We start from the raw sequence: 56,483 nt of genomic DNA on the forward strand, positions 1-56,483 counted from the left end.
ATCAAAAATTAATTTTGATGCTCGATGCTGTGAGTGCCCACACAGATTGCTTGATTCAAATTGTTAAAGAGCGTCACGCTTATCGCGCTGAGGAGGCGCATATTACGCCCCTCACTTCGAAAGTCAAGCGCTTGTTTTCGCTTTTCTTTCGGCGCCCGCTTCAGTGTGAAGCTAGCTCATCAGTCCGGCGTAGTCCGCCGTGCTGGTAGGGGCGCATTATAGGGAGCCAGCGCACGATGACAAGGGCTTTTTTGTCATTGTTGTTCGTTCGCTCAGATATGCATCATATCGGTAGTTTTCCACCCAGAATGCGCTTTAGATGGGCTCGCGGTGATTTTAATTGAACATCCTGGGCATCACCTTATAATAAACATATCAGATGTCACATTAAGGTTGCCCCATGCACCAGATCCTCGATAGCCATAAAGAAGAGCGAATACTTCCCCTGTTTCGTTTAGGGTTCAGGCCCTTCTTCTTGCTCGGCGCGCTCTTTTCCTGCCTGGCCATGCTTGGCTGGCTCGGGCAGCTCAACGGCTGGATCCAGTTGCCCGGGCTCTCCAACCCCGTCTGGTGGCATGCCCATGAGATGTTGTTCGGCTTCGGTGCATCTATAGTGGCGGGCTTCCTGCTGACCGCCGTCCAGAACTGGACGGCTCACCCCGGCGTTCGCGGCTGGCCCTTGGCGCTGGTCGTGGGACTATGGGCTCTACCAAGATGCCTGCTGCCCTGGGCGGGGGAGGGTAATGTCGTCCTGATGGCGGCGGATCTGGCCTGGCTACCGCTCTGTGCCTGGTTCCTCGCCAAGCCCATCATCATCACACGCCAGTGGCGCAACCTGTTCTTCGTGCCCTTGCTGCTGATTTTGACCCTGCTCAATGGCGCCAGCTGGCTGTGGCGGGATGATTGGCTCGCCATGGAGCACTTGCTGATCACGACGGTGCTGCTGTTCACCACCCTGATTGCTGTGATGGGAGGGCGAGTCATCCCCTTCTTTACCGCCAGAGCCACAGGCACGGAGAAAGCCGTTCCCCTGCCATGGCTGGAGCGCGGTGCCCTCGCCTCCCTGTGGTTGATCATGCTGCTCTGGTTGCTGCTGCCCACAGCGTGGACCACCAGCCTTTATATGGTGCCTCTATATATAGTGGCGGCGGGCCTGCATCTGTGGCGACAACTGCGCTGGCAGCCCAAGTCAACGCTCGCCCATCCCCTGCTGTGGTCACTGCATCTGGCTTACCTCTTCATCCCTCTTGGTCTGCTCGCCCTCTCGGCTCAGGCCGCAGGCTTACCCATCACGCTCTCGGTCGCCAGTCACCTGCTCAGCGCTGGCTGCATAGGTACCATGATCCTGGGGATGATTGCCCGGGTGTCCCTCGGCCACAGTGGCAGGGCGCTGCGGGTGGGGCGCAGGATCACGGCGGCATTTGGCCTCGTCATACTGTCCGCCCTGCTCCGGGTGCTGATCCCGCAACTCTGGCCCGCCTTTACCCTGGTAGGCTGGAACCTGAGTGGCTGGAGCTGGATAGCGGCCTATGGCCTGTTTGTCTGGGTCTATGCCCCCATCTTGAGCCAGCCCAGGGCCGATGGACGCCCGGGCTAATCAGCGAGAACTCGTGGCGGGATAATGGATCAGGTTATGGAAGACGGCCGGGGCTATCCCCAGATTGCGGTAGCCATGGGGGCGGTCGGCGGCGAAGCGCACCGCCTCCCCCTGCGCGAGTGAACGCCAGTCCCCATCGATCAAGACCTCCATCGCGCCGCTGATGACGATGACGTGCTCGGTGACCCCGGGCTCATGGGGCTCGGATTCCCGCTGATAGCCGGGCAACAGGGTGAGCTCGAACAACTCGAAACCAAAACGGCCTTCATAGGGGAAGAGCGGAGCCACCTGCATGCCCTCTCCCGCCGGTTGCTGGCGGATCTCATCGGCAACCCGATAGAAGGTCTTCTCACTCTCACTCGGGGCCGGCTCGATGAAGCTGGAGAAGGAGACCCGAAAGCCGGTGGCGATCTTCCACAGGGTCGCCACCGTCGGGCTGGATTCCCCCCGCTCTATCTGCCCCAGCATGGCCTTGCTCACCCCGGTCTCACGGGCGGCCACATCCAGGCTCCAGCCCATCTCGCCACGCAGCTCCTTCAGCCGCTGGGCCAGATGTTGATTCATCTCCTGCATGCTTTCCCCTTGAATGTTGTTTGACCACCTTGTGCGCTATAGCGCACATCGCTATAGTCAAAGCCGTATTGTACGTAATAACGCACAAGCTATCAGCATCCAACAAGGAAGTGTCATGCCCTTTGCCTTACCACATCTTGCCGCAGGTCTGATCGCCGTGCTGGTCGGCTACACCAGCTCGGTCGTACTGATCATCCAGGCCGCCACCGCCGCCGGAGCCGATACAGCCCAAGTCTCTTCCTGGCTATGGACGCTGGGGATCGGCATGGGGGTGAGCTGCATCGGCCTCTCCCTCTATTACCGCGTCCCGGTGTTGACCGCCTGGTCCACCCCGGGAGCCGCCCTGCTCATCACCAGCCTGGGCAACTTCAGCCTGGGAGAGGCCATAGGTGCCTTCGTCATCTCTTCCCTGCTGATCACCCTGTGCGGGATCAGCGGCTGGTTCGATCGCCTGATGCGCCATATCCCGGCGCCACTGGCCGCGGCCATGCTGGCCGGGGTCTTGCTCCGCTTCGGACTGGATCTGTTCAAGGTGGCACCGCAGGATCCCCTGCTGCTGGGGGCACTGTTATTGGCCTTTTTGATCGGTCGTCACCTCTGGCCACGCTATACCATGGTGCTGGTGCTGGCGACCGGCATACTGCTCTGCACCCTGAGGGGTGAGTTGCAGCTGAGCACAGTCCACTGGCAACTCTCCAGCCCGGTCTGGATCACGCCGACATTCTCCCTGGATGCCCTGCTGGGTATAGCCCTGCCGCTGTTCATCGTCACCATGACGTCGCAGAACATGCCCGGCATCACCATACTGCGCGCCCACGGCTATCAACCTGCCACTTCCTCCCTCATCACCTGGACCGGCCTGACCGGTCTGCTGCTGGCCCCCTTCGGCGGCTACGCCTTCAACCTCGCGGCCATCACGGCCGCCATCTGCATGGGCAAGGAGGTGGATCCCGATGCCAACCGCCGCTGGCCCGCCGCGGTCTGGGCCGGTTGCTTCTACCTGCTCACCGGTTGCTTCGGAGCCACAGTGGTGGCCCTGTTCAGCGCCTTCCCCACCGCTCTGGTCACCTGCGTGGCGGGGCTGGCCCTGCTCGGCACCATAGGCAGCAGCCTGCACAGTGCGCTGCAACAGGATGGAGAGCGGGAGGCGGCACTGCTGACCTTCATCATCACGGCGTCCGGGATCAGCCTGCTCGGCGTCGGCTCCGCCTGTTGGGGACTGCTGGTCGGCATAGGGCTATATAGCGTCAACCGGCTGCGCGCCTGACCTGACCATTTGGGGAGACTCCAGTGAGACGCTGCACATAATTCGGTAAACATGGTTCACAGTTGAAACCAATTGCCGTCTAGTGAGGCCGGGGCGCATATCCTTCCCAGGATGCACCCCCTCAGACTCACCACTGGAGAACAAGAATGAGGAATCAGGCTGTCATTGTATTACTGGCCCTGCTGGGCGCCAGCGCCCAGGCCGCCGACGCGGATCGGGAGCTGGCGCGCGAGCTCGCGCTGCAACAGAAGAACCTGCTGCCCCTGCTCGGCAATCAGCAGTACCAGGCCCCGCTGCCCAACCTGCTGCAGAAGGCCAGCCCCAGGCTGAAGCGCCAAGCCACCGACGCCAACCTGGCCGTCATCGATCGGCAGGGGCTGACGGGGGAGGTCAAGCAGCTGATGCAGCTGCGGCTGGCCAACCCGGAGCAGGCCGATGCGCTGAAACAGGGCGTCGAGCCACTGATCGCCTATGTGCCGAGCGGCGATGAGCAGAGTTGGAGCGCCATCGAGGCCTTCGACGGCGCCGGCAACCCCGTCTATCTCGACGTGAACCAGGCCCCGGCACGACCGGTTCTGGTGGTGGAGGCCGATCCCGTCAAGGCCAAGAATGCCGGTCTGAAGGTGATGCGCAGGGCGCTGGCCGAGGCGGACTTGCAGGCCGCCCCCCGCGCCGCCAACAGCACGGCACCGCTCAAGACCAGCATCTTGAAGAAAATCCGGCTGAGCGATGATCAGGAGCCCTGGCTGCTCGGGGCCGCCGAGGTCTATGCCGTGGTAGCCGGGGTCAATCCCAGCCGGGACGAGCCGGTGGTGGACATTGTCGACATGCCCTACCTCGACTATGACAACACGGACTACAGTCCGAACCAGATACTGGTGTACTGGGATCGCTATCGCTGGGGCGCCGTCGATGTGGTCATGATGGAGCAGGATGACAACGTCAACTACAAGGAGCTCAGCGCCCTGCTGATCGAGGCGCTCAAGCTCGGCTTCACCGCCGGCGGCGTACCGGAAGCCCTGCCCTTCCTCGACCTCGGCGGTCGCATCGTCAAGGCATTGCCCGACTCCTGGATGACCAACAACGACGACTACCTGGATACCTTCTACACCCTGGAGCAGGACCAGAGTTATCAGCAATATCCCGGCGCCGCCGGCAATGCCGTCATCACGCTGGAGCCCAAGGAGATCCAGCCGACCCGGCCCTGACGCACGGCCATAGCAAAAAAGCCAATGAGGTGACTCATTGGCTTTTTTTGTCTCAACTGCGAGCGGGATCAGGCCTGGCCTTTGGGCCTCACACCCAGGGTATGGCAGATGGCATAGGTCAGCTCGGAGCGGTTCAGGGTATAGAAGTGGAAGTCCTTCACCCCTTCCTGACTCAGCACCCTCACCTGATCGATGGCGATGCTGGCCCCCACCATGTTGCGGGTGGTCTGATCGTTGTCCAGCCCCTCGAAGCGCTGGTGCATCCAGCGCGGGATCTTCACGTTGGTGAAGCCGGCGAACTTCGCCAGGGTCTGGTAGTTGGAGACCGGCAGTATCCCCGGCACGATTTCGGCGTCGATGCCGATGGCGGCGCAACGATCACGAAAGCGCAGGTAGGTCTCCACATCGAAGAAGAACTGAGTGATGGCGCGGTTGGCACCCGCATCTATCTTGCGCTTGAGGCTCAGCAGATCGGACTGCGCGCTGCGCGCCTCGGGGTGGCCTTCCGGGTAGGCGGCGACCGAGATGTCGAAGTCTGCCTCGGACTTGAGCAGGGCGACCAGATCGGTGGCATACATGTCGGGCTTGTCGACGCCGGGAGGCAAGTCACCACGCAGGGCGACGATGTGGCGGATGCCGCTGTTCCAGTAGTCACGGGCTATGGTGCGCAGCTCGTCGCGGCTGGCATCGATACAGGTCAGGTGCGGGGCTGCGATGAGGCCGGTGCGCTCCTTGATGTCTTTGATCACCTTGTGGGTGCGATCCCGGGTGCCGGAGTTGGCGCCATAGGTCACGGAGACGAACTTGGGTTCCAGCACCTGGAGCCGCTCGATGGATTGCCACAGGGTGTTTTCCATCCCTTCGCTGTTGGGCGGGAAAAACTCGAAGCTGACCGAAATGTTGTTACCCAAATCCGCCAGACTCTGGTTGAGTGCCTCAACCTGACGCGCGCTGTGAAATCCCATCTGTTCTCTCCCTGTCCTGCCACCGGTTCCTCTACGCCAAAACGGATGTTTGGACGTCTAAACGTCTTTCTATCTTTATGACAAAACCGATCAAAGTCAACACCGATTTGCGGCCAGATCCTGTCTCGCCAGTTTTTTTATTTGGCAATTCAGCATAAGTAACGATTGGCCCCCATCCCAAAATGGGCCTAGGCAGGCTATGATGCGGGCGGATCGTCCTGGACGTTCTGAATCTGCGTGTGATTGTTTGGCCGGGTCTTCCCGGCCTTTTTTTAACTTATTCCCCCAACCTGCCGATAATCGATTGAGTCATCAGCAGGAGCCCCACCATGGAAGATCACCCCGGCTTTGCCACCGATTTACTGTTCGACCGCTATCAGGGCGAGGTGACGGATCACGACAGGTTCTGGGCCGTCAAAACCCCGAGTGCCCCGGATTACTACTTCGGCAACTATCTGCTGCTGCCAACCCCGCCCAGCGACCGCGACAAAGGCTGGCTCGAGGCCAGCTTCGATCAGCTGATCGGTCAGGATCCCGGGATCCAGCACCGCACCTTCCAGTGGCCGCTGGCCGAGGGACAAAATAGCCGGGTCGCCGGCTTCGTGGCGGCGGGTTACCAATACATGGAGTGCGTGGTGCTGGCGCTGGACGAGCGCAGCTGGCAAGCACCGGCAGGGCCGACTGCCGGTCCGGCCCGGGCCTTTACCGCCGCCGACTGGGATGACTGGCTGGCGCTGGAGTTGGATGAGCGCGATCCCGGCCATTCGGAAGCAAATTATCTGCCTTATCTGCAGTCACGGCGCCGCCTGTATCAGGCCATGATCGCCGATGGACTGGGGCAATGGTGGGGGATCTGGCAGCAAGGCAAGCTGGTCGCCAGCTGCGGGTTGTTCTTCACCGGCAATATGGGACGTTTTCAGCTGGTCCGCACCCGCCAAGACTGGCGCAATCACGGACTCTGCCGCCAGCTGCTGAGCCAAGTTGCGCGCCTGGGACTGGCGCAGGCCGAGCGCCTCATCATAGTGGCCGATGAGCATTATCATGCCCAGCGTGTCTACCGCTCGCTGGGCTTCTCACCGGTGGCCCGCATCGGCAGCCTGTGTCGCTGGCACTTGCCTCAATAACAGATAGAAATGAAAACGGGAGGCGATGCCTCCCGTTGTTTATGCTACTTCAAGTCACTGCTGCGGTGTTTCCAACTCGTTGGACAAGGCTTGCTCAACCTCGGCTGAGGGGGTCGATACTGGTGCCACCGCCGCCGAGGCGATCGGGGTCATGGCCGGCGCCGCCTCGGTGGACGCGGGCAGCGTCGCACCGGCCGCCGACGGGGCAGACACGGCGCCATCCCCCGGAGCTGCGGGATCGGCGACAGGAGTAGCCGGGGCCGCACACTGACACTCCTCTCCCCTGGCTTGCTCCGTCTGATGAGGGGGATACCAGCCCTTCAGCCCTTGCTCCAGTTGCTGCGCCGCCGCCAGGGGGGCCAGCTTGCCAAGCAACACTTCCTGACTCACCTCGGCCAGCTCATCCCCCAGCTTGGGCGTGCCGCGAGAGAGGATCTGGGTGGCAACCCGGATGGTGGAGTCACACTGATCCCGCCATTCCATCATCTCCTTCGCCGCCGGGTTGGTGACCTCGAAGAAGTGGTTGGAGAGGGAGAAAAAGCCGGGCAACGAGTTGGTATAGAGCTCGGCAAACTGGGAGGTGGTCAGCCACTGCAGGAAGGTCATGGCCGCCTCCTTGTTCTTGCTGGCCGGGTTCATCCCCATGCCGATGTCGGTGTGATCGGTGAAGAAGCAGCCGTCCCCCTGTTTCGCCACCGGCGGACGCATGACGCCGAAATCGACCTTGCCGGTGAAGGGAGCTATCTCCCAGGAGCCGGCCGCGTAGAAGGCGGCCTTGCCGGCGGTGAACAAGGCATTGGTGGTGGCGTAGTCGCGGCTCTCGCCGCCCTCCCCCAGGTAGGATCGCCAGCGGGCCAGCTCCTCGAACACCTTGACGTATTGCGGGTTGTCTAACCGCTCCTGACCACCAAGCAGCGCCAGCCGGCCATCCTCCCCCTTCCAGTAGTTCGGGCCTATGTTCTGGAAGCCGAGCTCGGATGCCACCCAGCTCTCGGATCCACTCATGGCCAACGGCACATAACGACCATCCGCCTTCACCTTGTCGAGGGCGGCGAAGAAATCGTCGCGGGTCTGCGGCACCGAGAGGCCCAGCTCGCTGAAGATCTGCTTGTTATAGAAGAAACCGTGAATGACGGAGGCCATGGGCACGCAGAAGGTCTGGGCCCCGGAATCCGTCTGCCAGGGAGATTGGGCGAAGCTCGGGAAGTTTTCCATCCCGGCCATCTCGCTCAGCTCCGCCAGATGACCGGCTTTGAACAGAGCCAGGGAGTCATCGAACGGGCGACAGGTGATGAGATCCCCGGCCTTGCCCTCCTTCAGGCTGGTCCAGAGCGTCGGCATATAGTCGACGTTCTGCACCCCGTTGAACTTCACCTCTATGCCCGGATGGGCCGCCTCGAAGGCGGGGATGATCTTCTGCTCCCACAGGGCCTTGTCATCGATGCGCCAGCTCTCGATCACCAACTCACTGGCCATCAGCTGGCCACACAACAGGAGACTCAGGGCCCCGATCCACTTGTTAGTCATAAGCCCTCCTATACCTTGAAATGCGCGATCAATTGCTGCTGTTTGGCCACCAGATCCGCCAGCACTTCGCTGCTGCTGGCCGATTCCCGTGCCTCCCGCTCGGTCTCGTACGCCACGTCGGCAATCCCGGCGATGTGACGGGCGACCCCCTGGCTGACCGAGATCTGCTCCTGGGCCGCATGGGCCACCTGATCCGCCATCGACTTGATGGCGCTCATCCGCTCGGCGATGGATTGCAGTGCCAGATCCATCTCGCGGGTCTGATCCACGCAGTGGTGGGTCTGCTCCTGGCTGCGGCCCATCACCTCCACCACCTGCCGGCTCGAGCTCTGCAGGTTCTCGATCATGGCCTGGATCTCCTCGGTCGAGGTCTGGGTCCGGTTCGCCAACGCCCGCACCTCGTCCGCCACCACGGCAAAGCCCCGGCCGGCATCACCGGCCCGGGCCGCCTCGATGGCGGCATTGAGCGCCAGCAGGTTGGTCTGCTCGGCGATGCTGCGGATCACGTCCAGAATGCTGCCGATGTTGTTGCTAAATTCCCCCAGCTTGTGGGTGATGCCGACCGCCTCCGCCATGGCGCCTGCCAGTTGCTCGGTGATCTGGCGGGTCGTCGCCACCTGTTGGCGACCCGCGCGAGCCTCCTCGTCGGCCAGATCCACCTCCCGCTTGGTGCCGTCGGTGGAGCGGGCCACCTCGGTGGCGCTCACTTCCAGCTCGGTGATGGCGGCGGCGACCTGATCGGTCTGGCTCTTCTGATCCTGCACCCTGGACATGGCCCTCTCGCTTATCTCGGCGGCGCGGCTCGCCTCCTCCACCAGATGGCGGGAGCCGGCATTGATCTGGGAGAGCAGCTCGCCTGTCTTGTCCGCCAGGGTATTGATGGAGCGGGTCAGGCTGCCAAATTCGCAGCGGCTCTGGTAGTCGATGCGCCGCGTCATGTCACCGGTCGCCATGCGATCCAGCTCCCTGTCGATCAGTTGCAGCGGACGCTGGATGCTGCGGGCCGTGGTGTAGCCGATGATGAGCGCGGCGGCGGCCGAGATGGCCGCGACCAGCAGGATCCAGAAACTGGCGCTGCTGACCGCATCATCCGCACTGACTCGGCTCTGGCTGGCGATGCTGCCCGCCGACTTGCCCATCTCGTCGAGCAACGCCAGGCTGTTGGCCAGGCTGGTGTCGAGCTGCTGGTTCAGGCTCTGCAAGGAGGCGGCGAGTTGCTGGGCCTGGCGCATGGTGGCCAGCAGCCCCTGCGGGCCGAGCGCCAGCTCCTGCATCCGATCCAGGTTGACGATGAAACGCTGCCGCACATCGTCGGGGACCAGCACCCGTTCGAGCCGCTTGCGGGCCATCTCTATGTCCTTGCCCAGCACCCGCTCCAGCTCGTTGAGATCGGTGCCGGCATCGGCGCGGCGGATGTTCTTCAGATCCCGGGCGATACCGGAGGTGATGAGCTCGGCCTTGTTGCGCATGGATCGCTTGGCGGACGCCTGTTGCAGCAACAAGTCCGCCGCCCACTGGTAGGTATCCTCCAGCCGGATGAAGGCAAGCTCCAGCTGATGACGGCGATCCAGGGCCGCCACCCACTGGCCATGTTGGGCCAGCACCTGATCCGCCAGGCCGTAGAAGCCCTGGGTGGCGGCAGCCACCTGGCGGAAGCGCGCATTGGCCTCCTCCACCCCGGTGAACCTGTCCATGTTCTGGCTCAATGTGGCGAACTGCGCCTGCTGCGCCTTGAACTGACTGGCCAGCGGCGGCAGCTGGGCCGCGTCTTCACTGGTTCTGTAGGTCAACACCCAGCGGTTGCTGTCCTGCAGCGCACCCTTGAGCCCGGCGACGGCGATCACCAGAGGGGTGGCGCGATCCGACACCTGGGACAGCCCCTCGTTGATGCCCCGGATCTTCAAGATACTGATAAAGCCAAGCAGGACCAGCAGCAACAGCATCAGCACAAATCCGGCGATGATCCGCTGCACGATAGATAAACCCATAGAGACATCCTCACTCGTTGGGAAATTGACGTGGACGCAGAGACTATCGGCAGGGGGAGGCGATGGGAGAGTAGCAAGTGGGGCTGATAACGGATGAGATCACGAATAATGCCCGATTTCGGGCATAAAAGGGCCCGGACAGAGCCGGGCCAAAGAGACGTGCATGTTGATATCGACCTTGAGGCGGCCGACTTCTTCAACTCATCAGAAGCGATGGCCGACGCCGACCATGAAGGCGACCGGATCGATGGAGGTATTGATGGTGCCCACCGCGGTGTGCACCTCGGTGTCTATGTCCATGATCCAGGCGGAGGCGTTGACGAACCAGCGATCGTTGATCGCCATGTCCAGACCCACCTGACCCGCCAGTCCCCAGGAGGAGTCGACGTTGACATCCGTCCCCGCCAGCGCACCGCGCCCCTCTTCATCGAAGAACACCGTGTAGTTGATGCCGGCACCGACATAGGGACGCACCTTGCTGTTGGCGTCCCCGAAGTAGTATTGCGCCATCAGGGTCGGTGGCAGGTGTTTGACCTTGGCGACCTCGCCCAGCCCCGGCGTCGATACCGAGTGAGAGAATGGCGTGGCGGCCAGCAGCTCGACCCCCCAGTTGTCGGTGAGCATGTAGGAGAGGGTCAGCCCCAGCTGTATGTTGCTGTCGATATCCAGCTCGCCCGTGCCCAGCACGTCGTCGCTGCTGGTCTGGGGGGAGACAAATGCCAGGCCACCACGAACCAGAATATCGCCGGCCTGGTGAGCCATGGCAACGGGGGAAGCAACAGCGGCTGCGATCAGCAGAGGAAGGATCTTTTTCATCACGTATTTCCTTTTTGTTTTCGTTCTATGTTGTAAGCCCGAAAACTATAAAAGGATGTGAATGGACGGTTATTGATTTAGCTCAATAGTTATCAAGAAATAGATGGATGTACGTAATAGCTTTAATTGGTGGCAAAACAATCAACAAATGACAATTTATCTTTATAAAACAATGCAATAAAAACAATTAACATTATGACACCTCTATTTAAATACAAATCAAATACACCTTTAAACCCTTAAAAACCCCGTGCAGTAGTTGTTTAACACGCATTATCCGCGTATTTTATTAAAGCAATGTAGCCGGGCTGTAATTTAATCTTTATGAAACCACAAACACGCAGAGACAAAATCATCGGCATCCTGGCCGCCGTCTGGGGAATAGGCTCCTTCCTGTTTATCTTGCTTGGCTTTGTTTTCGCCCTCGCCTTCCTGATGCTGGTCCACTGATCCCTTCTTTTTTCGACCCTGCCGGCACCTCGGCTGCTGGCGGAGATCGGACGACCCCGTTTTACCCTTGCTCATCCAGCCCCGACTGGCGATCCCCCTGATCTTCGATCGCAAGCAGTGGTGGCGAGCGGGCTGCGCGCCCAACAAAAAAGGGGCCTGAGCCCCTTGTCTGTCTGCTGTCTGTTTACTTGCCCAACAGCGGCGCCAGGAAGCGGGCCGTGTGGGACTCCTTGCAGCGGATCATCTCCTCCGGCGTGCCTGTCACCAGGATGCGGCCACCGCCTGCGCCCCCTTCCGGGCCGAGATCGACGATCCAGTCGGCGGTCTTGATGACGTCCAGATTGTGCTCGATGATGACGATGGTGTTGCCCCTGTCCCGCAGCTGGTGCAGTACCTTGAGCAGTTGCTGGATGTCGTGGAAGTGCAGGCCCGTGGTCGGCTCATCCAGGATGTAGAGGGTCTGGCCGGTGTCGCGCTTGGACAGCTCCCGCGCCAGCTTGACCCGCTGCGCCTCGCCGCCGGACAAGGTGGTGGCGGACTGGCCGAGCCGGATGTAGGAGAGGCCCACATCCATCAGGGTTTGCAGCTTGCGCGCCACCGCCGGCACGGGGTCGAAGAACTCCCGGGCATCCTCTACCGTCATCTCCAGGATCTCGTGGATGTTCTTGCTCTTGTACTTCACCTCCAGCGTCTCGCGGTTGTAGCGCTTGCCCTTGCAGACGTCGCACGGCACGTAGACATCCGGCAGGAAGTGCATCTCCACCTTGATGACCCCGTCCCCCTGACAGGCCTCGCAGCGCCCGCCCTTCACGTTGAAGGAGAAACGGCCCGGCAGGTAACCGCGGGAGCGCGCCTCCTGGGTGCCGGACAGCAGCTCGCGGATCGGGGTGAACAGGCCGGTGTAGGTCGCCGGGTTGGATCTCGGGGTGCGGCCGATGGGGCTCTGGTCTATGTCCACCACCTTGTCCAAATGCTCCAGCCCTTCCACGCTGCGATAAGGTGCCGGGGTCGATTCGGTGGCCTTGTTCAGCTCCCGGTGGGCGATGCGGAACAGGGTGTCGTTGATCAGGGTCGACTTGCCGGAGCCAGACACCCCGGTGACGCAGGTCATCACCCCTATGGGCAGATCCAGGTTGACGTTGCGCAGGTTGTTGCCGCTCGCCCCCTTCAATTTCAACCACTTGCCGGTGAGCGGCGTGCGCTCGGCGGGAATGGCGATCTGCTTGCGGCCGGAGAGGTAGTCACCGGTCAGGGAATCCGGGTTGGCGATGATCTCTTCCGGCGTGCCTTGCGCGACTATGGCGCCGCCGTGCACACCCGCGCCGGGGCCTATGTCGAGCACGTGATCGGCGAGACGAATGGCATCCTCGTCGTGCTCCACCACTATCACTGTGTTGCCGAGGTCGCGCAGGTGGGTGAGGGTCTTGAGCAGCCGCTCGTTGTCGCGCTGATGCAGACCGATAGAGGGCTCATCCAGCACATACATGACCCCCACCAGGCCGGCACCGATCTGGCTGGCCAGCCGGATACGCTGGGCCTCGCCGCCGGAGAGGGTCTCGGCGCTGCGGGACAGGCTCAGGTAGTTGAGGCCGACGTTGACCAGGAAGCCGAGCCGCTCGACGATCTCTTTCAAGATCTTCTCGGCGATCTGGGCACGCTGGCCGGTCAGCTCGATGCCGGCGAAGAACGCCAGCGCATCGCCGATGGATTGCTCGGCGATAGCGGGCAGGTTGCGGTTATCCACGAACACGTGGCGCGCCTCCTCCCGCAGCCGGCTGCCACCGCAGCTGGTGCACGACTTGTTGGCGATGTACTTGGAGAGCTCTTCCCGCACCGAGTTGGATTCGGTCTCCCGGTAGCGGCGCTCCATGTTGTGCAGGATCCCCTCGAACGGGTGCTTGCGCACCACCACATCGCCGCGATCGTTCATGTAGCGGAACTCGATCTCGGTGCGACCCGAGCCACGCAGGATCACCTCCTGGGTCTTGGCCGGCAGATCCTCCCAGGGGCTCTCCAGATCGAACTTGTAGTGCTCGGAGAGGGATTTGAGCATCTGGAAGTAATAGAAGCTGCGCTTGTCCCAACCGCGGATGGCGCCACCGGACAGGCTCTGGCTCGGGTCGTGGATCAGCTTGGCGGGATCGAAATATTGCTGCACCCCGAGGCCGTCACAGGTCGGGCAGGCGCCGGCCGGGTTGTTGAAGGAGAAGATGCGCGGCTCCAGCTCCGACATGGAGTAACCGCACTCGGGACAGGCGAAGTTGGCGGAGAAGATCATGGGTTCGACCCCTTCCTCCCCGTCCATGGGCGCCACCAGGACTATGCCGCCGGAGAGCGTCAGCGCCGTCTCGAAAGATTCGGCGAGGCGCAGGGCCAGATCGGCGCGCACCTTGAAGCGGTCCACCACCACTTCGATGGTGTGCTTCTTGTGCAGCTCCAGCGGGGGAGGATCGGAGAGATCGCACACCTCGCCATCGATACGGGCACGGATATAGCCCTGGGCCGCCAGGTTTTCCAGCAACTTGGTGTGTTCGCCCTTGCGATCGCGCACCACGGGAGCCAGCAGCATCAGCTTGCTGCCCTCGGGCTGAGCCAGCACCAGGTCCACCATCTGGCTGATGGTCTGGGCGGCGAGCGGGATGGCGTGGGTCGGGCAACGTGGCTCACCGACCCGTGCAAACAGCAGCCGCAGGTAGTCGTAGATCTCGGTGATGGTCCCCACGGTCGAGCGCGGGTTGTGGGAAGTGGACTTCTGCTCGATGGAGATGGCCGGTGACAGCCCCTCGATATGATCCACATCCGGCTTCTCCATCAGGGAGAGAAACTGGCGGGCATAGGCGGAGAGAGACTCCACGTAGCGGCGCTGCCCCTCGGCATAGAGGGTATCGAACGCCAGCGAGGACTTGCCGGAGCCGGACAGACCGGTGACCACGATCAACTTGTCGCGGGGCAGGATCAGGTTGATGTTCTTGAGATTGTGGGTGCGGGCACCCCGGATCACGATCTTTTCCATCTTCTTGCACGCTCGATACACAAACCAGAGCGAATCAGTATGGCATAGAGACTACTGGATGAATAGACAGGTTTTTATCATCCTCACCCGGCTTTTCAGAGATATTCTTTGGCCCAGCTCACCGCCTGCAGGCGGTTCTTGACGTTCAGCTTCTTGAAGACGTTATAGAGGTGGGACTTGATGGTGTGCTCGCTCACGAACAGGCTGTCGGCGATCTCGGTGTTGGAGGCCCCGGTCATCAGGTGACGCACGATCTCCTGCTCGCGGGCCGTCAGCAGCGTCTGATTGCGCAGTGGCTGTCCGCTCCCCTTGCGGTAGTAATCCACCAGATCACACAACAGGTGGCGCGGGATCCAGTACTCCCCCTGCAACACCTTGCGGATGCCGATCACCAGTCGATCCAGACTGTCCTGGCGGAAGAAGAGCCCGCTGGTGTGGGGCCACATCAGCAACAGCTCCCGATCCGTGCTGGTCGGGGCATTGAGCAACACGGCGCTGGCCTTGTCGAAGCGCTCGCAGATCGCCTTGCTCCAATCGGCTTGCTGCGCCGTCTTGAGGTAATCCAGATCGATCAGGAACAGTGGCTGACTGTCCGCCTCCGAGGGGACGGGCAGCGCATCCAGCTCTCCGACCAGCAAAATGGACAAGCCAAGCTGTTCGCCGAGGTGACGCTGGAAACTGACGGCTTGTGCGTTGTGTTCGGTGATCAGCACTAGGGGATATTCGGGCGTCATCAAGAAAACTTCCTTGCACATTCTGGTCGGGGCTTTTTGCCAGGGAAGAGTACCAATCCCCCCTCCTGACCGAAGTATTAAAAAAGTATGAGGCGGTGCAGTGACCCCTTTGAAGCTCAGTAATTTATCAACCAATACAAATGACTAGCACGACCTCCCCATATGGGGGGTCTACTAGTGCCAACCCACACCTTAACAGCCCTCCCCCGTCGACGCAGCACTCTGTGATGTGGCTCCCTTGCTGGCAGCCCCACACCTCGGGTAAGTTACTCAGAAATCCAGCGATTGATTGACGCACTCCGGACAGGGAAGGTGTGCGATTATGCCCGCCAACTGATACTATTGCGGGCCAACGCTGCGACGGACGGCCAGTCACTGCTCTGTATGAGACGCCGTCACGACACGAGTGAAGATGCGCCTCACCCCGGTGAGCGCCACTCACCGACAGCAAACGAAATGTTGAATGGTCCGGGCATCAGGCCTGGCCGGTATATAAGGTGGAAGAGAGATTATGGCCAGTCGAGGCATCAATAAAGTCATTCTGATCGGTAACCTGGGGCAAGACCCGGAAGTGCGCTACATGCCGAGCGGCGGTGCCGTGACTAACATCACCCTGGCCACCTCCGAATCCTGGCGCGACAAGCAGACCGGTGAGCAGAAAGAGCGTACCGAATGGCACCGCGTGGTGTTCATGGGCAAGCTGGCCGAAGTCGCCGGTGAGTACCTGAAGAAGGGCTCCCAGGTCTATGTCGAAGGCAAACTGCAGACCCGCAAGTGGCAGGATCAGGGTGGCCAGGAGCGTTACACCACCGAAGTGCTGGTCGATAGCTTCACCGGCGTGATGCAAATGCTGGGTGGCCGTCCGCAAGGCGGCGCTGGCCAGGGCATGGGTGGTCAACAGTCCCAGGGCAACTGGGGTCAGCCACAACAGGCGGCGCCACAGCAAAACATGCAGCGCCCTGCCGCCGCTCCGCAACAAAACATGCAGCAACAGGGTGGCTACAGCCGTCCTCAGCAACAGCAGCAACCTCAGTCTGCCCCGCCGGTTTACAACGAGCCGCCGATGGATTTCGACGACGATATCCCGTTCTGATCAGACGAAAATCACTGCCAGGCCCTGACTGTTCAGGGCCTTTTTTTGCCTACTTCTGACGCAGCCATCCGTGCTTTCATCATGTTATTGCGACTATCCCACCCGTCTCACCTCCCCCATCTGCCGTTGTGGTTATCATCAGGGCGAGTCATTCGCCAGAGAATATGCATGGGATTCCTGAACCGCCTGCTGAGTACCATTCTGCTGCTGCATATCGGTCCCCTGGTCGCCGAGCCACTGCGGGTCGGTGTCAGTTTCGCCATCCCTCCTTACGTGATAAAGCACGAAGGCCGCGGCATCGAGCTCGATCTGCTGACCGAGGCATTTGTCGGCAGTGGCTACGAGATCCAATTCGAATACCTGCCGCTGGAGCGTACCTTTCGCATGCTGGAGAGCGGCAAGCTGGACGCCATCATTAACGTGAAGCCCGGCATGCTGAACCATGCCTATCTGTCACAACCGGTGATCACCTTCCACAACAGGGTCTTTACCCTCGACAAGACCCAGATCCGCAGCCTGGCGGATCTGAAGTCATTGCGTGTCAGCGCCTTCCAACGGGCACGGCAGATCCTGGGAGAGGATTTCGCTGGCGTGGTTGACCAGAATCCTCGCTATGAGGAGGTCGCCAGACAAGAGGGACAGGTGCAGCGGTTGCTGCTGGGGCGCACGGATGCCGTGATCCTGGAACAGAGAGTGTTCCATTACTACCTTGCTCAGTTGAGCGGCAGTGAGCCCTACTCCGGCCGCTATAACCCCAACCAGGTAAGAGAATTCGAGTTGTTCGCACCCACTCACTATCACTTCGCTTTTCGCCAGGCGGCGCAGCAACAGTGGTTCGATCGCGAGCTGAGCCGCATGAAAAAGGACGGACGCTATGAACGGATCTTTGCCGCCTACGGCACCACCTCATCCGCTGAAAACATAAAAGCCAGCCCATGACAGGCTGGCTTGATACTGGCTCCGAAGGAACTACAGCATGGGGAGCGTTACTTTATCGCGCTGCCATTTTTCAGGTCGGCTTTCTGCCGCTTAGCATCGCGCTTCTCTTTCAGTGACATCTGCGGTTTTTTCTTGGCATCTTTGCCGTGATGCTGTTCTTTGTTGCTCATCATCAGACTCCAAAATGTTACCCAGACAGTTGGAACCGAGGTTCCAGCGTGTCAGCCGAATCATAGGTCACAGTACGCTTGCAGTGTCGATCTGGGATCGCACTGATACCAGCATACCCCTAACCTCCCACCCGGATCCAGCCTCGCAGGATAACGGCGGATCCGCGGTCAGAGGCCGCATCGACCACCTGGCATGAACATCAAGGAACTCTCTCCCAATGGGTGCCATCGACTAAATCGAGTCCAAACCTGGATAACATCGAGTGACCCACACTGTCGAGTCGCCAAGGGTGGAGGCTGGCTCTTCCCCTCCCTCTCCTGTCTTGCTCCTGGGTAAGCCTGGTTCGCGCAGCACAGGTCACGTCTTCATGCGCGAAACGCAACGTCCATGCACCGCAAGCCACGGGATGTTGCCAGGAACAGGGTAAAAACGGCCCTGAAATGGCACTCAACCTGCACTTTTGAGCGCAAGTCGACGATTGCATAAGAGTCGGCCCCCGGAGTGTGCTAGGGTGGACAATCACCTGCCGCAGGAGTGCGCCATGAAAAAGCTGGAAATGAAAGACCTCACCGAGGCAGAGAAGGCCGAGATCACCTTGTTGCTGCAGAAGGCGCAGGCCAATGCCGATCACACCCTGACCAATGGGGAACGCAACAAGATCCGTGAAGAGGGGCGCCTGAAGATCGCGGCGGACCGTGCCAAGGTCGCCAAGGCAGCCTCCGCACTGGCGCGAGAGAAGGCCAAGGAGCGCGCCAAGAATCAGGTATTACCCGATACCTTCAGCTGGGCCGACTCCGTCAGCAACAAGTACCGCAGCAAACGATAACCCTTTTTTGCCATGTCCGGGCGCTTCCTGCCGTCCGGACATGGCAACCCATCCTCGCTACCTTAGTCCTGAACACATCTATAACTATCTGGTGTAAAACAACTTTTACAAAATAAACACCTTCAAATCCTCCAGATGAAGGTAATTAACACCAAGATAAAGATTGCCATGACGAGGAGAGCGTGTTTTAATCACTCTCGATGGTTCGGTAGTTCAGACCTGATTATGTTAGGCAGTCATTTTAAAGCAGTGATTTGTGTATAGAGTTGTCCCAGATGATTCTTGCCAAATAATTTCCTTCTTTAGTGCTCCTCATACGTATTGCTGACGAAAAATCATGGATTGCCGCAACCGTGGCGTTTCAATATCACTATTAAGGAAATTATTATGTCTAACAAAATGACTGGTACCGTAAAGTTCTTCAACGCTGAGAAAGGCTTTGGTTTCATCTCCCCTGCTGACGGTGGCAAAGACGTGTTCGTACACTTCTCCGCTATCCAGTCCACCAGCTTCAAAACTCTGGACGAAGGTCAGCGCGTTGAGTTCACCATCGAGCAAGGCCAGAAAGGCCCGGCTGCTGCCAACGTAGTTGGTCTGTAATTCAAGCCAGGAAGCCTTCCCGTTCATCGGAAAGACCTTCTGCAAGAATTGAAAAAACCCGCCTAGGCGGGTTTTTTGTTGCCCGTTTTTCGGTTCACTCTCCCCGCATCTCCTCCCTCTAGTCATATCGACCACCATCTCATGAGCACTGACATCGTGTAACGTGCGATCTGCCGCTCCAGCGACTATGCCCAAACTCCTCGCCAAGCCTATCCAGATACGAGATGGCTCGCATCGCCCCTTGCCTCATAGCCAGCGCATCCCACGATTTACCGCTCAGACGAAAGCCCCCAAGCTCCCTCGCCTTATCTATCCAGAGAGAAATTTCGGACACAAAAAAGGGCACCCAGATGGGCACCCTCTCGATTACTAAGGCCAGCATTCATAGCGGCAGGCTGATCCTCGCCTCCAGTCCACCCTGAGATCTGTTGTGCAGGCTAAGCTCCCCGCCATGCTGATGCACCAGGGTACGGGCGATGGCGAGGCCGAGCCCCACGCTGCCGGACTCAGTATTGCGGGCCTCGTCGAGCCGCACGAAGGGCTTGAACACCTCGTCCAGCTGGCTTTCATCTATGCCAGGCCCCCTGTCGCAAACCCGGATCAGCAGCTCATCCTCACCGCGCTCCAGCGATACCTCGGCACTGCCTGCGTACTTGATGGCATTGCCGATGAGGTTTTGCAGCACCCGCCGCAGGGTGTTGGCACGGCAGGCGTAGACCTGCTTGCCCTCGGCCAGGCAGGTGACAGGCTGACCGGTATCGGCGTAGTCGTCACACAGGCTCTCCAGCAGGCTGACCAGATCCAACTCCCGGGTCGCCTCCTGTTGCCCTTCTTCTCGGGCAAAGCTCAGGGTGGCCGCCAGCATCTGTTCCATCTGTTGCAGGGTTTGCTGGATCCGCTCCTTGTCCTCACCGTCGTTCAGGAATTCGGTGCGCAGCCGCAAGCTGGTGATGGGGGTACGCAGATCGTGGGAGATGGCGGCCAGCATGCGGGTCCTGTCCTGCACGAAGCGAGCGAGTCGGGTGTGCATACGGTTGAAGGCCTGGATGGATTCGCGGATCTCGGTCGGCCCCTCCTCCCGCAGAGGCTCTATGTCCTCCCCCCGCCCCAGCCGATCCGCATTGGCGGCCAGCAGCTTGAGCGGCAGGGTGGCTCGGCGGAACAGCCAGATCATCAGGCCGATCACCAGGCTCGCCACCAACAGCAAATTGAGAGTCGTCTGCCATGACCAGCTCGCCGATTCCTTGTCCACCAGGGAGCTGAATTGCAGCCAGCCGCCATTTGGCAACTGGATGGATCCATAGAGCCGCATGTCCTGAGGTGGCGGCATGCCGCCGCGATCCTTCATCATGCGGTTATGGTGCCGCCAGGCCTGGCTGCGCTGAAACTCCTGCTTCAGCTCGGCACTGATCTCCACCGCCAGCTGGGGCGGATAGTCGAGCTTGGCCCGCACCAGCTTCTCGAAACGGGGGCTGCGGTTATCCGGCTGCAACGGCTCATCGGCGAGGCGCAGCAACAGGGTCTCGCTGCGGCTCGCCTTCAAAATCTCGTGATAGAGCGAGGGAGGCGACAGGGTGAGCAGGCGCACCACGGAGACGATGCGTTGCATAGCATTGCGGCTGTTGACGTAGCCGAGCGCCTCTTCCCGATCCGAGCGGTAGATCTGAATGCTGAGCAGCTGGATCAGCACCAACCCCACCAAGGCAACCAGCACGATCTGGCCGGTCAGCCCTTTTGGCACGACTCTGGAGCAGAGTTGCTTGATCATGGCCACCGGCTCACTCCTGGGTCACATCGGCGGCAAACAGGTAACCGCCGCCCCAGATGGTCTTGATAAGCTCGGGATTCTTGGGATCCCGCTCCAGCTTGCGCCGCAACCGGCTTACCAGGGTATCGACGGCGCGATCGAAGGCCACCGCCTCACGGCCGCGGGCCAGATCCAGCAGCTGATCCCGGCTCAGCACCCGCTGAGGCCGCTCGAGGAACACCTTCAGCAGGTCGAATTCGGCGGTGGAGAGGCTCATTCCCACACCCTCTTCATCCACCAGTTCACGGCGGTTGATGTCGAGCAACCAGCGATCGAAACGCAGATCCCGGGTCAGGGTGTCCGGCGCAGGCTGGGGTTCGGCCTGAGTGCGGCGCATCACCGCCTTGATCCGTGCCAGCAACTCACGGGGATTGAACGGCTTGGCGAGATAGTCATCGGCCCCCATCTCCAGCCCTATGATGCGATCCGTCTCCTCGCCCATGGCAGTGAGCATGATGATGGGCAGGCGGGATTTCACTCGCAGCTCGCGGCACAGGGTCAGGCCATCTTCCCCCGGCATCATCAGGTCCAGCACCAGCAGATCGAATTCCCGCTCATCCAGCAGCCGCTTCATCTCCTTGCCGTCGCGGGCACAGCTGACCCGCATCCCGTGTTGTTCCAGAAAGCGTTTCAACAGATCGCGGATTTCGCTGTGGTCATCGACCACCAGAATATGAGGGCTACCTTGGTTCATCATTGTCTCTCCCGTGTTCGAGCTGGAGCGATTATACGAAAATCAACCGGGCGTATTATGTCAAACTGTGCCAGAGCGGCAGGATGCCACACTCTGCTACAAAATAGGCTCCAACTGGCAAAATTCAGACAAGTCCCGGGTGTTTACTTGTGGTCAAGGCGAATGAGCCTGCACCGAACTCAATCCGAAAGGAGTTACACCATGAATGCACTGACCAAGACCTTCCTGACCGCCACCCTGATCCTCGGCCTGCCTCTTGGCGCCTATGCTGCCAGCGAAGCCGTGGCCACCACCCAGCCCGCGGCTGCCACCACGGCCAAACCAGAGGGTTGCCCCATGGATGGCTCCGGCATGATGGGTGGCAAGCACCATGGGGGTCGCCACGACAAGATGGCCCGCATGCAGAACATGACCCCGGAGCAGATCCAGGCTCACCTGCAGCAGCGCTATGACAAGATCGAGGATCCGGCCAAGAAGGCCGAGTTCATCAAGAACCTGGGCCTGCGTGCCGACGGCATGACCAAGCACGCCGAAGTGATGAAACAGTTCGCCGAAGCAAACCAGTAAGCCTATTAGAATCTGCAACAGGGTGGCCTCGGCCACCCTGTTTTGTTTTCTCCATTCAGCCTGCCGCCTTCTGTGGCTTACCCCGCAAGTCCGTCATATCCTCGCCCTACAGCTCAGGGTTCTGTGAGCGATAACAAACGTTTTATGTTCGAAATAGCTAATAATGAGATTCCAATAACAAGGTCGAACAAGGCCGGGCCAACAATAGACAGGAGTCGTTATGGGGTGGAGTCTGGGAACAATCAAGGGACGATATACTGCCGTCTTCGTGGGATTCATGGTGCTGGTGTGTGCCCTGACGGTGATCGGCATCCAGCTCTGGATCAAGCCGGCACTGCAGAAGGCCGGGGAGCAGAACGTGGCGCTGCGGGTCAGCGAGATAGCGACCGATATCCGCGATCAGCTCAACGGGGTGCAGAGCCAGTCCCGCAGCATCACGCAACTGGTTGCCCAGTTGCCGAGCGAGCAGATCGATACCCTGCTGCCGGCGCTTATCGATCAATACGGCAATGCCATGGTCTTCGGTGGCGGTATCTGGCCACTGCCGGATCAACGGGAGGCGGGCCGCGCCAAGTTCAGTACCTTCTTCCACCGGGATGGGGCCAACAAGCTGATCCCCAACAGCTACTGGAATTCGGCCGAAGCCCCCAACTACTTCGATCAACCCTGGCACAAAGCGGGTCAGCAGGCGCCACAGGGCATGTGTGCCTGGGCGGCTGCCTACAAGGATGGGGCCAGCCAGCAGCCGAGAACCAACTGTGCCATGGGGATCTACCACAACGGCAGCCTGTTCGGGGTGTCGACCATAGATGTCACTCTGGGCTTCTTCAACGATCTGGTGGCCCGGAAGGAGCAGGAGATCGGCGGCCAGGTAATGATCGTCGAGGCTGACGGCAAGATCCTGAGTCGCAATGCCCGCCTGAGTGGCGATGTGGTGCTGGGCAACCTCTCGGCCCACACCGACTACCCCTTCGCCGGCGCCATTGCCGGCCTCCTCGGCCAGAGTCAGGGCAAGGCGTCACTGCGCACCACCTTCCAGGATCAGGGCGAAGAGCAGACGCTGCTGCTGCAAGCCATCGAGGGCACGCCCTGGTTGCTGGCCACAGCCCTGCCGACCAGCACCCTGACGCAGGACAGCCGGGACGTGTTGACCACCCTGGCCGCGATCCAGCTGCCACTGGTGGGGTTGCTGTTCGTGCTGATGCTGCTGGCCATCACCCAGTTTGGCAGTCGGCTGCAGGGCCTCAAGCAGAACATTGATGCTCTCAGTGCCGGCGATGCCGACCTGACTGCCCGCATCAAGGTGAAGGGGCAGGACGAGCTGGATCATATCGCCCTGTCGGTGAACCGCTTCATCGCCTTCCTGCAGCAGATGATGGTGCAAGTGACGGGTGCCACCGATCTCATCACCCGCGAGCTGGCGCTGCTCGATCAACAGACCAGCCAGGCGAGACGGATCCTGGGAGAACACGCCAGCGAGACGGATCAGGTGGTCACCGCCCTCACCGAGCTCAGCTCCACCGCCGACAACGTGGCACAGCATGCCAACGACTCCGCCAGCTTCACCGAGGCGGCCAACGGTCAGGCAGCAGATTCACGCAAGGTGGTGGGAGCGGCTTCGACCAGCGTGGTGGCCCTCATCGACGAGGTGGATCTCGCCGCCGCCAAGGTGCTGGAAATGCAGGAAGATGCCAAGCAGATCGGCAGCGTGCTCGGGGTGATTGGCGGCATTGCCGCCCAGACCAACCTGCTGGCACTCAATGCTGCCATCGAGGCGGCGCGAGCCGGTGAACAGGGGCGGGGCTTTGCGGTGGTGGCCGATGAGGTGCGCGCCCTGGCTGCTCGAACCCAGAACAGCACCGCCGAGGTCGGCAACATGCTCTCTCGTCTCACTCAGGGAGTCGCCGAAGCCGTGGTCGCCATGGATCACACCAAGCGCAGTTGTCAGGCGGCGGCAGACACCACCAGTCAGGTCACCGGGGGGCTGGACAACATGGCCGATTCGGTCGTGCGGATCCACGATCTCAGCAGCCAGATCGCCACCGCTGCCGAGGAGCAGAGCCGGGTGACCGAGGAGATCAACCGCAACATGGTGAGTATCCGCGACATGCTCGGCCTGCTGGTGGAGAATGGTCGCAACACCGAGCAGAGTGCGGCTTCCCTGCTCAGCTCCAACCGCCAACTGCTGGCCCTGGTGCACCGCTTCAAGGTGTAACGGCCGGCGTCAGCCAGCAAAAAGGGGCCAGTAGGCCCCTTTTTCGTACCACTCAATCCGGCTTACGCCTTGGCTTTGTCGGCCAGATTCAGGGTCTTGACGGTCTCGCCTTCGAACTTGATGACGACGTTCTTCTGCGCGGCTTCGTTATCCTTGAACAGGGTCTTGGTGGTCTCTGCCAACATGGGGGAAACCTTGTTCAGGGCACCCAGATCATAGGTCCACACTTCCAGGCCGGCTTCGGTCTGGGTGCTGGCCGGAGCGCCCAGCTTGTCCTTGATGGCCTGCTTGTTGGAGCCGCCTTCCTTGATGTCCAGCGCCTTCTTGATCGCTTCGTTGGAGGCGCTGTCCATGGCGGTACCGGCCATCGCCTTGGCGCTGCTGGTGACACTGCTGGTAACGGTATCGGTCAGGGAATCCATCAGGCCGGCGTGGGCAACCAGAGGCAGGGCGGTCAGGGCAATCAGGAGGCACTTCTTCATTAAGATACATCTCACAGGAATGAAAGAGCGCGCATCAGACCAGTGAGCCGGGGCGGAGTCAAGGTGAACCCAAGGTCAAGCCGCATTCGGGGGGGAAGGGCATATCTTGATGGCGGCGAGGCAGGGCCTAGCCGCAGAGTTGATCCTTGCCCGCCAGCTTGGCCTGATAGAGCGCCCTGTCCACCCTCACCATCAGCTGGCTCAGGGCCTCCTCCGGCAGTGACTCCACCAGACCGAAGCTCATGGTGATCGGCTCCCGCCCCTTGACCCTGGCATGGCCCAGTTGCTGGCGCAGCTTCTCGGCAACCTGGTGTGCATCCACCAGACGGGTATTGGGCAGGATCAGCATGAACTCGTCGCCCCCCCAACGGGCTAGCAGGTCGATCTCCCGGATGCAGCCTCGCGTCAGCCGCACTATGTCGATCAGGGTCAGGTCGCCGACCCCGTGGCCATAGCGATCGTTGATCTGCTTGAAGTCGTCCACATCCATGGCAACGACGGAGAAAGGCTCCTTGAAGCGCCTGGCCCGCTCATATTCCAGCCGTATAGTCTGCTCAAGCCGATAACGGCTGGCGGCCCCGGTCAGGGAATCCGTTTCCGCCAGACGGCGATTCTCCTCTACCTGGCGTTGCAACTCCCGGTTGAGCCGCTCCAGCTCGGCGGTGCGCTCCACCACCTGCTGCTCCAGCGAGCGGTTCTGCAACTCCAGCCTGGCGTAGAGCAGCTTCTGGGCATGAATGTCCCGATGCGCCCCTATCATGCGGGCCACAGATCCATCGGGGTTGCGCGTGATGATCCGGCCGTAGTCCTCGATCCAGACGAAGTCACCCCCCTGGCTGCGGCAACGGTACTCGACCTTGTAACTGGCCGCCTCACCGCTCAGATAGGCGTCGAAGCAGGCCATCACCCGCTCCAGATCCTCGGGGTGGATCACGCTCTCCCAGGTGAAGACGGTGTTGTTGAGCGAGTGCGGCTCGTAGCCCAGCATCCGGTACCAGCCGGGGTTGCGGTAGACGAAGCCCGTGTTGGCATTCCAGTCCCAGATGCCTTCACTGATCACCTCGAGGATGCCATGCACCACCCCCTCGCTGAGGTCAGAAATCCTTATCCTGTCCGTTTCCAGCTCCATCAGAGATCATCCTTTTCCTCTTATCTTCGCCGGCGCGAAGATGCAGACATTGAGTGTAGAAGCCCGAGGCATCTTCTCCAGCGCCTCTCATCTGTAACGACTCCCGGAGTTCGCCCTGATGGTTATCGGCCAAATACGGAACCCTGTGAGCAAAATTCAACCAAAAACGCTCAGCCCTGCCCGGTTTTGAAGCCGGGATGGTGCAAGTGGCGGTAATGACTGGGGGCCAGCCCGTGCTGGCGCTTGAAGGCGGTGGAGAAGTGGTACTCGTTCTTGAAGCCGCACAGCCTAGCCACCTCCTTGACCGGATCGCCGCGACTGGCCAGCAGCAGGGCGGCCCGTTGCAACCGCAGCCGTTGCAGCAGCGCCATGGGAGCCAGTGAAAAATGCTGCTGACAGAGCCGATAGAGCTGGCGCTCGGAGAGGTGCAGCGCACCGGCCATCCGCCCTATGTCCCAACATTCGGTCAGCGCCTCTTTCAACAGCAGCTCCAACCGCAGGGCCAGCCGCTCACCACGACTCTGCCCCTCCCCCTTCTGCAGCAGGCGACGCAGGTAGAAGCCGAGCTGCTCCACCAGAAGCGCGCTAAGCAGCGGGTCCTGATGGCGCTCCTGCTCCGCATAGAGGTTCTCCAGGGTATGCAGCAGGCTGGCCTGTTGGGAGGTACAGCCGAGACGAGGGTGGCTGGCGAAGGCATCCCAGGGGGAATCCTTGTGCAGCAAAATCCACAGCAGATCCCAGTCGCCGCCCACCTCGGGCAACGGCAGCTCTGCTAACCCCGTCTCTGGCAATCGCTTCTCGGACAACCGATAGCAGAGCGGCTGGCCCGCCGGGATCAGCGCCCACTCCCCGCGCTGGAGCCGCTCGGTGCGATCTCCGATCAACACCTCCCCCTCGCCCCCCAGGGTGATCAGAAAGCAGTGCACATCCGCGAAGCGGCGCTCGATGCGGTAATGGGTGCGCAGGCGGGAATGGCCCGCCAGCCAGACCCGCTCTTGTGAGAGCGCGGGCAACAGGCCGTCGCAGCAGATCTGCTCGCGGCAGTCGGGGGAAACTTCGATCACTTCCAGATTGGCGGTTTCAGACATCATCAGGACGGGCTCAGCCATGTCAGACATTTCGGCTCGAGCATAGCATGGAGGGCATCAACTCAGAGGAAAGCAGCCATGCACATAGATCATATAGCCATCTGGGCCCAGGATCTGGAGGCACTCAAGGCATTCTACTGCAAGCTGTTTGGCGGGCAGGCGAATGAGTGCTACCACAACCCGGCCAAGCAGTTCAGCTCCTACTTTATCCGTTTCGAGGAGGGCGCCAGTCTGGAGCTGATGCACAGCCCCATCCTGTTCCCGGCGGATCTGAGCCTGCCGCACCCGCTGCAGGGGCTGGCCCACCTTGCCTTCGCCCTCGGCAGCGTGGAGGCGGTGGACAAGATGACGGCTCGCCTCAAGCTGCTCAAGGGAGCAGACGTGAAGCACCTGGACGGCCCCCGTTGGACCGACGACGGCTATTACGAGAGCACCTTCCTGGATCCGGAAGGCAACCGGCTGGAACTGACCATCTAGCCCATGGGATCGACACAAGTTGACCACGGAGCTGACTGACTGCCCAGACGCTTTGGGCTCATCCACAGTGTGGGTGTTCATCACCTCCTTCAGTTGCAGACACAGGTTCAGCAAAGTGCTCCCTGTATACGTAGCCTAAGTACAGGCAACCGCTTGGATGGATCCTTGGCACTGTGCCCGGATAGCGGCATCAATCTTGATTGAAAAATGACACTGCCTGCGTAGATGGATATAGAGGGGGACTTTTGAGTTGTAACGCCCCGCTAAAATAGCGGGGCTTTGGATACCGTGGGGGAAACAAACAGTCAATCAGCCCGGATCACGCTCAGCGGAACTGACTGCGCGATCCGCAGATGCCCTACATTATTGAGATGAAGGTGATCCCCGGAATCATATTGTGCGCTGAGCTGCGAAATGCATTCCGGATCCCGCACCAGCAGGTCGCTATCGATAACGGCATCAAACTCCCCGCTGGTACGCATCCAGTGATTCACCTCCTGCCGGACAACCTCTTTGTCAGGCTGATAAAAACCCTCAATGCCATACTCGCCGGTTCCCCGCAGGGGTACCAGGGTTACTCCTGTCATGCTGATATGACGTTCCCGCGCCATCTGCAGTAATTGTCGATAGGCGTTGATCAGCACAGTTGCCGACGGCAGCGGATTTTCCGGATCCAGCGCCGTACCCGCCAAGCCGATATCATTCAGTCCGATCTGCACGATACAGGCAGTGACGCCGGGCTGCTCAAGCACATCACGCTCAAAACGTGACAAGGCAGAGATACCGACGCCGTCTTTCAGTAAGCGGGAACCCGACTGCCCGGCATTCACCACGGCAATATTCTCGGCAATAAAGCGCTCCGCCAAAAAATCCGTCCAACGGCCATAGGTGTCCATTTCAACGCCGTTACCATCCACCATAGAGTCGCCGATAACCACCAGAGTACTGCCCGCAGACTCCGGCTGAACCTGTACGCTCTCAACCAGAAAACGGGAGCTGATTTTCTGACCATCAAAGGCCTCTTCCCTGATGGCCTGATTACCCGGTTCAAGCAACGAAAAATGACGGGCATCCCAATGGAAGGTATTGACCGGTATAGGTTCCGGCAGGTAGGTCCGCAGAGAGATCACCGATAGTGACGGAATATGCAGTGCAATTTCATCGCTGCACAGAATCCCCCCCGCAGGAATGACCGCACCGGTTTGTCCGTTAAAGGTGACAGGCAGTGCACTGCACAGATCAGGCACGGAAATATAGCTCTCGCCCATGACCAGCGGCTGTGCACCATAGCGGTTGGAAAAGATCAGCCGCAGCTTTTGACCGCCCAGGCTGATGCGCAATGCCTGCCGGAAAGTCTGGTCACCATGAATCGTCGGTATATCCGACGGAAATGGAAACGCCTCTCCTGATGCAGGCTGAGAGGTCGACAGCCAGCTGCATATCCACTCGTCGCGCATTGGCAGGATCGAAGGCACTGAATAGGACATCAGAAATTCTCCTGAAATTAATGTGCGTCCGGTGGGGTCGTCATGGCATCGAACATCTGCATGGCGATATCTGTCATTGCCATCAGGCGGGCCCGGCTGACGCCATCCCGGGCCTGGATGGAAATCCCGTGAAACAGGGTCGCCACATAATCCCCGAGCGCCTGTATATCCGTGTTTTCCGACAGATCGCCGGACTGAACACCCTGCCGGATGCGCTGTACTATGCCGTCAATCCGCTCCCGGCGGTAACCGGCCAGCCATGCCATGATCTCTTCGTTGTCACGGCCATAGTTGGTCAGTGACAACACCACCATACAGCCGTGAGGTCGATCGTCTCGGGTGTAGTTTTCAACCGCGTCAACAAGCAGTTGCCTGACAGCCTGGCGGGTGTCCGGCTGTGACAGAGCGGCGTCAGCAAACGCACCTTCTTCGGCCAGATAAAGCGCTATCGCCTCACGGAAAAGATTCTCCTTTGAACCGAAGGCGGCATAAATACGGGCAGAAGCAATCCCCAGTGCAGCAACCAGATCAGACAGGGATGTCCCTTCATAGCCACGCTGCCAGAACACCTCCTTTGCCTTGTGCAATGCCTCTTCACGATCGAACTCTCTTGGTCTGCCAGCCATAACACAGTCTCCGCATCAGTCATTTCAGACAAAGGCTACCAGTTCATTGTCGACTAACAAAGAATTATTTTTTGTTGATTGACAAAGATTGGAACGCCCTCTTACCCTATTCACTGTTGATCGACAAACAATAGGTGCCATCGCAGCTGACACAGGCTCTGTCTAGGGCCTGCTGCGGGGTTTTTTATCAATCACTCAGACGGAAAAAGTATGAACACATCACTCATCAGGGCATTGCTGGCAGCTGTCATGCTGTTCCCATTGCATGACGCTGCCGTCGCGGCAAATGCACAAGGCGCGGCAGCGATATCGGCAACAACGCAAGTTAATGAGGCGGATTTTCAGCATCAGTATGTGGACGTTTCAGGACAGAAGATGCATTACGTGACGGCGGGAAAGGGGGAGCCTGTGTTACTGATCCCGGGCTGGCCACAAACCTGGTATGCATGGCGTCATGTGATGACCCGACTCGCAGCCGAAGGCTATATGGCGATAGCGGTTGATCCGCCGGGAACCGGTTATTCCGCACGGCCGACCACGGGTTATGATACCGGGGCGGTGGCAACCACATTGCACAGAATGATGAATCAGCTGGGCCATAAGCAATATTCGGTTGTCGGTCACGACATTGGCATGTGGGTGGGTTATGCGCTGGCAAGTGACTATCCCGCAGACATTAAAAAAATAGCACTGACCGAGGCCGTTATTCCGGGCCTGGCGCCGGCACCCTCCATCTTTGTCGATCCGCAGGAGAATATTTTCCTCTGGCACTTTATGTTTAATCAGGTGCAGGACTTGCCAGAAACCCTGACAGCCGGCAAAGAACGGGAATATCTGAATTTTATTTTTGACCACTGGTCTTATCGTCGTGATCGCGTCGCCGCACAAACCTATATCGATGCTTATTCTTCACCAGGTGGACTGCGCGCAGGATTTGCATATTATCGGGCGATCCCGCAAACCATAACGCAGAACAAACAGCGGGCAGAGAAAAAGTTGATGATGCCTGTTCTGGCAATAGGTGCAGATCATGCCACCCGTGATGCACCACAGCAGACGATGCAGGGAAGATCGGTGAATTTGCAGGGCGCTATGCTCAGTGAGTGCGGTCACTTCGTCACAGAAGAGTGCCCGGAGTAGCTGATGACAGTATTGCTGCCATTTTTGAGAAAATAAATACACCGTTAATTCATGGCTGATACTTAATTATGCCTCCTATTCGGGGGCTTTATTCTTGATGTTTGAAATAAGCAGACCTGTGATGTTTTGTTTCACGCTGGCTCAACGTGGTGCAGTTGACTGCACACCCCAGCGGATCTTCGCCTGCCACACCCGCTGCCGGGGCTGGCCCACCTCGCCTCCGCCCTCGGCAGCGCGGAGGCAGTGGACAAGATGACAGCCCGCCTCAAGCTGCTCAAGGACGCCGAGGTCAAACACATGGACGGCCCCCGCTGGACCGGTGACGGCTATTACGAGAGTACCTTCCTCGACCCGGAAGGCAATCGGCTGGAGCTCACCATCTAATACCTGAATGCTCCCCTCACCCTGACCCTCTCCCAACGGGAGAGGGGATCATCCAGCATCGAAGATATAACGTTGGCAATGGGGGAGGTTGGGGAGTGAGTGATTACACGATTTGTCGATTACTCGATATTAGTAGCCAATATCAAATGGTGTAGGCTTGCCAGACACGCGAATAAAGTCACCATACGCGTATACATTGTGTCCAAATCCACACTCATTTTTATTCTGGTTTGTATCAAACCTCAGAATACCATGATCTTTCTCTATAAATTTTATCGAAATTTCACAATTACCTTCCTCACCGGTTAGTTTTATCAGCCCCTCATCATCCTTCATAGTCACAACTTGAGAGATATCCCCAATGTTGGGACCATAAGCCAGTCCCATTAACCCAAAGTAGAGCAGATTCAAGGATATCAAGTAGTCATTGCCTTGCTTTTCTACAGAGGCTACATTCCAACTTCCGAAACCAGCATACTGCCAATAGGTTCCAACCATATCAGGCCCAACGGAGGCAGTCATACTTTTAAGCAGACCGTAGTTGAATTTAGATTTCTTATCATTCGGGGCTAATGACAACCATGCCAGAGCCTTAAGCTTGTCCCCTTCCTTTATATAAGAAAGTGCAACATTGTTATATGCCGTAATCGTCGCAGCTTGATCTGGCTTACCATAGACATATCCACACCCCTCACTTAATGATACTTGCTCAGTAAAATAATCTCTTGCTTTGGCATACTCCCCGGTTTTATATGACTCACCACCTTTTTTGATAACCACAGGCAGTTTTGCACACATCTCTTTCTCAAGTTCAGAATCGGGCTCTACTGCATTAGCAAAAAAATTAGCGCTAATATATAGAGTCAACACCATTAGAATAAACTTCACATTTATAAATTTCATATCATTCACACCTTAAACTTTAATTATCTTTTTTCTGTATAACAACCAGACCTACCAGAATAGATAAAACAAAATTCACAAATAGGCCACCATATACCTTTGTATATATCCAGTAGGTTAGTGGCAATGTTTCACTGACTACATATAATATTGCTGCGTATAGAATATAAGATGTCCCCATGACCTTTCGATAAGAACACCAGACTATATCACCTAGGCCTAAGCGATTACCCCAGAGAGAAAACAACAGACCTTTTCGATGATTAAAAGGCACTAATAACAAAGCACCTACAACCATATAAAAAAACGAAGATTTCAATACTACCCATGATTCAGAAACAAAAAAATACATCTCGGCAAACGATAAGGGCAACGCTGCAAAGAGAAATAATAAATATGTCCGCCAATACAACCCCCATACACTCTTAATCATATAAACATCCTATTATTTTCTACAATGAAATATTTTCTAACATCTATGCACTACAGACTGCGGTAAATTTCGTTTACCGCCATCCAATCAATCACTCCCCCAACCGCTCTGCCAATCCGGAATACCGCTCGGTCTTTTTCCGTACCGCCTGTGCCAGCAGGGCTCGATCGCCGTAGAGGGCGAGGCGGGCCTTGGCGCGGGTGATGCCGGTGTAGACCAGCTCGCGGGTCAGCAGCGGGCTGGGACTATCCGGCAGCACCAGCACCGTATGAGCAAACTCCGAGCCCTGGGACTTGTGGATGGTCATGGCGTAGACGGTCTCGTGGGGGGGCAGGCGGCTCGGCAGCAGGGAGCGCAGGCTACCGTCCGGCTGCTCGAACCACACCTTCAAGCGGCCGGTTTCGTCCGGCAGGCAGAGCCCCATGTCGCCGTTGTAGAGGCCGATGCCGTGGTCGTTGCGCACCACCATAACCGGGCGGCCCGCATACCAGTCGCCGTCCCGCTGGATAAGCCCGGCCCTGGACAAGGCCAGTTCGAGGCGCTGGTTCAATCCCTCCACCCCGAAGGGGCCGTCCCGCAGGGCGCAGAGCAGCTGGAAGCCGTTGAACGCCTTGAACACGGCGGCCGGATCCTCTCCCGCACGGGCGGCCTTGAGATAGGCGCCGTAACCTTCCACCCCCTGGGCGATCAGCGCCTCGTAGGCCTCCCCCGCCCAGGGGTGCAGGCTGATGTCCTTGAAGCCCTGACTCCAGACCGCCTCCAGCGCCGCACCGTCGCCGTCGTTGCAGGCCCGCGCCAGCTGGCCGATGCCGGAATACTTGTCGAAGCGCCAGCTCTTGGTGAGCAGGCAGAGGCTGTCGCGTACCGGAGCCCCTGCCGGCATGCCCTGCAGCCGGTAGCCGGTCTGGCGGGAGAGCCAGTGCGCCTGCTCTGGGCTCATCCCCTGAGCGGTGAAGCTGCAGATATCGCCGAGCACGGCCCCGGCCTCCACCGAGGCGAGCTGATCCTTGTCGCCGAGCAGGATGAGGCGAGCGTGTTTGGGCAGGGCGTCCAGCAGGCGCGCCATCATGGGCAGATCCACCATGGAGGCCTCATCCACCACCAGCAGGTCCAGATGCAGAGGGTTGCCGGCGTGATGACGGAACTGGCTGCGGCCGGGGATGACCCCGAGCAGCCGGTGCAAGGTGCCCGCCTCGGTGGGGATGGCGGCCACCACCTCGGGGGCCAGGTCGAGCCCCTGCAGGGCGCTGCCGATACTCTCGGTGAGCCGCGCCGCCGCCTTGCCGGTGGGGGCCACCAGCCGGATGGCGGTTGCCTTGCCTTGTTGCAGGCCGGTCTCCACCAGGATGGCGAGCAGCTTGGCGACCGTGGTGGTCTTGCCGGTGCCGGGGCCGCCGGAGATCACCGCGAAGGGGCGCGCCGCCGCCGTGGCCGCCGCCAGCTTCTGGCCGTTGCAGCACAGCGCCTCGGGCACCAGGGCATCCAGCGCGCTCAGCTCGCTCGCCGCCTGGGCGCTGGCCAGCAGGGCCTCGACCCTGGGCCAGTCCACCTCGGCCGGTGACACCAGATCCAGGTATTTCTCGACGAACTGGCGGGCCGAGAAATCGGAGGAGAGGCGCGCGTCCAGCAGGGCACCGAAGACGAGGCCATAGTCGCGGGCAAAGAGGCGCGACAGGGCCGGGGTTATCTCGGGCCATTCGGCTTTTTCACTCAGGAAGCGCAGATGGCGGGCCACCCCCAGCTCAAAATCGTGGTAGCGGGTGAGGTAGAGCCGCCCCTGCCACAGTCGCAGCGGCCAGCGGGGGGCTTCCCCTTCATGCTCCTGCGTCCCGACCAGGGGGCTGGTCGCAAACAGGGCGGGCCAGCGGGCAGGATCCTCCAGATCCCCCAGCAGATCCCGGCTCTGCTCCGGATCCAGCCCGAAGGGGCGCCAGGCGCCCTTGTCCCGGCCGTCGTTGACAAGCAGCGCCAACGGCAGGCAGACGTGGCCACGGCCCAGCTCGAAGCAGGCGAGCGCCGCCCCCAGCACCAGCTCGGGACTGCCACCGAGATCCGCCACCAGTTTGGCAAATTGCAGATCCAGCTGGCGAATGCGGCCCATCAGGGCCAGTTGTTTCAAGCGAGCGATCATTTCCGGGCCCGTCATGCGTCCACCTTGTTCGATTCTTCTAAACGATGACCCTCAGGCATCACACCTTGACTAAACAACTTGTCGAGCCCCAGCACCAGTTCGCGGCTCGGGCGAGTGTGGAACACGCCCCCTTCCGGCATGCCCCGCAGGAACAGATAGAAGACGCCGCCAAAGTGCTGGTCGAAGTCGTAACCCGGCAGCCGCAGCGCGAGCAGCCGGTGCAGCGCGAGGGAGTAGAGCTGGTATTGCAGGTCGTAGCGATGCTCGCACATGGCGCGCTCCAGCGCCGGGCGGCCGTAATCCGCCGGGCTCATGCCGAGGTGATTGGACTTGTAGTCCAGCAGATACCAGCGCCCCTGCCACTCGAACACCAGATCGATAAAGCCCTTGAGCATCCCCTGTACCGTGCTGAAACTTAACGGCTTGTTGCCGGCCGACAGCGGATCCAGGTGCTGGCACAGGGCGCTGAGCGCCGGGGCCGTCACCCGTTCCATGGGCAGGAAGAACTCCAGCTCCACCTGCTTGCGATCGGCCGCGAGATCCCGCAGCCGCACCGGCTCCCCCAGCCCTGTCTCCAGCGGGGTGTCCAGCACCGCCTCCACCTGCTGTTGCAGCAGGGGAGCCCAGTGCGCGTCGAAGCCATCCCGCACCAGCAGCTCGGCGATATGGGCGCACAGCGCCTCGCCCCCTGCGCTCTGGAAGTCGATGGTCTCGAACAGGCTGTGCAGCAGGGTGCCGGGACGGGCCCCCTTGGGGAAGCTAAAGATGGATGCCTCGGGAGCCGCGACCTCCCCCGACTCCGCCAGCAAGGTGGCAGCCTCGGCGGCGACCTCGTCATCGAAGCCGGGATTGGCCAGCACCCCCTTGCTGTGGCCCTGCCCCTGGGCCGCGAGCCCGGAGTAGGAGCTGATCCACCAGTCCCGCTCCAGCGAACCGGTAAATTGGCGAATGACTGGCTCGCCAAGCTGCTCCAGCTCCGGTGGCAGTGGGGCCGGCCGGGTCAGCGAGGGCTCACCGACCGCCACTCCGGGCAGCGCCTTGGCAAGCTCGTCGAGGGCCGTGCTCAGGGTTGAAGCATCCCCCTCCTCCCCCTTCTGCAGCAGGTAGCCGATGGCGGTGTGGTGCAAGTCGGTCTGCTCCGACTTGCCATTGCCGGATCGCACCGGCGCCAGCCCGAGCCAGGTGGCGTAGACGCCCCGGGTCAGGGCCACATAGAGCAGTCGCAAGTCTTCGGCGAGGCGCTCCTTGTCCGCCTGCGCCAGGGAGTCGTCGGCCCCGGTGAGATCCAGAACGGTGCGGTTCTGGCCCTCCACTTCCTCGTGGAACAGCGGGGTCTCGGCGGCGCGGTGGCTGCAGATGAAGGGCAGGAACACCAGCGGGTACTCCAGCCCCTTGGACTTGTGGATGGTGACTATCTGCACCAGCTTACGCTCGGACTCGAGGCGCAGCACCTGCTCCGCCACCTGGCCGTTGGGGTGGCTCACCGCCTCCCCCAGCCAGCGCAGCAGGGCGTATTCCCCGTCCAGCTCGCAGCTCGCCTGTTGCAGCAGCTCGGCCAGATGGAGGAAGTTGGTCAGCCGCCGCTCCCCATAGGGACTCGCCAGCAGGGAGGCGGCCAGGTTGCGCCGCTGCAACAGAGCACGCAGCATGGCCAGCACACCGCTGCGGTGCCAGATCTTGCGATACTCCATGAATTCCTGCACCGCGATCTCCCAGGCCCGCTCGTCCGAGGCGAGCGCCTCCAGCGCCCTGGCGTCGAGATCGAACAGGCCGGTGGCGAGCGCCGCCCGCAGGCTGCGCTCCTCGCTCGGGTTCTGGCAAGCGTGCAGGATCAGCAGTATCTCCCGCGCCTCCACCTGGGCCAGCACGCTCTCGCGATTCGACAGATAGACGGAGGCGATGGCGAGCCGTGCCAGCTCCTGCTGCACCAGCCGCCCCTCGGCGCCGGTGCGCACCAGCACGGCTATGTCTCCCGCCTTGACCGGCTTGTCCCCCAGCAGGGCCTTGCCCTCCCGGGCCAGACTCAGCAGGCGGTGGATCTCGGCCGCCGTGGCGCGGGCCATCAGGCTCTGGTACTCCCCCCGGTTGAAGGTGGGCTGGCCGCTCAGCTGCCAGCAGTGCAGCACGGGGGCGGACTGCCCCTCCAGCATCAGAGCACGGCCCTTGCCCTGCGCCTCCACCGGCAGGAAGGGAATATCCGCCTCATAGATGAAGGGATCCTTGGCCCGCTCGAACAGGCCGTTGACCGCCCCCACCAGGGCCGCGCTGGAGCGGTAGTTGCGGCCGAGGCTGTAGTGGGCGCTCACATTTCGGCGCGCCTGGATGTAGGTGAAGATATCGGCGCCGCGAAAACCGTAGATGGCCTGCTTGGGGTCACCGATCATCAGCAGCGCAGTATCCTGTTTTCCGCCATAGAGGCGGTGGAAGATACGGTACTGCTGGGGGTCGGTATCCTGGAATTCGTCGATCATGGCGACTCTGTAGCTCGCCCGGATGCGCTCGCACAGCCGCTCACCCAAGCTGGAACCGAGCGCCCCGTCGAGATCCTTGAGCAGATCGTCGAACGACAGCTGATGGGCTTGGCACTTGCTCGCCTGCATCCGCTCGCGCGCCACCCGCGCCGCCCGTTGCAGCACCAGATCCCGGATGCCGGGGCGGCTCGCCAGCAGCGCGTCTATCTGGCTGAACAGCGGCAGGGTCGGCAGCGCCTTCCCCTTGCTCAGCTTGGCTTCCAGCACCTCCTGGCCGAAGCGTTCCAGCTCCTTGGGGATGGCATAGCCACTGGCGGGATCCCGGGCCCAGTCGCCTATCTTGGCGAGCCAGCCTTCGTAGTTCTTGCCGGTGTAGAGCTTGATCTGGCCCTCGGTCTGGCGGCGGATCTCGTCGGTCTGCGCCAGCCACTGGCCCTTTATGGCCTCGATGCGGGTCATGGCCTCCCGGTGACGCTCGATGAGCGTCTCCTCCCCCAAGGGGGGACGGATCGCCAGCTCGCCGTTGTCGAGCCAGCCGTTCATCTCCCGCAGCAGGGCGGCGGGGCTGGGCCAGAGCTTGCGCACGGCGCGGGCCAGCGCCTCGTCCACCGGATAGAACTCGGCGCGCCAGTAATCGCTCACCGCCTGCAGCCTGAGCTGGCTGTCGTCGGTCAGGAATTCCGTTTCGAACAGGGCGCCAGATTCGAAGGCGTTCTGTTTGAGCATCCGCTGGCAGAAGCCGTGAATGGTGAACACCGCAGCCTCGTCCATCTGCCGCTCGGCGGCCAGCAACCGGCTGGCCGCCAGGGCATGATCCTCGACCTCCGCCAGCAGACCCGCCAACAGGGGATCCTTGCTCTCGCCCCGCAGGAAGGCGAGGCGCGCCTCGTGGATACGGGCGCGGATCCGCCCGCGCAGCTCGGCGGTGGCCGCCTCGGTGAAGGTCACCACCAGGATCTCGGTCACCGACAGCGGCCGCTCGTGGGCGCTGGGCTGACCGGCATCGGCCCCCTCCTCGATCTGCGGGCCGTGGCCCAGCAAGAGGCGCAGGTAGAGGCCGGCGATGGTGTAGGTCTTGCCGGTACCGGCGGAGGCCTCGATCAGGCGCTCGCCGTGGAGCGGGAAGCGCAGGGTATTGAGCGGGTTGGCCATTATGGGAGCGCCTCCAGATTGTTGTGCAGCGGCGTCAGATGTTCGCGGGCCAGGGCCCGCAGCTGGGTCAGCACCTCATCGTTGAGCTCGGGGAAGCAGCGGGCGACGTAGACGTCCTCCCCTTCCCCCGTCACCATGTAGCCGCCGTTGAAACGGGCAAGGGCCAGCTTGTCGGCGGCATCCGGCTTGTCGGGATCCTTCTCCATCGCCTTGAGCCACTCCCAGGCGGTGTTCGGGAAGAACGGCAGCGGCCGCTTCATTCCCTGCTGCCAGAGCGCCACCAGCGCCGCCAGTTTGGGGCGCGCTTCGTCGGCGGACAGCACCGGCAGCCGCCAGCTCTGCTTGGCGTCGAACAGCAGGGTGTCGCCGGGAAAATCACTCAGGCAGAGGCAGAGGTGTTGCACCCAGCCCAACAGCAGATCCTTGCCGTTGAAGCTGCCTGGCTTGATCACCAGGGCTCGACCCTTCTGGGTATCGATCCAGCCCTGCAGCTGACCCTGGGCCAGGGCGATGTCGATCTCCACCGCCCGTTTTTCATCCTCGCCCGCGACCCAGGGCCGCAACCGCGCGGCCAGGCCGCCCATCTGCTCGTCCAGATCGTCCAGCAGCAGGTTGCCGAACCAGCCTTGGGGCAGTTGGCCGCTGAGCCGCAGCCGCTCGCGCCGCACGTCACTGCTGCCCTCGTCGAGGTGGGCATCCAGCAGCAGGGCTTTCAGCTGATAGTGTTGCAGGCCGTCCAGCTCGAACGGCTCGCTGTCCTCGATGTTCGCCTCGTTGAGTTCGAACCACACCTTGAGGCGGCGGTTGAGGAAGTACCTGGCGGGCTGACGATAGAAGCGCAGCAGCTCCGCCAGCTCCAGCCCCTGCTCCTTGCCCCATTCGGGGGGCAGCGGCAACTCGCCGCTCTGGAAGTTGCTCGCCCCCGGCACGGGATTCAGGGCCAGCAGCCAGTCGGCGGCATAGGTGAACAGCCGCGATCCCGGCTCGGGATAGAAGTAGCTGTGGCTGTAGGGGGTGAGCGGGTGTTCGATGATCAGGTGCTTGAGCAACCGCTCCCCCGAGGTCTCGTCATCGAGCCCCTCGTCCCCCGCCAGCACGAAGCCCTGGCGCACATAGTCGATGAGCTCCGCCAGCAGCACGGAGGGCACCTTGTCGCTGTTGTCCTCGGCGCTGAACCCCTGATAGCTGATATAGAGCCCCTGCTGGGCGCTGAGCAGCGCCTCGAGGAAGAGGTAACGGTCATCGTCCCGCCGGGATCGATCGCCACGCCGGGAGGCCACCGCCATCAGATCGAAGCCCATGGGGGCGAGCGTGCGCGGGTAGACGCCGTCGTTCATGCCGAGCAGGCAGACCTGGCGGAAGGGGATGGAGCGCATCGGCATCAGGGTGCAGAAGTTGACCTGGCCGGCGAGGAAGCGCTGGCTGGAGCGCGACTCCCCCAGCACATTGCCGAGGTAATCCTGCAGCAGCTCTGGGCCTATGGGTTGTTCGAAGCGCGCCTCGGCCAGCGCCCCCTGCCAGTCGGCGAGGGCGGTGCGGATCAGCTGCAACAAGCGCTCCTCGTCCTCATCGGCGAGGTAGAAGCGCTCCAGCAGTTCGTTGAGACAGGCGACCCAGTCCCCCAGGGGCTGTGGCTGCTGCAGGCGCGGCAGGAATTCGGCGAGGGAATCCACAAACCAGGCCAGTTTGCCGAGGGCCAGCCCCTGCTGACCCTCGATGTCGGCGTAAGGCAGTATGCCGTCCACCGGCTCCCCATCCCCCATGGCGAAGCCGAGCAACATGCGGCGCAGACCGAACAGCCAGCTGTTGCCGGACAGCGGCGGCAACCCGAAGCGCTCGGGATAGGCATCGTCCAGCCCCCAGCGGATGCCGGTCTCCTGCACCCAGCGCCGCAGCTGGTTGAACTCGTCGTCATCGAGCTCGAAGCGGCGCAGCACCGCCGGTACTTCCAGGATGGCGAGCAGCTCCCCCGCGCCGAAACGGGCATTCGGCAACCGCAGCAGGGCGAGGAAGCTTTGCAGCAGCGGGCTCTCCTGGCTGGCGGCCCTGTCCGACACCGCGAAGGGGATGTGGCCGCGCGCCCCCGGCTTCTCCTTGCCGAAGACCGCCTGGATGTAGGGGCCGTAGCTGTTCACGTCCGGCATCATCACCACCACGTCTTTCGGGGTCAGGCTGGGATCCGCTTCGAACAGCGCCAGCAGCCGATCGTGCAGCACCTCCAGCTCGCGCATGGGGCCGTGGCAGGCGTGGATCTGCAAGGATCCATCCGCCGGATTGATGGGGCTCTTGTGATGGCTGCTGTCCAGTTCGAACTGTCCCTCCCCTCGGGATCCCAGCTCCAGCACGTCTTTCTGGATGCAATGCAGCAAGCTGGTTTCGTCGATATCGACGAAGGCCTCTATCTGCGGCACCTCCAGTTCCATCAGCTGGTGCAGATAGTCCCGCCCCAGCTTGCCCATGGAGGCGAGCAGCGGGTTGGCCGGGCCCTGCAACGCCTCGATATCGGTGCCGGGCTTGAGTCTGTTGGCCAGTCTGGCGAGGGTCTTCCTGTCCAGCAGATCCCCCCAGTAGTAGCGGCAGGGGTTGGTGACGAACAGGTGCACCTCCACCTCGTCCCGGCTGCCGAGGGCCAGCAGTGCCTCCACGTAGCGCGGTGGCAGCGCCGAGATGCCGAACACGAACACCCGCCGGGGCAGCTTGCCCGGCAGCGCGGCGGTGCGTTGCAGCTCGTGGATGAATTCCTCGTAGAGGTTGGCTCTGTGATAGCCGCTTGGGCTCAGTGCCAGGGTGCGGGCCACCAGCTCGCGCCACAGCTCGGGCTGCCAATCTTGGCCGCTCACCCCGGCCAGATCCTGACTGCCGGTACCGACCAGACCCTCCCCCTCTTCCCAACGGGCGATCCAGTCCGGTCGGTAGACCAGATACTGGTCGAACAGATCCGCGACCTTCTGGCACAGTTGCCACAGCCGCACCTGTTCCGGTTCGGACGGCTGATCTGCTGCCTGCGAATCGGCCCCTCCCAAGTAGGCGGCAAGTGGGGCGAAGGCGGGTCTGTCCAGCAGGGCGGGCAAGATGGTCATCAGCTGCCAGCTCATGGCCCCCTTGTTGTAAGGGCTCTGGCGCGGCACATCCGCCAGCACCTGGGTAAACATCTCCCAGATGAAGCTGGCGGGCAGGGGAAAGTCGATGTTGGCGGCGATGCCGAATGCCTTGGCCAGCTCCAGCTTGAGCCACTGGGCCATACCCGGACTCTGCACCAGGATCTGTTCCCGCTCGAAGGGGTGGGCGAGCGGCGTCTGCCGGATGCGATCCACCAGCAATTCCTTGAGCAGATCCAGCTGATTGGAGTGGTAGAGGGTAAACATAATCAACTCCCGCCGATTCAAGAGAGGGGCGTGAGGGGCAACCCGATCGCTCCCCGTCACTTCATATGAGCTGGGATTGTCGGGGATCGGGGGGGAAGATGCAAAAGGCGCTTGTCGGCGGGGATCACAGCCTCAACAAGGAGCGGTCATGGGGGCGGCGAAAGGCGGACAATAAAAAGGCCGGTGCTGCTGCACCGGCCAAAAGGCGTTGGAAAACTTAAACTTGCAGAGACTTACCAGTTCTTGCCGAGACGGGCATCCAGGCTGAAGGCGCCGGCGCCGGCCGCCGCCAGGGCCAGGAAACCACCGGCTACTGAGACGTTCTTCATGAACATCAGCATCTGCATCTGCTCGGCAGGCTGATAGTGGAAAATAAAGGCGGCCATCAGGGTGAAACCACCCATCAACACGGCGATGCTACGGGTGAACAGGCCCAGCATGATGGCAAGACCGCCACCCAGCTCCAGCAGGATCACCAGCGGCAGTATGGCGCCGGGCACGCCCATGGCCTCCATGTAACCCTGGGTACCGGCATAACCGCTGATCTTGCCCCAGCCTGCAATCACGAACATCAGCGCCAGCAATACACGACCCACCAGCAGTGCCACGTCTTTCATCTTGTCCATTTTCAGATTCCTTTGATTACCCATAACTCGTTAATAGTGTAAGACCGAATTGTTAACTCATTAATTTCGCCAAGATTTATTTATCAGGGCAGATCAAACAGCAGGGCCTCACTCGCTTGGGAGGCACTGAGCGACCAGCGCTGCTCGTCACGACTGAGCAGGCCATCGCCGGGGCGGGCAGCCAGACCGTTGCCAGTCAGCTCCCCTGAAATCATTTGCAGGTATCCGTGGCGTCCTTGCAATGCCCATTCGAGGGTCTCACCCTCGGCGAGCTGCAACCGCCACACCTTCGCCTGCTGGCGGATCCTGAAGGATCCTGCCTCGCCATCCGGTGACGCCACCAGCGTCAGCCCGGGCTGGTTTTCAATCTTCTTCTGCTGATAGCCCGGTGTCGTGCCGACTTCGTTCGGCTCGATCCAGATCTGCAACAGGGAGAGCGGCTCGGTCTGCGAGGGGTTGTACTCGCTGTGCCGGATGCCGGACCCTGCGCTCATCAGCTGGAAATCCCCCGCCGGGATCTGCTCGGCATGACCGAGACTGTCCCTGTGCTCTATGGTGCCTTTCAGCACGCAGGTCAGGATCTCCATGTTGGCGTGAGGGTGGGTGGCAAAACCGCCACCCGGCGACACCAGATCCTGGTTGATGACCCGCAGGACAGAGTGCCCCATCCAGTCCGGGTCATAGTAATGACCGAACGAGAAGCTGTGACGTGCGTCCAGCCAGCCAAAGTTGGCCTTGCCTCGCGCTTCTGCGGCTCTCAATTTCATCATGGTGTGCTCCTCAGGTACCAATAGGGTTGCTTAACGCTGGCGACCGTCACCCAGACCGAACGGGATGCGGTAGCTGCTGTTCTCGTTGCCCAGGCTGACCGTCAGGTTGCCCTGGGTACGGCTCGGGATCTGCACCAGCTGGGTGCCAGTCAGGTTCGCATGGACGGATGCCAGCACATCACCGGACTCGTCACGCACCTCCAACATGGGGTTGGCCTTGCCGTCGATGGCGGCGCTGGCCTGCCAGTTGACGAACAGCACGCCCGGGGCGGCGCTGAAGTTGGCGGGAACGGCAGCTTGAGCGGCGGCGGCGGTCATCAGGCCTGCAACGGCCAGCATCTTGATTACGTTTTTCATGTTTCACTCTCTTGTTTTATATGTCATTGCCAAGGCCGGGTCGGCCCGAATCAATGCATCCATGCAAGAGGTTATTCAAATATAGTGTTGTTCTTTTACTGACATCAGACATCTCATCTTGGGTGTCACAGTCCTGAACTATCGCTTATTTGGCCGCTCGGCCTTCCTGCCGAAGCGTTGGTTGAATATTAAGGTCACTTGCCCTAAGTTGTTAGCGAGATAATCTGGCAAACATGTTCAAAAAAATTGAAGGGTAGATATGGCCAAGGAGACCAACAAGGAACGGGCGCTGACCCTGGAAGCCATCCGAGTGCTGGACGCCATCGACCGTCGCGGCAGCTTCGCGGCGGCCGCCGATGAGCTCGGCAAGGTGCCCTCGGCACTGAGCTACACGGTACAGAAGCTGGAGGACGAGCTGGACGCCATGCTGTTCGATCGCAGCGGCCATCGCACCAAGTTCACCCCCGCCGGCCGCATGTTGCTGGAGCAGGGCCGGGTGCTGCTGGAAGCTGCCGAGCACCTGGTGGGCGAGACCCGGGCGCTGGCCCGCGGCTGGGAGACCGACATTACTGTGGCCGTCGATGCCCTGGTGCCGGTGCAGGCGCTCTACCCGCTGGTGGAGCGCCTCGCCGAGCTCACCGACACCCGCCTGCGGTTTCGCGCCGAGGTGCTGGCGGGCAGCTGGGAGTGTCTGGAGGATGGCCGCGCCGACCTGCTCATCTCCTCCCTCAACCCCGATCTGACGCTGACCGGCATCAAGCACCAACTGTTGCAAGAGGAGGTGATGCTCTACGTCGCCCACCCGGATCACCCGCTGCACCAGGAGGCCGAGCCCCTGGCGGACGATACCCTGCGCCGCTATCGCGCCATCGCCATCGCCGACACCGCCCTGCGCAAGCCGGTGCTCACCTATCGCCTGCTGGACAAGCAGCCTCGCCTCACCGTCAGCACCATGAGCGAGAAGCGCGATGCCCTGCTGGCGGGCATAGGCGTCGGCACCATGCCCCAGAGCTGGATCGAGGAAGACATCAAGGCGGGACGGCTCAAGGTGATAGGGCCCGAATATCGGCACCAGATCCAGGTCGCGCTGGCCTGGCGGCGGGATACCATGGGCAAGGCCAAGAGCTGGCTGGTGCGGGAGATCCCCAAGCTGTTCCCCTGCAAGGGGGAATAAGCCGTCTAGGGGGGGCCGACAGCGGGAAGTAGCGAAAGATGCGCCTCTGCCTTGACGGCGGGCTCAGATTTAAGGAAAAGAAAAAGCGGATCTCTCGCGAGTTCCGCTCAATGCCAGGAAAGAAAAAAAACCTTGCGGTTTAAAAACCCTTAATTTGGAAGCAAACAATCGTTTTCCAGGCCGCTGGGGCCGCGAATCCGATCCGGTTCGGATTATGTGCGATGTGCCGTGCATCACCAGCAAAATGTTGAAAGGTTGAAGGATATGCACCGCAAGGTGTCATTATCTGCCACCGGCCTCCTTCCTGGTCGGGCCACGCCGGTCTCTGCCGGCGGGTTTATTTTGCTCAAGATAGACAGGTGTCAAAACTTGAGCCCAAAACAAAAAAAGAACTCACGTTCTGACAAGACACAAAATGCAGATAAAGGATTAGTTGCATGACCTACAGCCAGACCCTGGCCAACCAGATTCTCGACACCCTGAAGAAGGCCCTGACCGACAAGGGGATCCGCTACCAGACCCTGGCGGAGGCCATGGGCGTCTCCATCGCCACCATCAAGCGGATGATGAACAAGCCCTCCCTGCCGTTCGATACCCTGCTGGAGCTATGCCACCTGGTGGGTCTGTCGTTCGAGGAGCTGCTGGATCGCACCCAAGATGCCCAGAGCCGGCGCGCCGTCTTCACCCAGGAGCAGGACGAGGCGTTTCACAAGGAGCCCGGCCTCTACGCCTTCCTCGCCAACATCTTCTGGCGCGACAAGGCGCTGGTGGATCTGAAGCGGGAATATGGCCTGACCGATGCGTCCTGCTACCTCTACCTGCGCAAGCTGGAGCGGCTCGGCATCTTGCAGCTCGGCCTCGACAACAGCTACCACTTCCTCATCAGCGAGCGCATCAGCTTCGAGCAGCACAGCCGCTTCGCCCGCCAGCAGGCGCGCCAGGCCATGGCGGTGCTGGGGGACTATCTGGTGGAGAACATGCACAAGTCCAACAACTACATGGCGCTCTGTCAGCTCCATCTGGACGAGACCGAGGCCATGGCACTGATCGATCGGATGAAGGAGTACTGGCATCAGGAGCTCAAGCTGAACCGCCCCGCCATCGGCCAGCGGGAACACACCAAGACCTACACCATGTCCCTGCAACTGGCGGACTGCGGCTACCAGAGCTTCGACGATCTGATCCCCAATATCGACAACTGATCCCCCGGCCGGGCGCGAGGATCCTCTTTCGCTGTACAGGATCCTTGCCTCCATCAGGACAGGATCCCCTTCCTCATGCCCGGATCTTTCCCTGACTCTCAGCGGGCGTTCCCGCTCTCGTCCCCAACGGGGGCAGGAGCGCCCGGGTGTCTAGGCAGATGCGGATGGCATCCGGTCGCCAGTGCTCGATGTCGCAATCCACCAGCGCCCCCGCCTCGTCATAGTTGACCCGTACCAGCCGCAGCACGGCGCTCCCCGGCGCCAGATTGAGGGCGCGGGCGATGGCGCCCCGCGCCGCCGAGGGGGTGATCTCGAGGCTGGCCCCACCCTGGCCTATGCCATAGCGCTGCGCGTAGAGCTCGGTGAGGGAGCCCGCCAGGGGCGCGCCGGCAATGTCGGGGAAACGGCTCGCCAGCAAATGGTGGCTGACGTGCAACACGGGGCGACCGTCGATCAGCCGCTGGCGGCGGATCTCGTAGAGCGGGGTAAAGGGGGCCAACCCCATCCAGCGACACAGCTCGCTGCTGGCCAGGGCGCCACCGTGGGCCAGCACCCGGGTCTCGGCCACCCGCTGCTGCTCGCCGATCCACTGGTGGAAGTGGGTGTGGATGGCGGGATCATAGGTGAGCCTCGGGGGCGCCACGAACCAGCCGCGCCGCTCGGCGCGGTAGATGAGGCCGTCCGCTTCGAGGCTGGACAACGCCTCCTTGACGGTGATGCGGGTGGTGGCGAAACGCTCGCTCAGGGCCCGCTCGGCGGGCAGCTGCTGCCCCGCCCCCAGCTGGCCGCTGCCGATGTAGCGGCGCAGGATCTGGCAAATCTGTTCACTCTTGGAAGGGCTGCGGCCATCGGCCACCACCTGCTCGCTCAGTCGCGGCTCTCTCACTGTCACTTCCCTGTCGGTCATTCGGCTGGAGTAGACCAGCCGCTATTGGCTCAGAGTTGTACCCTGGCAGGATGACAGCCAGGTGACAGGCTCATCAGCCTTCAAGCGGCTATCTACATACGCGCCCGCCACCGCCCTATCCACACCCTGAAGCAGCTCTGCCCTTCGAGAGAGCACAGGTCTCATTTGTCATCAAACTGCCATCAAAGCGCCCCGCCACCGTCATATTTCCCCTCTAGCATCCCTCTCGAACCTTAACTGACCTAGTCCAGAGGGATGGGATGATGAAAAGCGTGATCGCAAGTGCACTGGCCCTGGCGGCCATCAGTCAACCGCTGTTTGCCGCCGACAATATCGCGGATCTGGAGAAAGCCGCCCGCGGCGAAGGCCAGCTCAACAGCATCGGCATGCCCGACAGCTGGGCCAACTGGAAGGACACCTGGCAGCAGATCGGCAGTGTCTATGGCATCAAGCACCAGGACACCGACATGAGCTCGGCCCAGGAGATCGCCAAGTTTGCCGCCGAGAAGGCCAACGCCACCGCCGACATCGGCGACGTGGGTGGCGCCTTCGGCCCGGTCGCGGTCAAGCAGGGGGTCACCCAGCCCTACAAGCCCTCTACCTGGGCGGACATTCCGAACTGGGCCAAGGACGCGGACGGCCACTGGATGCTGGCCTATACCGGCACCATCGCCTTCCTGATCAACAAGGATCTGGTCAAGGCCGCCCCCACCAGCTGGCAGTCCCTGCTCGGTGGTGACTACAAGGTGACCCTGGGGGATGTGGGTGTCGCTTCCCAGGCCAACAACGGCGTGCTGGCGGCGGCCTATGCCACCGGCGGCAGCGAGAAGAACCTGCAACCGGCGCTGGAGCTGTTCGGCAAGCTGGCCAAGCAGGGTCGACTCTCCCTGAACGACCCCACCATCGCCAACATCGAGAAGGGCGAGGTGGAAGTGGGGGTGCTGTGGGACTTCAACGCCCTGAACTACCGCGACCAGATCGACCCCAAGAAGTTTGATGTGGTGATCCCGAGCGACGGCTCCGTCATCGCCGGCTACACCACCATCATCAACAAGTGGGCCAAAAACCCCAACGCCGCCAAGCTGGCGCGGGAATACATCCTCTCGGACGCCGGTCAAATCAACCTGGCCCGTGGCTATGCCCGCCCCATCCGCGACAACGTCACCCTGCCGGATGACGTCAAGGCCAAGCTGCTGCCGGCGGAGCAATACGCCAACGCCAAGCCGGTGCAGGATCACGCCGCCTGGGAGCAGAGCTCCAAGGCCCTGCCGCGCCAGTGGCAGGAAACCGTCATGATCAACATGCAATAAGGACAGCCTGTGCAACACAAGGTGATAGTGGTACTTGTGGATGGCTTGTCTGCCGAGGTAGCCCACACCATGGGCTACCTCGCTGGCATGGTGGAGGCAGAGCGCGGGCTCTACACGACCCTGACGTGTGCCCTGCCCTCCCTCTCCCGGCCACTCTACGAATGCATCCTGACCGGCGTGCCGCCCGTTACAAGCGGCATCACCCACAACGGCGTCAGTCGCCTCAGTCAACACGACTCCATCTTCCATCTCGCCCGCGCCGCCGGCAAAGGCACCGCCGCCGCTGCCTATCACTGGGTGAGCGAGCTCTACAACCAGAGCCCCTGGCTGCCGCTGCGGGATCGCTTCACCCATGACGAGCAACTGCCGATCCAGCACGGCTGCTTCTACTGGGACGATGGCTACCCCGACAGCCACCTGCTGCTGGACGGCGAATGGCTGCGCACCCAGTACGATCCCGACTTCCTGCTGATCCATCCCATGGGGGTGGACGACGCGGGCCATCGCTTCGGACTGGATTCCCGCCAGTACCGCAATCAGGCGAGACGCATGGACAGCCTGCTGGCCGACCTGCTGCCCCAGTGGCTGGCAGAAGGCTATCAGGTGCTGATCACCGCGGATCACGGCATGAACGAGGATCTCAGCCACGGCGGCACCCTGCCGGAGGAGCGCGGCGTGCCGCTCTGGCTGTTTGGAGAGGCCTTCGTGACCCAGTGGCCGGCCGGCCCCGCACTGCAACAGACCCAGCTCTGTGCCCTGATGGCGGATCTGCTCGGGGTTCCTCACGACAAGCCGAGCGGCCCCCAGCTGCTCAAGGCGAGCCATCAGCGGGAGGTGCACTGATGATGCCCGCCGCCACTGACACACTGACAGCGCAAGGCACACGCCAGGGCCGCACCCGCCGCCACTGGCTGCCCGCCCTGGTGCTGCTGCCCTTCGCCCTGCTGATGATACTGTTCCAGCTCGCCCCCATGATATGGGTGCTGGTGGGCAGCTTCCAGACGCCGGACGGCTGGGGGCTGGCCCATTACCGGGAGATCCTGAGCTCCCCCTTCTACCTGCAATCCTTTGGCAACTCGTTTCGCATCGCCGGCATCGCCAGCCTGGCGGGGCTCGCCATCGGCACCCTGGGGGCGGCCGCCCTGCGCCACAGCGGCGAGGGGATCAAGCGCCTGCTGCTGGCCTTCGTCACCATGACCAGCAACTTCAGCGGCGTGCCGCTGGCCTTCGCCTTCATCATCGTGCTCGGCATCAACGGTGCCATCACCCTGCTGCTCAAATCCTGGGGCTGGATTGACGGCTTCAACCTCTACTCGGGCAGCGGCCTCATCCTCATCTACACCTACTTCCAGATACCGCTGGCCCTCTTGCTGCTCTACCCGGCCTTCGATGCCCTGCAGGATGACTGGCCCCAGGCCGCCGCCCTGCTCGGCGCCAGCAAGCGGCAATACGTGTGGCACGTGGCGCTGCCGGTGCTCACCCCCGCCCTGCTCGGCACCCTGATCATCCTGTTCGCCAATGCGGTGGGGGCCTATGCCTCCGCCTACGCCCTCACCACGGGCAACTTCAACCTAGTGACCATCAGGGTGGCCAGCCTGGTCTCCGGCGACATCTTCCTCGAGCCGAACCTGGCGGCGGCGCTGGCGGTGATCCTGATGGTGCTGCTGGGGGTGGTCACGGCCGCCAACCAGTGGCTGCTGAAAAAGAGCTATGTGAACAAGGGGAACCAGCATGCGTGACCTGAAACCGAGCTGGCCACGCTGGGTGCTTGGCGCCCTGGTGGCGACCCTGTTGTTGCCGCTACTGGCCACCTTCCTCTACTCCATCTCCACCCGCTGGGGCGCCACCCTGCTGCCGGATGGCTTCACCCTCGACTGGTATCTGAAATTGTGGGGGGATCCCCGCTTCCTGGCCGCCTTCGGCCGCAGCCTGCTGGTCTGCTTCGCGACCCTGCTGCTGGGGACACTCGTGCTGGTGCCGACCGTGCTGGTAGTGGCTTATTACTTCCCCAAGCTGGATCCCTGGATGAATCTGCTGATCCTGCTGCCCTTCGCGGTGCCCCCCGTGGTCTCCTCGGTGGGCCTGCTGCAGATCTACGCCGACGGCCCCCTGCCCCTCATCGGTACGCCCTGGATCCTGGTGGGCACCTGGTTCACCATAGTGCTGCCCTTCATGTACCGGGCCCTGGCCAACAACCTGCAAGGGATCCCCCTCAAGGATCTGATGGACGCCGCCCACCTGCTCGGAGCCAGCAGCGCCCGCGCCTTCGCGCTGGTGGTACTGCCCTGCCTGCGCAAGGGCTTGCTGGCGGCGCTGTTCCTGTCCCTCTCCTTCCTGCTCGGGGAGTTCGTGTTCGCCAACATGCTGGTGGGCACCCGCTACGAGACCCTGCAGGTCTATCTCTACAACATGCGCGCCACCTCGGGGCACTTCACCAGCGCCCTGGTGATGAGCTACTTCCTGCTGACCCTGCTGCTCACCTGGGCGGCGAACAGATTCCATCGGTGATCCAAGATGTTTCATCTAGAAGTCAATCAGTTACACAAGTCCTACGGCGAGACCCGGGTGTTCGAGGGGATCGAATTTGGCATCCGCAAGGGGGAGCTGGTGACCCTGCTCGGCCCCTCCGGCTGCGGCAAGTCCACCCTGCTGCGGGCACTGGCCGGACTGACCCCGGTCGACGGCGGCCAGATCCGGGTCGCCGGTGAAGACATCACCTGGCAGGCCCCCCAGCAGCGCGGCATCGGCATGGTGTTCCAGAGCTATGCCCTGTTCCCGAACATGACAGTGTGGGACAACGTGGCCTTCGGCCTGCGCATGAAGCCCCAGCCGGGGCGGGAGCTGGCCGCCAGCGTGCGGGAGGTGCTCGCACTGGTGGAGCTCGAAGACTTGGCGAAGCGCTACCCGAGCGAGCTCTCCGGCGGCCAGCGCCAGCGGGTGGCCCTGGCCCGCGCCTTGGTGGTGCGACCGCGCATCCTGCTGCTGGACGAGCCGCTGTCGGCGCTGGATGCCCGCATCCGCCGCAGCCTGCGCCAGCAGATCCGCGAGATCCAGCAGCGGCTCGAGCTGACCACCTTGTTCGTCACCCACGATCAGGAGGAGGCGCTGACCCTGTCGGATCGGGTGTTCCTGATGGACAGGGGGCGCATAGTGCAGAGCGGCAGCCCGGAGCAGATCTACACCCAGCCCGCCAACGCCTTCGTGGCGGGGTTCATCGGCCACTACAACCTGCTGGATCCCGAACAGGCCAAGTCCCTGCTCGGCCCGCGGGGGCACAGTCGGCTGGCCCTGCGCCCCGAGTCCATCAGCCTGCTGCCGGCGGGCACCGAAGGCCACGAACACAGCCTGCCCGGCATCGTTCGCCAGCAGCAGTTGCTCGGCAACGTCATCCGCTACCAGGTCGAATGCGAGGCCGGGCTGCTGACGGTGGATGTGCTCAACCGCTCGGCCAGGGATCTGCTGGCGGTGGGCACCAGAGTCACCCTGGCGGTGGCCCGGGATCAGCTGTGTGAGGTAGCATAAGCCCATGGTTTGCATTCTTTTTTCGGCGGTTGCGCGGCCAGAGCGCAGCCCCTCATCGCCCCCCTTTTTGAAAGCAAGGAGCCCACATGGCACTGGCACTGTTTGATTTGGACGAGACCCTGATTGCCGGAGACTGTGCCAGCCTCTGGCTGGAGTACATGGTGGCCGAGGAGCTGGCCCCGGCGACCATGGTGGCCGAGGAGCAGGCCATGATGTCCCTCTACCATCAGGGCAAGATGGACATGCACCAGTACATGGCTTTCACCCTGCAACCCCTGGTGGGCAAGTCACAGGACTGGCTCGCACAGCAGTGCCAGCACTTCGCCGAGGGGGTGCTGCGGGAGCGGCTCTATCCACAGGGGCTGGCCCGTATCGAGTGGCACAGGGAGCGCGGCGATGTGCTGGTGCTGATCTCCGCCTCCGGCGAGCACCTGGTGGCCCCCATGGCCCGCATGCTGGGGATGGATCACTGCGTCGCCATCCTGCTGGACGAGGAAGCCGGCATGCTGACCGGCCAGACCCGGGGCACCTTAAGCTTTCGGGAGGGCAAGGTGGCCCGCATCAACCAGCTGTTCGCCGGGCAGCCCGGGATCTGGCAGGAGAGCCACGGCTACAGCGACTCCCACAACGATCTGCCACTGCTGCGGGCGGTGACCCATCCCCATGCGGTCAACCCCGCCCCCGGCCTGCGCCAGGTGGCCGAGGAGTTGCGCTGGCCGATCCTGGCCTGGCAACTGGCGACCTGAATGCGGAAGGGACCCTCAGGTCCCTTCATTGCTCAGTGTCGCGACTCTGGGCGCTGACGCCCCCTCGGCTCCCGGCGGTTGGCCGAGGTAGATGCGGTTCTTGCCATCATGTTTGGCGCGATACACCTCGGCATCCGCCAGCTCCAGCAAGGCCTTGGCATCCAGACCCGGCGCGCTGGCCACCAGCCCGCCGCTGAAGGTGATGGCGAGGCCGGGTTCGCGCCAGTCCAGGGACGCCACCCCGATCCTGAACTGCTCCAGCAGCAGGTGGCAGAAGTGGATGTCCGGGTTGATCAGCAGCACCGTCAGCTCCTCGCCGCCGTAGCGGCAAACCCAGCCGTGATCCCCCAACAGCCGGTTGCCGAGCTTGGCCACCCGCTTGAGCACCACGTCCCCGGTCTGATGGCCATAGGTGTCGTTGACCCGCTTGAAGTTGTCCAGATCCAGCATGGCCAGACAGAAGGGCTGGTGCTCGAACAGCAGCAGACCCAGCCGCTCGTCGAAGAAGCGCCGGTTGTAGAGGCCGGTCAGCTTGTCCATGTTCGCCTGCTGGCGCACCTCGTGATAATCCTTGCTCACCTCGGCCAGCTCGGCATAGACGTGCCTTAGCTCGCGCATGCCCCCCTGGGGCACATCGTCTGGCTGCAGCCGGCTGGCGCGGATCATGGTGGATATCTCGTCCAGCATGCGCCTGAAGTAACGGGCCCAGAACAGCGCAAGCAGCGCATAGAGCACGCAGGCCAGCACCACCACCCCCAGCACGTTGAAGGAGGCGCGCGCCACCACGGCCTGGAAACTGGCCGCCGGTTGCACGCTGATCAGCACCCAGTTCCAGTGCGGCAGCCGGCGATAGGCCACAAACTGCTGGGTCTGGGTATCGAGGAAGATGCCCTCTGCATTGCTAAAACGCGCGAGCCAGTGGGGACTGGGCATAGTCTTGAGCAGCCAGCTCGCGTCAGGATAGGCCAGCACCTTGCCGGACTGGTTGATGATCATCTGGTAGCCCGCCTCCGGCTGCTTGTTCAGCTGGGCCGAGAAGGGAGCCAGTACCACGTCGATGGCCACCACGGCCTGTATCTTGCCTTCCCGATCGGACAGGGTCCGCGCCAGGGAGATCATCAGCTTGTCGTGCAGCACGCCGTAGCCCTGATAGGGATCCGTCCACACCAGCTTGCCCGCCTGCTGGCTGGCCAGCCGATACCAGGGGCGCGTTCTGGGATCGTAGTCGGCGGGCACCTCGGGTCTGGGGTAGATGAGGAAATCCCCCCTGGCGGTGCCGACATAGGCGGAGTCGAGATCCGCCATGACCCCCTTGTAGAGCGCCCACTCCTGCAGATAGCGCTCCCCGTGCCGCAGCCCGGCGCCGCTGAAGTCCTCGACCTGCGTCTTGTCGTAGATCAGGTTGAACTGGCGTTCCAGCTCGCTCAGGTAGGGTTCGATGAAGGTGTGTTGCAACTGCTTGTTGGTGGCGAGCAGGCGCTGCTGCAGATCGATTTGGAGGCTGCGCTCCATGTGCAGGTAGTAGATACTGCCCAGCATCAGCACCGGCAGGAAAAGCAATGCCAGCCCCAGTCGCATCCTGGCAACCAGAGACCAGTTTTGAGTGGTTTCAACCCGCGTGTCTTGCTTGGCCAATCCAGGCCCTCGGCTATCGTCAGATGCGATGTAGTGTGAGAATATCAGCCCCGCCTAACGGCGTCCAAGAGGAAGCTTGTGATGTGCCGGACGAGAAGGAATTCCCATAAATGTTGAACCAGGACCTGCTGACGGCGATCCACTATTGCGCCGTGATCACCCTGACCGGCGCCGTGACGTCGGAATATTTTCTGTTTCGCCGTGGCATGTCCATCGAGCAGGTGCGCAAGCTGCTGATCGCGGACAGCCTGGTGGCGCTGGCCCTGCTGCTCATCTTCATCACCGGCGTGTTGCAGGTGTTCAACCACGATCTGACGCCGAGGGTCCTGCTCGCCAACCCCGGCTATCGCATCAAGCTGCTGCTGTTCTTCTGCATGGTCATCAGCTTTGGCTACCCCAGCCGGCTGTTCCAGCGCTGGCGCCACTCCCTGCGCCAGGGGCACGCCCCCATGGTGTCCATCCAGCAGCAATTCTGGGTGGTCTGGATCCTGCGCGGCAACCTGCTGCTGCTCGCCCTGATCCCGCTGCTGGCCAAGCTCGCCAACAGTTGAGGTGGTGCCCTTTCGCAGTGATATTGGCTGAGCCAGCACCTGCGCAGCCATTTGCTGCTACCCGCCCTGATCTCCCTGCTGGCCAAGCTCGCCAATGGCTGAGGACACCTGACACTCGACCCAAGCCGCGGATCAAAGAGTGAAAATGGCTGGCGACAAGCCCCCCCGCAGACGGGTATCGTACTGACAGAGGCCGTGGAGTGCCGCTGTGACTGTCTTTTCAGGGATGAATCCGTATGCGTTCGAACATGATGTTATTGATGGCCGCCGCCATCTGGGGGCTGGGCTTCGTGGCCCAACGCCTGGGGATGGACCACATGGGGCCCTTCACCTTCAACGGCCTGCGCTTCCTGCTCGGCGCCCTCTCCCTGCTACCGCTGTTGTGGTGGCTCAAGTCGCGTCAACCCAGCGCGCCATCCGGGTCATCGTCCGGCGAGCGCCGGCTGCTGCTGACCGGTGGCCTTATCGCCGGCACAGTGCTGTTCAGCGCCGCCTCCCTGCAACAGGTGGGACTGCTCTACACCACCGCCGCCAAGGCGGGGTTCATCACCGGCCTCTACATCATACTGGTGCCCGTCATCGGACTGTTACTGCGCCACAAGACCGGGGCCAACACCTGGGTCGGCGCCCTCATCGCCATGGCCGGGCTCTACTACCTCAGCGTGACCGACGACTTCACCATCGGCTACGGGGATCTGCTGCAGGTGGTCGGCGCCCTGTTCTGGGCCATTCACCTGCTGCTGCTGGATCACTACTCGAACCGGGTTGCCCCCATCCGCCTCGCAGGCGTGCAGTTCGTGGTGTGCGGCCTGCTGAGCCTGGCCACCGCCTTCGTCATCGAGACCCCGACCCTGAGTGGCGCCGTGGCGGGCTGGCAGGCGCTGCTCTATGCCGGGCTGGTGTCGGTCGGCATCGGTTACACCCTGCAGGTGGTGGGTCAGCGCGGCGCCCACCCGGCCCATGCCGCCATCATCCTCAGCCTGGAGACGGTGTTTGCCGCCATCGGTGGCGTGCTGCTGCTCGGTGAGACCCTGGATGAACGGGCCATCGTCGGCTGCTCCCTGATGCTGGCGGGCATGCTGATCTCCCAGATCCGCCTGCGCTGGTGGTGGAAGTCCCGCCGAGACAAGGTGCCCAGCCAATCTCAATGAGCGTGTCATTATCGGTCGGCTGCTCCCTGATGCTGGCGGGCATGCTGATCTCCCAAATCCGCCTGCGCTGGTGGTGGAAATCCCGCCGGGACAAGGTGCCCAGCCAGTCCTAGCGGGACGTGATCAACGGCCAGCGTTGCACACCCTTGATGGAGCACCGCCGAGATCCCTTACGGATGTGAGAAACCCGCTGCGAGCCCAGATGCAAAGAGGAGCCATCACTGGCTCCTCTTGGTTTTATCTCGCATATCGACTGTTTTTCAGTCTTGAAGCAGTCGTCCTGACTATCAGGCTTTTACGTTGGAGCAGAAGCTCACGTCATCGCGCAGGGGATCGTTGCTCACGCTGTGGTAGAGCTCGAAGCAGGGTCCACTGCCAAATTCCAGCCCGGCGGCGACTATGTCATTGATGTGCTCCTGCCAGCGCGGTCCGTACTGGCTTCTGTCCGTGATGAGATAACGAGACTGGGCGTAGCGACCGGCGGGGATAAGCTGGGTTTCCACCTCCCCCTCGCCCCGGGTCTGGGGCGGCACAGTGATGCCGATGTCGGTGCGGCACTGGGCCGGCGGCGTCACCTCGGGGTTGTCGTGGTAGATGAAGATCCACTCCCCGCCCTCTAGCCCGCGCGCGGCAGCCCATTGATGCAGGCGGCCGCAGACCACGTCATAGCCTTCCCCATAGGGGCCTGTCACCCGGATATAGGCCAGGGTGCGGGCATCCATCTCGACGGTTTTCATGTTGTTGCTCCTTGCTGATGAGTGGCCTTCAGCATAAGGGAGCAGTCCGTCCCAAGCGTGTCCATCCTTGCTCTCATGGTGTCCATTCTTGCGCTTGTCACGGCGAAACTCGCCGGGGGCACAGCCGTAGTGGCGGCGAAACGCCTTGGCAAAGGCCTGGGAACTGGCGAGCCCCGCTCCCAGCGCAATGGCCGTGACGCTGGCATCCGTGTAGCACAGCTGCCAGGCCGCCCGCTGCATGCGCAGGCGCCGGCACATCTCCCCCGGCGCTTCCCCCACCACGGCGGTGAATACCCGGTGGAAGTGGAAGAGGGAGAGACAGGCCAGCGCCGCCAGCGCCTCGATGGAGAGCT

At 61.6% G+C, this 56,483-nt stretch carries 49 protein-coding genes and 1 pseudogene (1 of these 50 running past the window's edge); 24 read left to right on the forward strand and 26 right to left on the reverse strand.

The genetic code is table 11. The features are described from left to right. Window positions 1-400: 400 nt before the first annotated feature. On the forward strand, window positions 401-1,597 hold the full coding sequence (locus tag BN1124_RS15630) for an NnrS family protein (protein WP_042643391.1): 1,197 nt from the start codon (window positions 401-403) through the stop codon (window positions 1,595-1,597). On the opposite strand, the gene BN1124_RS15635 is transcribed toward BN1124_RS15630, so the two are convergent. Then, complete coding sequence (locus BN1124_RS15635) at window positions 1,598-2,170, reverse strand: helix-turn-helix domain-containing protein (protein ID WP_042643392.1); 573 nt, start codon at window positions 2,168-2,170, stop codon at window positions 1,598-1,600. 115 nt (window positions 2,171-2,285) lie between these two features. On the opposite strand from BN1124_RS15635, the gene BN1124_RS15640 reads away from it, so the two are divergent. Next, window positions 2,286-3,437, forward strand: coding sequence for a benzoate/H(+) symporter BenE family transporter (locus tag BN1124_RS15640; RefSeq protein ID WP_042643393.1), 1,152 nt, complete (start codon window positions 2,286-2,288; stop codon window positions 3,435-3,437). Between the two features lie 146 nt (window positions 3,438-3,583). Further along, complete coding sequence (locus BN1124_RS15645; protein ID WP_042643394.1) at window positions 3,584-4,645, forward strand: DUF3103 family protein; 1,062 nt, start codon at window positions 3,584-3,586, stop codon at window positions 4,643-4,645. 68 nt (window positions 4,646-4,713) lie between these two features. On the opposite strand, the gene metF is transcribed toward BN1124_RS15645, so the two are convergent. Then, complete coding sequence (gene metF / locus BN1124_RS15650; RefSeq protein WP_042643395.1) at window positions 4,714-5,610, reverse strand: methylenetetrahydrofolate reductase; 897 nt, start codon at window positions 5,608-5,610, stop codon at window positions 4,714-4,716. Between the two features lie 329 nt (window positions 5,611-5,939). Between metF and BN1124_RS15655 the strand changes: the two genes are divergently transcribed. Beyond that, complete coding sequence (locus BN1124_RS15655) at window positions 5,940-6,734, forward strand: GNAT family N-acetyltransferase (RefSeq protein WP_042643397.1); 795 nt, start codon at window positions 5,940-5,942, stop codon at window positions 6,732-6,734. A 54-nt stretch (window positions 6,735-6,788) separates the two neighbouring features. On the opposite strand, the gene BN1124_RS15660 is transcribed toward BN1124_RS15655, so the two are convergent. From BN1124_RS15660 to BN1124_RS15670, 3 genes are all read right to left on the reverse strand, one after another. Beyond that, window positions 6,789-8,261: an ABC transporter substrate-binding protein gene (locus tag BN1124_RS15660; protein ID WP_042643398.1), complete on the reverse strand. Its 1,473-nt coding sequence runs from the start codon at window positions 8,259-8,261 to the stop codon at window positions 6,789-6,791. An 8-nt stretch (window positions 8,262-8,269) separates the two neighbouring features. Continuing rightward, window positions 8,270-10,249: a methyl-accepting chemotaxis protein gene (locus tag BN1124_RS15665; protein ID WP_042643400.1), complete on the reverse strand. Its 1,980-nt coding sequence runs from the start codon at window positions 10,247-10,249 to the stop codon at window positions 8,270-8,272. A 204-nt stretch (window positions 10,250-10,453) separates the two neighbouring features. Further along, window positions 10,454-11,065: an OmpW family outer membrane protein gene (locus tag BN1124_RS15670; RefSeq protein WP_042643401.1), complete on the reverse strand. Its 612-nt coding sequence runs from the start codon at window positions 11,063-11,065 to the stop codon at window positions 10,454-10,456. A gap of 324 nt (window positions 11,066-11,389) precedes the next feature. Here BN1124_RS15670 and BN1124_RS21770 point away from each other — a divergent pair, with 324 nt between their 5' ends. Next, complete coding sequence (locus BN1124_RS21770; RefSeq protein WP_269429054.1) at window positions 11,390-11,515, forward strand: hypothetical protein; 126 nt, start codon at window positions 11,390-11,392, stop codon at window positions 11,513-11,515. Between the two features lie 184 nt (window positions 11,516-11,699). On the opposite strand, the gene uvrA is transcribed toward BN1124_RS21770, so the two are convergent. Together uvrA and BN1124_RS15680 are read right to left on the reverse strand one after the other, a co-directional pair. Then, entirely contained in the window at window positions 11,700-14,528 is a 2,829-nt protein-coding gene (gene uvrA, locus BN1124_RS15675; protein WP_042643402.1) for an excinuclease ABC subunit UvrA, read from the reverse strand. A gap of 95 nt (window positions 14,529-14,623) precedes the next feature. Further along, window positions 14,624-15,262 carry a LuxR C-terminal-related transcriptional regulator gene (locus tag BN1124_RS15680; RefSeq protein ID WP_197066227.1) on the reverse strand — a complete coding sequence of 213 codons (639 nt, stop codon included), beginning with the start codon at window positions 15,260-15,262 and terminating at the stop codon, window positions 14,624-14,626. A gap of 511 nt (window positions 15,263-15,773) precedes the next feature. Between BN1124_RS15680 and BN1124_RS15685 the strand changes: the two genes are divergently transcribed. Both BN1124_RS15685 and BN1124_RS15690 read left to right on the forward strand, forming a co-directional pair. Then, window positions 15,774-16,355 (forward strand): single-stranded DNA-binding protein, encoded by a 582-nt coding sequence (locus BN1124_RS15685; protein WP_033129776.1) that lies wholly within the window; start codon window positions 15,774-15,776, stop codon window positions 16,353-16,355. A 168-nt stretch (window positions 16,356-16,523) separates the two neighbouring features. Then, window positions 16,524-17,294, forward strand: coding sequence for a substrate-binding periplasmic protein (locus tag BN1124_RS15690; protein ID WP_042643406.1), 771 nt, complete (start codon window positions 16,524-16,526; stop codon window positions 17,292-17,294). 47 nt (window positions 17,295-17,341) lie between these two features. On the opposite strand, the gene BN1124_RS21775 is transcribed toward BN1124_RS15690, so the two are convergent. Then, the gene (locus BN1124_RS21775; RefSeq protein WP_100860060.1) at window positions 17,342-17,464 is read right to left on the reverse strand and encodes a hypothetical protein; all 123 of its coding nucleotides are present in this window, start codon (window positions 17,462-17,464) and stop codon (window positions 17,342-17,344) included. Window positions 17,465-18,006: 542 nt separating this feature from the next. Here BN1124_RS21775 and yjbD point away from each other — a divergent pair. After that, window positions 18,007-18,291, forward strand: a complete 285-nt coding sequence (yjbD, locus tag BN1124_RS15695) for a DUF3811 domain-containing protein (protein WP_042643408.1) — start codon at window positions 18,007-18,009, stop codon at window positions 18,289-18,291. Window positions 18,292-18,678: 387 nt separating this feature from the next. Continuing rightward, a complete protein-coding gene (gene cspE / locus BN1124_RS15700; RefSeq protein WP_025328559.1) occupies window positions 18,679-18,891 on the forward strand; it encodes a transcription antiterminator/RNA stability regulator CspE in 213 nt (70 codons plus the stop codon). Between the two features lie 382 nt (window positions 18,892-19,273). On the opposite strand, the gene BN1124_RS15710 is transcribed toward cspE, so the two are convergent. Then, a complete protein-coding gene (locus BN1124_RS15710; RefSeq protein WP_042643489.1) occupies window positions 19,274-20,659 on the reverse strand; it encodes an ATP-binding protein in 1,386 nt (461 codons plus the stop codon). Between the two features lie 10 nt (window positions 20,660-20,669). Then, on the reverse strand, window positions 20,670-21,392 hold the full coding sequence (locus BN1124_RS15715) for a response regulator (protein ID WP_042643491.1): 723 nt from the start codon (window positions 21,390-21,392) through the stop codon (window positions 20,670-20,672). Window positions 21,393-21,593: 201 nt separating this feature from the next. Between BN1124_RS15715 and BN1124_RS15720 the strand changes: the two genes are divergently transcribed. Together BN1124_RS15720 and BN1124_RS15725 are read left to right on the forward strand one after the other, a co-directional pair. After that, window positions 21,594-21,959 (forward strand): hypothetical protein, encoded by a 366-nt coding sequence (locus tag BN1124_RS15720; RefSeq protein ID WP_042643413.1) that lies wholly within the window; start codon window positions 21,594-21,596, stop codon window positions 21,957-21,959. A 220-nt stretch (window positions 21,960-22,179) separates the two neighbouring features. Further along, on the forward strand, window positions 22,180-24,174 hold the full coding sequence (locus BN1124_RS15725; protein WP_042643415.1) for a methyl-accepting chemotaxis protein: 1,995 nt from the start codon (window positions 22,180-22,182) through the stop codon (window positions 24,172-24,174). Window positions 24,175-24,236: 62 nt separating this feature from the next. Here the strand turns inward: BN1124_RS15725 and BN1124_RS15730 are convergent, their stop codons facing one another. The 3 genes from BN1124_RS15730 to BN1124_RS15740 form a co-directional block, all read right to left on the reverse strand. Continuing rightward, a complete protein-coding gene (locus BN1124_RS15730; RefSeq protein WP_042643417.1) occupies window positions 24,237-24,656 on the reverse strand; it encodes a hypothetical protein in 420 nt (139 codons plus the stop codon). 127 nt (window positions 24,657-24,783) lie between these two features. Then, complete coding sequence (locus BN1124_RS15735; protein WP_042643419.1) at window positions 24,784-25,785, reverse strand: sensor domain-containing diguanylate cyclase; 1,002 nt, start codon at window positions 25,783-25,785, stop codon at window positions 24,784-24,786. A 170-nt stretch (window positions 25,786-25,955) separates the two neighbouring features. Next, window positions 25,956-26,903 carry a helix-turn-helix transcriptional regulator gene (locus tag BN1124_RS15740; RefSeq protein ID WP_042643421.1) on the reverse strand — a complete coding sequence of 316 codons (948 nt, stop codon included), beginning with the start codon at window positions 26,901-26,903 and terminating at the stop codon, window positions 25,956-25,958. A gap of 48 nt (window positions 26,904-26,951) precedes the next feature. On the opposite strand from BN1124_RS15740, the gene BN1124_RS15745 reads away from it, so the two are divergent. Then, window positions 26,952-27,350, forward strand: coding sequence for a VOC family protein (locus BN1124_RS15745; protein ID WP_042643423.1), 399 nt, complete (start codon window positions 26,952-26,954; stop codon window positions 27,348-27,350). A gap of 305 nt (window positions 27,351-27,655) precedes the next feature. Here the strand turns inward: BN1124_RS15745 and BN1124_RS15750 are convergent, their stop codons facing one another. Both BN1124_RS15750 and BN1124_RS15755 read right to left on the reverse strand, forming a co-directional pair. Continuing rightward, window positions 27,656-28,837 carry an SGNH/GDSL hydrolase family protein gene (locus BN1124_RS15750; protein ID WP_042643425.1) on the reverse strand — a complete coding sequence of 394 codons (1,182 nt, stop codon included), beginning with the start codon at window positions 28,835-28,837 and terminating at the stop codon, window positions 27,656-27,658. 17 nt (window positions 28,838-28,854) lie between these two features. After that, a complete protein-coding gene (locus BN1124_RS15755; RefSeq protein WP_042643427.1) occupies window positions 28,855-29,463 on the reverse strand; it encodes a TetR/AcrR family transcriptional regulator in 609 nt (202 codons plus the stop codon). Window positions 29,464-29,673: 210 nt separating this feature from the next. On the opposite strand from BN1124_RS15755, the gene BN1124_RS15760 reads away from it, so the two are divergent. Both BN1124_RS15760 and BN1124_RS15765 read left to right on the forward strand, forming a co-directional pair. After that, window positions 29,674-30,603 carry an alpha/beta fold hydrolase gene (locus BN1124_RS15760; protein WP_042643429.1) on the forward strand — a complete coding sequence of 310 codons (930 nt, stop codon included), beginning with the start codon at window positions 29,674-29,676 and terminating at the stop codon, window positions 30,601-30,603. Window positions 30,604-30,771: 168 nt separating this feature from the next. Further along, window positions 30,772-30,987: pseudogene (locus BN1124_RS15765) on the forward strand (VOC family protein); the annotation flags it as partial. 129 nt (window positions 30,988-31,116) lie between these two features. On the opposite strand, the gene BN1124_RS21390 reads toward BN1124_RS15765, so the two are convergent. The 8 genes from BN1124_RS21390 to BN1124_RS15800 all read right to left on the reverse strand — a co-directional run bounded on the left by BN1124_RS21390 (window position 31,117) and on the right by BN1124_RS15800 (window position 43,195). Continuing rightward, window positions 31,117-31,890 carry a tetratricopeptide repeat protein gene (locus BN1124_RS21390; RefSeq protein WP_042643431.1) on the reverse strand — a complete coding sequence of 258 codons (774 nt, stop codon included), beginning with the start codon at window positions 31,888-31,890 and terminating at the stop codon, window positions 31,117-31,119. 19 nt (window positions 31,891-31,909) lie between these two features. Beyond that, a complete protein-coding gene (locus tag BN1124_RS21000; protein WP_082041656.1) occupies window positions 31,910-32,323 on the reverse strand; it encodes a septation protein IspZ in 414 nt (137 codons plus the stop codon). A 91-nt stretch (window positions 32,324-32,414) separates the two neighbouring features. Beyond that, on the reverse strand, window positions 32,415-34,469 hold the full coding sequence (gene recD / locus BN1124_RS15775) for an exodeoxyribonuclease V subunit alpha (RefSeq protein ID WP_042643433.1): 2,055 nt from the start codon (window positions 34,467-34,469) through the stop codon (window positions 32,415-32,417). Beyond that, window positions 34,466-38,077 carry an exodeoxyribonuclease V subunit beta gene (gene recB, locus BN1124_RS15780; protein ID WP_042643435.1) on the reverse strand — a complete coding sequence of 1,204 codons (3,612 nt, stop codon included), beginning with the start codon at window positions 38,075-38,077 and terminating at the stop codon, window positions 34,466-34,468. The genes recD and recB overlap by 4 nt, the downstream gene beginning before the upstream one ends. After that, window positions 38,077-41,442: an exodeoxyribonuclease V subunit gamma gene (recC, locus tag BN1124_RS15785; RefSeq protein WP_042643437.1), complete on the reverse strand. Its 3,366-nt coding sequence runs from the start codon at window positions 41,440-41,442 to the stop codon at window positions 38,077-38,079. Before recC ends, recB begins: the two co-directional genes overlap by 1 nt. 233 nt (window positions 41,443-41,675) lie before the next feature. After that, window positions 41,676-42,068 (reverse strand): DoxX family protein, encoded by a 393-nt coding sequence (locus BN1124_RS15790; protein WP_042643438.1) that lies wholly within the window; start codon window positions 42,066-42,068, stop codon window positions 41,676-41,678. A gap of 83 nt (window positions 42,069-42,151) precedes the next feature. Continuing rightward, a complete protein-coding gene (locus tag BN1124_RS15795; protein WP_042643439.1) occupies window positions 42,152-42,838 on the reverse strand; it encodes a pirin family protein in 687 nt (228 codons plus the stop codon). Window positions 42,839-42,868: 30 nt separating this feature from the next. Then, the gene (locus tag BN1124_RS15800) at window positions 42,869-43,195 is read right to left on the reverse strand and encodes a hypothetical protein (protein WP_042643441.1); all 327 of its coding nucleotides are present in this window, start codon (window positions 43,193-43,195) and stop codon (window positions 42,869-42,871) included. 259 nt (window positions 43,196-43,454) lie between these two features. Here BN1124_RS15800 and BN1124_RS15805 point away from each other — a divergent pair, with 259 nt between their 5' ends. Beyond that, the gene (locus BN1124_RS15805; protein ID WP_033129761.1) at window positions 43,455-44,369 is read left to right on the forward strand and encodes a LysR family transcriptional regulator; all 915 of its coding nucleotides are present in this window, start codon (window positions 43,455-43,457) and stop codon (window positions 44,367-44,369) included. A 437-nt stretch (window positions 44,370-44,806) separates the two neighbouring features. Next, the gene (locus BN1124_RS15810; protein WP_042643443.1) at window positions 44,807-45,571 is read left to right on the forward strand and encodes a helix-turn-helix domain-containing protein; all 765 of its coding nucleotides are present in this window, start codon (window positions 44,807-44,809) and stop codon (window positions 45,569-45,571) included. 73 nt (window positions 45,572-45,644) lie between these two features. Here the strand turns inward: BN1124_RS15810 and BN1124_RS15815 are convergent, their stop codons facing one another. Beyond that, window positions 45,645-46,478 carry a UTRA domain-containing protein gene (locus BN1124_RS15815; RefSeq protein ID WP_042643444.1) on the reverse strand — a complete coding sequence of 278 codons (834 nt, stop codon included), beginning with the start codon at window positions 46,476-46,478 and terminating at the stop codon, window positions 45,645-45,647. Window positions 46,479-46,741: 263 nt separating this feature from the next. On the opposite strand from BN1124_RS15815, the gene BN1124_RS15820 reads away from it, so the two are divergent. From BN1124_RS15820 to BN1124_RS15845, 6 genes are all read left to right on the forward strand, one after another. Beyond that, a complete protein-coding gene (locus BN1124_RS15820; RefSeq protein ID WP_042643445.1) occupies window positions 46,742-47,788 on the forward strand; it encodes an ABC transporter substrate-binding protein in 1,047 nt (348 codons plus the stop codon). Window positions 47,789-47,797: 9 nt separating this feature from the next. Beyond that, a complete protein-coding gene (locus BN1124_RS15825) occupies window positions 47,798-48,631 on the forward strand; it encodes an alkaline phosphatase family protein (protein WP_042643446.1) in 834 nt (277 codons plus the stop codon). Next, window positions 48,631-49,527, forward strand: coding sequence for an ABC transporter permease (locus BN1124_RS15830; RefSeq protein WP_042643448.1), 897 nt, complete (start codon window positions 48,631-48,633; stop codon window positions 49,525-49,527). Before BN1124_RS15825 ends, BN1124_RS15830 begins: the two co-directional genes overlap by 1 nt. After that, window positions 49,520-50,296, forward strand: a complete 777-nt coding sequence (locus tag BN1124_RS15835) for an ABC transporter permease (protein WP_042643449.1) — start codon at window positions 49,520-49,522, stop codon at window positions 50,294-50,296. The genes BN1124_RS15830 and BN1124_RS15835 overlap by 8 nt, the downstream gene beginning before the upstream one ends. A gap of 6 nt (window positions 50,297-50,302) precedes the next feature. Then, window positions 50,303-51,310, forward strand: a complete 1,008-nt coding sequence (locus BN1124_RS15840) for an ABC transporter ATP-binding protein (RefSeq protein ID WP_042643450.1) — start codon at window positions 50,303-50,305, stop codon at window positions 51,308-51,310. Window positions 51,311-51,396: 86 nt separating this feature from the next. Next, on the forward strand, window positions 51,397-52,056 hold the full coding sequence (locus BN1124_RS15845) for an HAD family hydrolase (protein ID WP_042643451.1): 660 nt from the start codon (window positions 51,397-51,399) through the stop codon (window positions 52,054-52,056). Between the two features lie 15 nt (window positions 52,057-52,071). Here the strand turns inward: BN1124_RS15845 and BN1124_RS15850 are convergent, their stop codons facing one another. Next, the gene (locus tag BN1124_RS15850; RefSeq protein WP_042643452.1) at window positions 52,072-53,634 is read right to left on the reverse strand and encodes a sensor domain-containing diguanylate cyclase; all 1,563 of its coding nucleotides are present in this window, start codon (window positions 53,632-53,634) and stop codon (window positions 52,072-52,074) included. Between the two features lie 167 nt (window positions 53,635-53,801). Between BN1124_RS15850 and BN1124_RS15855 the strand changes: the two genes are divergently transcribed. Together BN1124_RS15855 and BN1124_RS15860 are read left to right on the forward strand one after the other, a co-directional pair. Further along, window positions 53,802-54,242 carry a DUF2214 family protein gene (locus BN1124_RS15855; protein WP_042643453.1) on the forward strand — a complete coding sequence of 147 codons (441 nt, stop codon included), beginning with the start codon at window positions 53,802-53,804 and terminating at the stop codon, window positions 54,240-54,242. 236 nt (window positions 54,243-54,478) lie between these two features. Then, window positions 54,479-55,393, forward strand: coding sequence for a DMT family transporter (locus tag BN1124_RS15860; protein WP_042643454.1), 915 nt, complete (start codon window positions 54,479-54,481; stop codon window positions 55,391-55,393). Window positions 55,394-55,680: 287 nt separating this feature from the next. Here BN1124_RS15860 and BN1124_RS15865 read toward each other — a convergent pair whose 3' ends face one another. After that, on the reverse strand, window positions 55,681-56,483 hold the 3' portion of the coding sequence (locus BN1124_RS15865; protein ID WP_042643455.1) for an AraC family transcriptional regulator. 58 nt of this gene lie beyond the right edge of the window; 803 of the gene's 861 nt are visible here — the last part of the coding sequence; its start codon lies off the right edge, out of view; the stop codon is at window positions 55,681-55,683.

The sequence above is a fragment of the Aeromonas eucrenophila genome, assembly GCF_000819865.1.
Classification (GTDB): Bacteria; Pseudomonadota; Gammaproteobacteria; order Enterobacterales; family Aeromonadaceae; genus Aeromonas; species Aeromonas eucrenophila.

Excerpts from the sequence above, each read along its gene's own strand:
- BN1124_RS15630 (WP_042643391.1), top strand. The coding sequence starts at position 401 with ATGCACCAGATCCTCGATAGCCATAAAGAAGAGCGAATACTTCCCCTG.
- BN1124_RS15635 (WP_042643392.1), bottom strand. The coding sequence starts at position 2,170 with ATGCAGGAGATGAATCAACATCTGGCCCAGCGGCTGAAGGAGCTGCGT.
- BN1124_RS15640 (WP_042643393.1), top strand. The coding sequence starts at position 2,286 with ATGCCCTTTGCCTTACCACATCTTGCCGCAGGTCTGATCGCCGTGCTG.
- BN1124_RS15645 (WP_042643394.1), top strand. The coding sequence starts at position 3,584 with ATGAGGAATCAGGCTGTCATTGTATTACTGGCCCTGCTGGGCGCCAGC.
- metF (WP_042643395.1), bottom strand. The coding sequence starts at position 5,610 with ATGGGATTTCACAGCGCGCGTCAGGTTGAGGCACTCAACCAGAGTCTG.
- BN1124_RS15655 (WP_042643397.1), top strand. The coding sequence starts at position 5,940 with ATGGAAGATCACCCCGGCTTTGCCACCGATTTACTGTTCGACCGCTAT.
- BN1124_RS15660 (WP_042643398.1), bottom strand. The coding sequence starts at position 8,261 with ATGACTAACAAGTGGATCGGGGCCCTGAGTCTCCTGTTGTGTGGCCAG.
- BN1124_RS15665 (WP_042643400.1), bottom strand. The coding sequence starts at position 10,249 with ATGGGTTTATCTATCGTGCAGCGGATCATCGCCGGATTTGTGCTGATG.
- BN1124_RS15670 (WP_042643401.1), bottom strand. The coding sequence starts at position 11,065 with ATGAAAAAGATCCTTCCTCTGCTGATCGCAGCCGCTGTTGCTTCCCCC.
- BN1124_RS21770 (WP_269429054.1), top strand. The coding sequence starts at position 11,390 with ATGAAACCACAAACACGCAGAGACAAAATCATCGGCATCCTGGCCGCC.
- uvrA (WP_042643402.1), bottom strand. The coding sequence starts at position 14,528 with ATGGAAAAGATCGTGATCCGGGGTGCCCGCACCCACAATCTCAAGAAC.
- BN1124_RS15680 (WP_197066227.1), bottom strand. The coding sequence starts at position 15,262 with ATGACGCCCGAATATCCCCTAGTGCTGATCACCGAACACAACGCACAA.
- BN1124_RS15685 (WP_033129776.1), top strand. The coding sequence starts at position 15,774 with ATGGCCAGTCGAGGCATCAATAAAGTCATTCTGATCGGTAACCTGGGG.
- BN1124_RS15690 (WP_042643406.1), top strand. The coding sequence starts at position 16,524 with ATGGGATTCCTGAACCGCCTGCTGAGTACCATTCTGCTGCTGCATATC.
- BN1124_RS21775 (WP_100860060.1), bottom strand. The coding sequence starts at position 17,464 with ATGAGCAACAAAGAACAGCATCACGGCAAAGATGCCAAGAAAAAACCG.
- yjbD (WP_042643408.1), top strand. The coding sequence starts at position 18,007 with ATGAAAAAGCTGGAAATGAAAGACCTCACCGAGGCAGAGAAGGCCGAG.
- cspE (WP_025328559.1), top strand. The coding sequence starts at position 18,679 with ATGTCTAACAAAATGACTGGTACCGTAAAGTTCTTCAACGCTGAGAAA.
- BN1124_RS15710 (WP_042643489.1), bottom strand. The coding sequence starts at position 20,659 with ATGATCAAGCAACTCTGCTCCAGAGTCGTGCCAAAAGGGCTGACCGGC.
- BN1124_RS15715 (WP_042643491.1), bottom strand. The coding sequence starts at position 21,392 with ATGAACCAAGGTAGCCCTCATATTCTGGTGGTCGATGACCACAGCGAA.
- BN1124_RS15720 (WP_042643413.1), top strand. The coding sequence starts at position 21,594 with ATGAATGCACTGACCAAGACCTTCCTGACCGCCACCCTGATCCTCGGC.
- BN1124_RS15725 (WP_042643415.1), top strand. The coding sequence starts at position 22,180 with ATGGGGTGGAGTCTGGGAACAATCAAGGGACGATATACTGCCGTCTTC.
- BN1124_RS15730 (WP_042643417.1), bottom strand. The coding sequence starts at position 24,656 with ATGAAGAAGTGCCTCCTGATTGCCCTGACCGCCCTGCCTCTGGTTGCC.
- BN1124_RS15735 (WP_042643419.1), bottom strand. The coding sequence starts at position 25,785 with ATGGAGCTGGAAACGGACAGGATAAGGATTTCTGACCTCAGCGAGGGG.
- BN1124_RS15740 (WP_042643421.1), bottom strand. The coding sequence starts at position 26,903 with ATGTCTGACATGGCTGAGCCCGTCCTGATGATGTCTGAAACCGCCAAT.
- BN1124_RS15745 (WP_042643423.1), top strand. The coding sequence starts at position 26,952 with ATGCACATAGATCATATAGCCATCTGGGCCCAGGATCTGGAGGCACTC.
- BN1124_RS15750 (WP_042643425.1), bottom strand. The coding sequence starts at position 28,837 with ATGTCCTATTCAGTGCCTTCGATCCTGCCAATGCGCGACGAGTGGATA.
- BN1124_RS15755 (WP_042643427.1), bottom strand. The coding sequence starts at position 29,463 with ATGGCTGGCAGACCAAGAGAGTTCGATCGTGAAGAGGCATTGCACAAG.
- BN1124_RS15760 (WP_042643429.1), top strand. The coding sequence starts at position 29,674 with ATGAACACATCACTCATCAGGGCATTGCTGGCAGCTGTCATGCTGTTC.
- BN1124_RS21390 (WP_042643431.1), bottom strand. The coding sequence starts at position 31,890 with ATGAAATTTATAAATGTGAAGTTTATTCTAATGGTGTTGACTCTATAT.
- BN1124_RS21000 (WP_082041656.1), bottom strand. The coding sequence starts at position 32,323 with ATGATTAAGAGTGTATGGGGGTTGTATTGGCGGACATATTTATTATTT.
- recD (WP_042643433.1), bottom strand. The coding sequence starts at position 34,469 with ATGACGGGCCCGGAAATGATCGCTCGCTTGAAACAACTGGCCCTGATG.
- recB (WP_042643435.1), bottom strand. The coding sequence starts at position 38,077 with ATGGCCAACCCGCTCAATACCCTGCGCTTCCCGCTCCACGGCGAGCGC.
- recC (WP_042643437.1), bottom strand. The coding sequence starts at position 41,442 with ATGTTTACCCTCTACCACTCCAATCAGCTGGATCTGCTCAAGGAATTG.
- BN1124_RS15790 (WP_042643438.1), bottom strand. The coding sequence starts at position 42,068 with ATGGACAAGATGAAAGACGTGGCACTGCTGGTGGGTCGTGTATTGCTG.
- BN1124_RS15795 (WP_042643439.1), bottom strand. The coding sequence starts at position 42,838 with ATGATGAAATTGAGAGCCGCAGAAGCGCGAGGCAAGGCCAACTTTGGC.
- BN1124_RS15800 (WP_042643441.1), bottom strand. The coding sequence starts at position 43,195 with ATGAAAAACGTAATCAAGATGCTGGCCGTTGCAGGCCTGATGACCGCC.
- BN1124_RS15805 (WP_033129761.1), top strand. The coding sequence starts at position 43,455 with ATGGCCAAGGAGACCAACAAGGAACGGGCGCTGACCCTGGAAGCCATC.
- BN1124_RS15810 (WP_042643443.1), top strand. The coding sequence starts at position 44,807 with ATGACCTACAGCCAGACCCTGGCCAACCAGATTCTCGACACCCTGAAG.
- BN1124_RS15815 (WP_042643444.1), bottom strand. The coding sequence starts at position 46,478 with ATGACCGACAGGGAAGTGACAGTGAGAGAGCCGCGACTGAGCGAGCAG.
- BN1124_RS15820 (WP_042643445.1), top strand. The coding sequence starts at position 46,742 with ATGAAAAGCGTGATCGCAAGTGCACTGGCCCTGGCGGCCATCAGTCAA.
- BN1124_RS15830 (WP_042643448.1), top strand. The coding sequence starts at position 48,631 with ATGATGCCCGCCGCCACTGACACACTGACAGCGCAAGGCACACGCCAG.
- BN1124_RS15835 (WP_042643449.1), top strand. The coding sequence starts at position 49,520 with ATGCGTGACCTGAAACCGAGCTGGCCACGCTGGGTGCTTGGCGCCCTG.
- BN1124_RS15840 (WP_042643450.1), top strand. The coding sequence starts at position 50,303 with ATGTTTCATCTAGAAGTCAATCAGTTACACAAGTCCTACGGCGAGACC.
- BN1124_RS15845 (WP_042643451.1), top strand. The coding sequence starts at position 51,397 with ATGGCACTGGCACTGTTTGATTTGGACGAGACCCTGATTGCCGGAGAC.
- BN1124_RS15850 (WP_042643452.1), bottom strand. The coding sequence starts at position 53,634 with ATGCGACTGGGGCTGGCATTGCTTTTCCTGCCGGTGCTGATGCTGGGC.
- BN1124_RS15855 (WP_042643453.1), top strand. The coding sequence starts at position 53,802 with ATGTTGAACCAGGACCTGCTGACGGCGATCCACTATTGCGCCGTGATC.
- BN1124_RS15860 (WP_042643454.1), top strand. The coding sequence starts at position 54,479 with ATGCGTTCGAACATGATGTTATTGATGGCCGCCGCCATCTGGGGGCTG.